Consider the following 57,671-nt stretch of genomic DNA (forward strand, 5'->3'; position numbering starts at 1 on the left):
GTCCTGTTCACGAGGGGCGCTTCTCGAGGGCGCTTTGAAGCGGAGCAGGATGCGGCGCCTGCGCGCACGGTTCGCACCCGTTGCGTCCGGGAGGCTGGGGTCAGCGCCCGGGCCAACTATGTGGCTCTGCCTTCAATGGCTGGACGCGGACAGGTACGAACGCGGCGAAAGCCGCCGGATCGGGGCGTGAAAGCGTCCGTCCTGTCCCGGAAGAGCGCTCCCCTCGCCAAAAATCGCCGCAGATGGCGCGCCGTGAGGCGACGCGCTTCCTGATCGCAAAGGAAGCGAACAATACCCATTGCGCCTTTCGGCGCGCCACGCCCCTCATCCTTTGAGGGGCAAAGACCAAACGCTCACCTCGCGCAACGCGAGGGAACGATGATGCATGCGTGAATGGAAGTGGCTGTTTGAAAACTGAATCGGAAGGCTGACGTGACGCACGCTGCTGCATCACCCACAATCGTCGTCCCCGCGAAGGCGGGGACCCATAACCACCGAACATCCTGATGATGGCGAGAAGATTGCTCCGGCATCTCCCTCAAATCGAGAACTCAGGGAGTATGGGTCCCCGCTGGAGCCTGTCATCGGGCCGGCAAAGCCGGACCCGTTGGCGGACCAGTTGAGAGATTGCGTGGATGCCTCAACGCCACTCGCCGCAAGCGAGCGAGGTAAGCCGCCCTACCGCTGCCGGGCGCGGGCGTCGTTCGGATTGCGCGTTGGCGTTGCCGCCGGAGCAGGCGCCGCGTCGCGCGCGCCCGCGCCGAACAGCACGCGGGTCGGGTTGCGGTCGAAATTGTTCACCGCGCGGCTGATGTCGGCGAGCGTACGCCGGCCGTCGATAATGAGACCGGCGGAGCGCTTGTCGAGATTGTCGGCGAGTTCACGGAACGAGCGCGCCGCCGCCTGCAGTTCGCCCTTCTCGCCCATCAGGCCGTCGACGCCGCTCATGATGCTGTCGATGCGGGCGGAGTTCGCAGCCAGACTCTTCGAAAACACCTCGACATTGGCCATGCTGCTCTTGAGCGCTTCCTGGTTGTCGAGCACGAGCTTGTTGACGTTCTGCAGCACGCCGCGCACGGCTTCACCGATGTCCTGGATCGCGTTCGGATCGGCCGTCAGCGTCGGCACGCCGTCTTCCGCGACAGGCACGCCGCCGCCTTCCAGCGAGCCGCCCTTGAGCGAGATCGAGGACACGCCGGTCAGACCGGCGAACTCCAGACCGACCAGCGAGTCCTTGCGGATCGGCGCGCTCTTGTCGACGTTGGTGATGACCACGACGCGCTTGGGATCGTCGAGCTTGATCGACGTGACTTCGCCGATCTTGATGCCGTTGAAGTTGACATTGCCGCCGGTGCGGAGGCCCGAGGCCGCGCCCTCGAACACGATGCGCAGAGGCACGCGCTGGGCGGCGGCGCCGAGGTTCTGGAACCAGAACACAAAGCCAAAGGCCGCGGCGACCACCGCCAGCGTGAACGCCCCGATCAGGACGTAATTTGCCTTTGTTTCCATCAGCTTAGCTCCAAATCAACGCAACAAAATTACGCAACGACAGCGCGCGCGCGCTTGCCATGAAAATAGGCCCGCAGCCACGGATGCTGCGAGGCCAGCATGTCATCCATCGTGCCTACCAGGAGAACCTTGCGATCCCCTAACACTGCAATCCGGTTACAGGCGGTTTTAAGGCTGTCGAGATCATGGGTTACCATGAAAACGGTCAATCCCAAAGTACGCTGCAACGTCATCACAAGCTGATCGAAATCGCCGGCGCTGATCGGATCGAGACCGGAGGTCGGCTCGTCGAGGAACACGATCTCCGGGTCGAGCGCGAGCGCCCGGGCGAGCGCCACGCGCTTGATCATGCCGCCGGAAAGTTCCGACGGGAACCGGTCGGCGACTTCGGGCTTGAGGCCAACCATGGCCAGCTTGGCGATGGCGATTTCATCCAGCAGCCGCTCGGACACGTTCATGAATTCACGCACCGGGAACTGGATGTTCTGGCGCACGTTCAGCGACGAGAACAGCGCGCCATGCTGGAACAGCACGCCCCAGCGGCGCTCGACGGCGCGGCGCTGGTCCTCGTTCGCCTTGCCCATATCGACGCCGAACACCTCGATGGTTCCGGCGAGCTTCGGGATCAGCCCGATGATGGTGCGGGTCAATACCGACTTGCCCGCGCCCGATGCGCCGACAAAGCCGAGGATTTCGCCGCGCCTCACGTCGAGGTCGAGGTGATCGAGAATGAGGTTCTCGTTCAGCTTCACCGTGAGGTCGCGGACACGGATGATGTGATCGTCGAAGTTCTCCGCCATCATCATCCAATCCTAGATATTGATCGTCGCGAAGAAGATGGCGAACAGGCCATCCATGACGATGACGAAGAAGATCGACTTCACCACCGAGGCCGTGGTGTGCTGGCCGAGCGATTCCGCGCTGCCTTTCACCGCCGCGCCTTCGACGCAGGCCACGATGCCGATCACCAGCGCCATGAAAGGCGCCTTCACCATGCCCACGGTGAAATGGTTGATGGAGATGGCTTCCTTCAGGCGAACCAGAAACGCATCCGGCTGCACGCCGCCATAACCCCACGCGACAAGTCCGCCGCCGTAAAGCGCGGCCATCGCGCCCAAGAATGCAAGAATGGGCAGCGCGATGATCAGCGCGACAATGCGCGGCAGGATCAGCACTTCGGTCGGATCGAAGCCCATGGTGCGCAGCGCATCGACTTCCTCGCGCATCCGCATCGAGCCGAGTTCCGCCGTATAGGCGCTGCCCGAACGGCCCGCGACCATGATCGCGACCAGCAGCACGCCGAGTTCGCGCAGCACCAGCACGCCAAGCATGTCGACCACGAACACGTCGGCGCCGAACTTGCGGAAATGGAAAATGCCCTGCTGGGCGATGATGCAGCCGATCAGAAAGGTAATCAGCAGCACGATCGGCACCGCGCGCCAGCACACCTGCTCGAGGTGGTGAACCATCGAGGTGAAACGGAAACTGGTCGGATGGCGGATCACCCGGAACAGCGCATTGAGGATAGCGCCCAGCATCCCGATCAGGCTGACCAGCGTGGCACCGACCTCGACCACGCTGCGGCCGACGCCGTCGAGCATACCGAGAATGGTTTGCCGCTGCCGCTTGTGGACGACGCCCGGCTTTACCTGCCGGACCTCGTTGACGAGGCTGGCATAGTTGGCGGACAGGCCCGCGACATTGGGCTCAACGCCACCCTGGGTCAGGCTGCGGCGTAGCCGCTCGATCAGCCAGGCCCCGAATGTATCCAGACTGGACACCTGAGAGACGTCGATCACGATATTGTCCGGCCGGCCCTTGAGCCGCTCGGTGTCCTCGACGATCTTTTCCAGATCGGGCGCATGGTGGACGGTCCATTGGCCGGTCGCGCGCAGCGCGAGGCCCGCGCCGACGTTCACCTGCTCCAATGCCGGATTGCCGTTCAAGCCCAACTCCTGCGCCGATTCCATGCCCGGTTAACCGAGCAACCTACCACGATGCCAACAAACTGTACGGGGATGCTTCTAAGAGCCATAATTGCGCGAACTCGGCAAGCCCGCCCTTACGAAAATTGATTTCACAAATGATGCCATCGCTGACACTCGCCGCCCGGATCGAGCGCTGGCCTATTGCCGGCGGCTTCACCATCAGCCGGGGCGCCAAGACAGAAGCCGCTGTGATTGTGGCTGAGGTAAGTCGCCAAAGCCCTAACGGCGGGGCGATTGTCGGGCGCGGTGAGTGTGTTCCCTATGCCCGCTATGGCGAAACGCCGGAGGCAACGCTGGAGGCCATCCTTGCCCTGCGCGATGCATTCCACACCGGGCTGGACCGGCAGTCGCTGCAGTCTCGGCTGCCCGCAGGCGCCGCCCGCAATGCGCTGGACTGCGCGCTGTGGGATCTCGAGGCCAAGGTGGCGAAAAAGCGGATTTGGGAACTGACCGGGCGACCCGAACCGAAGCCGCTGACCACCGCCTTTACGATCTCGCTGGGTACGCCGGAGAGCATGGCCGAGGCCACGTCAAAGGCTGCCCATCGCCCGCTGCTCAAGATCAAACTCGGCGGCGAGGGAGACGAGGCCCGGATCGCCGCGGTCCGCAAGGCTGCTCCCAAGTCCGAACTGATCGTGGACGCCAACGAGGCCTGGACCGGCGGTAACCTGGCACGGCATCTGGCGGCCTGCGCCGAGGCAGGGGTGACCATGATCGAGCAGCCCCTGCCCGCCGGACAGGATCAGGCACTTGCCTCCATCAAGCGTCCCGTGGCGGTCTGCGCGGATGAAAGCGTCCATGACCGGACCTCGCTGGAAGGCCTGCGCGAGCGCTATGACGCCATCAACATCAAGCTCGACAAGACCGGCGGCCTGACCGAGGCGCTGGCCATGGCGGACGCGGCACGGGCGCTCGGCTTCGATCTGATGGTCGGCTGCATGGTGGCGACGTCGCTGGCGATGGCTCCGGCATTGGTAATCGCGCAAGGCGCGCGGGTCGTCGACCTCGACGGGCCGCTGCTGCTGGCGAAGGATCGCGACAACGGACTGCGCTATGACGGCAGCACGGTCTATCCACCGGACGCGAGCCTTTGGGGCTAGGGGCTCTGGGGCTAGTCGATCACCGCACGATGGGCGTCTAACCGCTTGCGCGCGACGGTCATGACGAGACCACCGGCGAGCGCCATTCCGGCCATGGCGTAATACACGCCCTCGCCGACCCGCGCATAGATCAGCCCGGAACACACCATGGCGAGGCTGAAATTGATGCCCGTCAGCGCCGACATGTAACCCTGCGCGCTGGCGAGCAGTTGCGGCGGCACATGACGCACCAGCAAGGCCACCGTGCCGACCTGCGTGATACCGAAGGTCAGTCCGTGCATGATCTGCACTGCGGTGAGAATTTCGATCCGCGGGTCCTGCGCGGTGACCGTCCAGCGCAGCACGCCACTTGCCGCGCCGATCATCACAAGAACCGCGGGTGATACGGTGAAGCGCGGCGAGACCGCGAAGATCGCGATCTCGGCGACCACCCCGAGCGACCACAGCACGGCGATGGTGAAGCCGCTAAGGCCCGCATTCTGCCAGGTGATCGCCGAGAAGCCGTAATAGGCGGCGTGGCTGGCCTGGATCAGCGCCGACGCGCCGATGATCGCGAGAAACAGCGGCCGCCGCAGCAGACCGCTGGCGCGCGCGGGCGTGGCCGATTTGGCCGACGCATCCAGCGGTGCAAGACCGAGGCTAACGAACGCGCTGAGGAACGCGACAGCGACGATGATCCAGATCAGGTGCCGCGGATCAATAATCGACAGCAACCAGCCCGCGGCAAGAGCACCAGCAATGAAAGCCGCAGAGCCCCATAACCGCATCGGCCCGTAGTTCAGGCCGTAGCGCACGACACCTTTCAGCGCATAGCCGTCGATCAGCGGTGCGAGTGGCGTCCAGGCGCAGGCCATCAGGCCGAACACGATCAGGATCGCGAGCGGCTGATGCAGCAAAGCCACCGCCACGAACCCGAAGGCGGTGACGAAGGCCAGCACGACCATGGCTTCGCGCAAAATCTGACGCCGCTCGGCGAATGCCGTGACGAATGGCAACACGGTGAAGCGGGAAAACGACGGCACAGCCGTAATGATCCCGATCCACGACACATCGACCCCGATGGCCTTCAGCCAGACCGGAAAGAACGGAAGATACGTGCCGCCCATGCCCAATGTTGAAGCGTAAAACAGGCTCGCGCCGACAGCGAATCGCCGGGCAATGGATTGCCCGGCAGGGTGCTTTTGTGATTCGCTGGTGGGCAAGGGAATTGCGATTCGCTGCGGTTCGTGGTGATGACTGTTTAGCCCGTGTCCGGCGTATCTGGACATCGCTTTGTGCGTGCCCGCGTTTCTTTCAATCTCTGCCTACAGGTTTTTATGGCCAACGAAGCCTTCGCCCTGTCGCCAATTTCAGCCCGCGCCGCCTCGTCGACGGATGCGGACTTCGAGGCCATTCGCGAGGCGTTTCTCGAAACCGCGCGCGGACGCTGGTTTCTGGACGAGTACACCAAGCGCAATCGCAACGCCGACACCGCGATGGTGCTGGAGGCTGTTGCCCGGATCGAGAATTCGCTGGCGGCCCAGAAGGAAGAACATCAGCGGCAGGCTTTGAGCGAGCAGGCGCTGCGCGAAGCGCCGCCGAGCGAGCCGCCGGCAGCCGAACCGCTTTCAAGCGAATTACCTGCAGCAATCGCGGCAGTAAAAGTCATTGTGGCGGCGGCGCGCGAGAGCGCAGCACAGGCATTGGCTGCGCCGGTCTTTGACGATGCGCTTGCACCGGCACGCAAGTGTGCGCGCGTGATCCGCGAGATCGCCTGGGGCCTGCGCGAGTCGGGCGCGGACGGACGCATTTGCTTCCTCCTTGAATCGCAGGTCGATGCCATCAACGCCGCCTGCGACCACGCCGCAGCTATCGGTGTCCGCGACGATGTGCTGCGTGCGTTCGATCAGGCCGCAAGCGACATCGAGGCGCTGTCGCCTTCGGCGGCGAAGCCGGAAACCGCGGCGGCGTCTGTTGCGACATTCGGTGCGGTCGATCTTCATTCTGCACCTGAAGCCCATACTGATCCTGCACCCGGGGATATAGCTGGCGAACCTCAGATGGATTCGCTGGACGCTGAATTGTTTGAAGCGCCGGTCACCGTTATGGAAGACGCCTCACCGGTTCTCGAACTGGAATTTCCGGCGCAAGAAGACCAGCCTGTCGAGATGGCCTCGATTGCCGCCGCGCCCATTGATGAAGCGCCGCCTGAGATTGCGCAGCTTGAGGCGGTACAGCTTGAAGCCGTACCAGAGATAGCTCCTGAACTGGCTGTGGAGATCATGCCGGAAGCGGCTGTCATCGAAACGGCCGCTGTTCCGACAGCCACCCTCGAGACCGATGCCATTGCGGCAGCGCCCGCATCGCTCGGTGCCAGCCTGATCGCCAGCGGGATCGTTGCCAAGCCGGTCTCACCGCGCATCGACCTGCTCGCACCGATCCGGCGGATGAGTCAGGCCGAGAAAGTCGCCTTTTTCAGCTAAAGGCAAAACGGCGGCGAAGTTCGGCCCATAAGGCTGAACTGTGACGGCTACTGAATCAGCCGTGCATAGAGGTCCGCATCGACATTTCCGCCCGACAGCACGATGGCGGCGGTCTTGCCCTTGGCATTGATGTGTCCTGCGAGCAGCGCGGCGAGCGCAACGGCGCCGCCCGGCTCGACCACCAGTTTCAATTCGCGGAATGCAAAGGCCACCGCTTTGGCCACTTCATCGTCGGTCGCGGTGACGCCCTGCACGCCGCTCGCCTGATTGACCGCGAAGGTGATCTCGCCGGGGATCGACGCCATCAGCGCATCGCAGATAGTGCGGCCGATCGCACGATGCGGCTCGCGGTGTCCCGCAGCGAACGAGCGTGCGTGATCGTCGAAGCCATAAGGCTCGACCGTTACAAGACCGGCATTCGGAAATTTCGCCTTCGTCGCCAGCGCAATGCCAGCCATCAACCCGCCGCCCGAGGCAGGCGCGCAAACGATATCCGGCGCGAGGCCGAATGCCGTGAAATCTTCCGCGATCTCGCGGCCGACCGTGCCCTGCCCCGCGATCACAAACGGATCGTCATAGGGCGGCACGACAGTTGCGCCGCGTTTGGCGGCAAGGTTGCGCGCGATGGCGTCGCGATCTTCCTTGTCGCGGTCGTAGGGGATGACCTCCGCGCCATAGCTCTTGGTGCGCTCGATCTTGGACACCGGCGCATCGGACGGCATCACGATGGCCGCGGGCATGCCGAGGAGTTGCGCCGCAGCGGCGACACCCTGCGCGTGATTGCCCGACGAGAACGCGACGACGCCCGCCTTTCGCGCGGCTTCCGGAATGGAGGACAATTTATTGTAGGCACCACGGAACTTGAAGGACCCGGTTCGCTGCAGCACTTCCGGCTTCAGGAATATCCGTCCGCCGGTCAGCGCATCGAGTGCAGGCGACGAAATCAGGCGGGTCCGGACAGCGACGGGCGCGAGAACGCGCGCGGCGGCATCGACATCGGCGGCGGTCGGAAGAACAGGATCGGTCATGGCGCATGTATAGCGCGCCTGCCTGTTCCGGCAAGATCAGCGCAAGGCAGCGGCCATGCGCGATCAGGCGGTCGGCACGGTGTCCGAGGCGAGCCGCAGCCGGCGGGCGAGACGCCGGCGCCAGCGGCGCTTGACCTGAGGCGGGCGTTCGCGCGTCACGTTGTCAATGAAGGCCTGCGCGCAGGCGCCCCAGCTTCGCGACGCCGCAAACACGCGGCAGGCCTCGCGCGGGATGTTCAAGGCCGCAAGACAGGCCGTGCGGAGATCGTTGTTCAGCACACCGACCGGCGCATCGCCGATCACATCCAGCGGGCCGGGAACGGGCAAGGCCGCGACAGGCACGCCGCTGGCAAGCGCTTCGAGCAGGACGAGACCGAACGTATCGGTCTTGCTCGGGAAGACGAAGACGTCAGCCGCCGAATAGGTCTCGGCCAGCCTCTCGCCCTGCATGGTGCCGAGGAACACCGCATCAGGGAATTTGCGCTCAAGCTCCGCGCGTGCAGGGCCATCGCCGACCACAACCTTGGTGCCGGGCAGATCGAGTTCGAGGAACGCTTCGAGATTCTTTTCGACCGCGACACGGCCCACCGACAGGAACACCGGACGCGGCAAAGCCAGATCGAAATCGCGCGGACGGAACAGATCTGCGTCGACGCCGCGCGACCACAGCACAACATTGCTGAAACCGCGGCCACGCAGTTCGTCGGCGAGCGCGGGCGTGGCCGCCATCACCGCATCGCTGGAGCCGTGAAAAAAGCGCAACGCGGCCCAGACCCAGGATTCCGGAATCGGAAAACGCGCGGAGACGTATTCCGGAAAGCGGGTGTGGAAGCTGGTGGTGAACGGCACCTTGTTCTTGAGGCAATAGCGCCGCACCAGAATGCCGATCGGCCCTTCGGTCGCGATATGAACGTAGTCGGGCTGCGCCTCCTCGATCATGCGCGCGACCTTGCTGGGCCACGGCAACGCGAGCTGAATGTCCGCGTAGCTTGGAAGCGAGATGGTGCGGAACGATTGCGGTGTCAGGAACTGGATATCGACACCGATCACAGCGGCAGCTTCCGCCATCTTGGTCAGCGTACGGACCACGCCGTTGACCTGCGGATGCCAGGCGTCCGTTGCGATCAGGATACGCATCAGGCCGCCTGCGCCGTCGTGACGCGTGAAATGGGCTGCGGCCGGCGCAGCGGATCTGTCCATGTCAAAATCTCGAACCGGCCGTCCTCATGCTCGACCAATGCCGTGCAGCTCTCGACCCAGTCGCCGCAATTCATGTAGCGGATGCCGTTTTCATCGCGGATCGTCGCGTAGTGAATATGGCCGCAGATCACACCGTCGGTACCATGCCGCTTGGCTTCACCGGCCAGCGTCTGCTCGAACGCGCCGATATAGTTGACCGCGTTCTTCACCTTCTGCTTGGCCCATTGCGACAGAGACCAGTAAGGCCTGCCGAACAGCTTGCGGAATGCGTTGACCAGCCGGTTCATCTGGATCGCGAAATCGTAAGCGCGGTCGCCGAGATGCGCGAGCCAGCGCGCGTTCTGAACGACGAGATCGAAGATATCGCCGTGAATGACGAGATACTTCTTGCCGTCCGCGCCTTCGTGGATGGCGGTTTCGACAACCTCGATGCCGCCGAAATGGGTGCCGTAATAGGACCGCAGGAATTCGTCGTGATTGCCTGGAATGTAGATGACCCTGGCGCCCTTGCGGACCCTGCGCAGCATCTTCTGCACGAAGTCATTGTGGGATTGGGGCCAGTGCCAGTTCGATTTCAGCGCCCAGCCGTCGATGATGTCTCCGACCAGATAGATCGTATCGGCGTCATGGCAGCGGAGGAAGTCGAGAAGGCGGTCGGCTTGCGAGCCGCGGGCTCCGAGATGGACATCGGAGATGAACAAGGTGCGAAAGCGTCGTTCAGGACTGCTATCGCTGATAGCGTCTCTTTCCATGCGCGAGCCTTTATCAAACATCCATGACAGCGCGATGACAGGTCACGCCGCCTGCAAACCTGCCGTCCGCTCGAAACAAACCAGCGTATAGATGCCGAACGGCGCAACTTTGCGCCGCTCGACCAGGGTCGTACCGGCATTTGATTGCGCCCAAGCCTGCAGCCGCCCGAACGGGAATTCCGGGCGGAGGCCGAGGGCGCGGGTTTTCTTCGCCGCCCAGCGCTCGACCGCGGCGGCAACGCCGACTTCGGAATAAAGGTGGTTCACGAGGATGATGCGCCCACCAGGCTTCACCACGCGGTGGCATTCCGAGAGCACCTGCTCGGGATTGGCGACCAGCGTGATAACGAACTGCGCCACCACGCAATCGAACGTCGCATCCTCGAACGTCATCTGATGCGCGTCCATCTGATGAACCGCCTTGACGAACGGATACTTGCCGCTTGCCATCTTGGCGCGGGCCTTCTCGAGCATCGGGGCGCTCATGTCGATGCCGGTGATCTCGGTGCTGTTGTCGTAGTCGTCGAACGACAGTCCGGTGCCGACTCCGACTTCGAGGATCTTTCCGCCGATGGAGCGCGCCGCCTCGGCCGCGGCGCGACGGCCCTTCACCATCACCGGGCCGCACACGGCGTCATAGATCGGCGCCCAGCGGGCATAGGCGGTTTCAACGACGGTCTTTTCAAGATCGGACGAGCGCATCACGGTTCCAGTCAGCGGTCTTAAGGAATCAGATTTCGTTTCGCTTACTGGCGATTAGCAGCCGAGTACGACAAACAGGCGACAGCCGCGGCAGCTTGTCGCGCGAGGCTCATGGCGGCTCCAAATATGACCGGAATTTCCCGCGATCGTCATTGCGAGGAGCACTTGCGACGAAGCAATCCATTCTTCTCAATTGCTTCGTCGAAAGTCACGCAACCTGAATTCCGGCCTAAGTGTAGAACGCATGAAAGTGATGGATCGGCCCGTGGCCGTGCCCGACCTTCAGCCGGTCCGCTGCGGCGATGGCCGCGCTGACAAAGGCTTTGGCGTCGCGGACAGAGCGCTCAAGGGTGTGCCCCCTGGCAAGGCCCGCCGCGATGGCTGACGACAGCGAGCATCCGGTGCCGTGAGTGTTGCTGGTGGCGATGCGCGGCGCGGCGAGCCGGATCACCGCGTTTGCGTCGATCAGATAGTCCGTGCTCTCTGGCCCGTGCCCATGACCGCCCTTGATCAGGACGGCAGGACATCCGAGCGCGAGCAACCGCCTGCCCTGCTGTTCGATCTCCTGCTCGCTCGACGCGATGCTCTCATCGAGCAGCGCAGCGGCTTCCGGCAGATTGGGTGTGATGAGATGCGCGCGCGGAAAGAGCTTGCTGCGCAGGGCATCGACCGCATCGGACGACAACAGCCGGTCACCGGACGTTGCGACCATCACCGGATCGAACACGACATGCGGCGGCGACCAGCGATCAAGACCCGTGACAATGGCGTCGATGGCCTCGCCCCGCGCCACCATGCCGATCTTGACCGCCCTCACGTCGAGGTCGCTGAACACGGCGTCGATCTGCGCGGTGATGAAATCGGCCGGAACGTCGTGGATGCCGGTGACGCCCTTTGTGTTCTGCGCCGTCAGCGCGGTAATGACGGACGCACCGTAAACGCCAAGAGCGGAAAAGGTCTTGAGGTCGGCCTGAATCCCGGCGCCGCCGCCCGAATCCGAACCGGCTATCGTGAGCGCAATCGGTATGCTCATGGCTGTCTCATCCGGCGTTCCGGGCTCCTGCTATCCTGCTCTAACCCGTTGAATAAACGCGAGCAAGCGACCTTGCCATGGGGAGCGGATTTGGCTCTATTGCCCCTCAGAACACGTCTTACTACCTGCCGGAGAAACAGCGATGGTCCCCTTCTTTGTCCAGATCAAATGCAAGCTGGGCCAGTCCTACGTGGTCGCCAACGCGATCGCCGAGGCTGAAATCGCCTCTGAAATCTACTCCACGGCGGGCGACTACGATCTGCTGGTCAAGTTCTATGTCGATAGCGGAACGGATATCGGCCACTTCGTGAACGAGAAGCTGCAGGTCATTCCCGGCATCCAGGACACCTATACGATCATCACGTTCAAGGCGTTCGGGGTCTAAGCCCGGGCGGCCTTTCAGGCCGCTTTGGATTCCTCGGTCACCGGCGCGTCGGGATTTTCCTCGTCATCGGCCATGGTGGCGATGGCGGCGACCGGCGTGTCGCGCAGCCGCTTCAGGCCGAGATAACGCTCGCGCAGGATGACGAAGATTCCCGCGCTGGCCACGATGATCGCGCCGAACACGATGTAAGGCGTCGGCACCTCGCCGAAGAACCAGTAGCCAAGCATGAAGGCCCACAGCATCGCGGTGTAATCGAACGGCGCGAGGAACGACGCCGGCGCGTAGCGATAGCTGTCGGTGAAAAAGATCTGCCCGAGGCCGCCGGCGATGCCGATGCCACCCAGAATAACCACGTCCTGCCATGTGGACGGCATGCGCCAGCCGAATGGTGCGGTCAGCAGCGAGACCAGCAACACCAGCAGCGTCATGAAGATCACGATGGACGATGTGGTCTCGGTCGCGGTCAGCCGCCGGATCTGGATCGACGCGCCGCCAGCGGTGAAAGCATTGGTCAGCGCAAACAGGATGCCGACGATCATCGACGCCGTCAGCGCGGCATGATCGCGGAAGTACGGCATCAGCATCAGGATGACGCCGCAGAAACCGAAGGCGACCGCGGACCAGCGATAGGCGTGGACCTTCTCCTTCAGGAACACCGCCGCGAAGATGACCGTGATCAGCGGCGACGCAAACGCGATGGCGGTAAAGTCCGCAATCGGAATCCGCGCCAGCGCTGCGAACGTCGCGAAGGTCCCGACCACACTGAACACGCCGCGCAGCAGATGTTCCCTGGGACGCTCGGTCCGCAGCGCGCCCTTGAGCTGCCCGCGCCAGCCGAACACGACCAGGATCGGGATCAGCGCGAACAGCGAACGGAAGAACGCGACCTGTCCTTCCGGATATGCTCCGGCCAGATAGCGCACCTGCGCGCCCATGATCGCGAACATCAGGGTGCTCGCGACCTTGAACGAAACGGCTTTGACGATGTGCATCGGAGATGAGAATCTGGAGGGCAATTTTCGGCCCGACAAAGCATGCTCCGGCTGCCGGGGAAAGCCCGGCTGCAACATGGCTTCCAGCGGCGCCATGCAGACGACTTGCCCGTTTCTGCGGCAATCAGCTCTTCTTCTTGGGCCTTGCCGGGCCGTCCACCGCAGGGAGCGACTTGAGATAGGCCGCCATCGCGGCGCGGTCCTCATCGCTGAGTTCCGAGGTGTTCTTGATCACCCGCACCATCGAGCCGCCGGCGGTATCGCCGCTGGGCAGTTCGCCGGTCTTGAGGAACCAGGCGATCTCCTTCTCGCTCCAGTCCTTGAGGCCCTTCTGGGTAATGTTCGGAACCCAGCCCTCGCCTTCCGGGTTCGGCCCCCCGGCGAAGCGCTGCGAGGCCACGATGCCGCCGAGAAAATTGCGCGGGCTATGGCACTCGGCGCAGTGGCCGAGGCCGTTGACGAGGTAAGCGCCGCGATTCCACGCCGCCGACTGCTTTGGGTCCGGCACGAACGGCTTGTCATCCATGAACAGGAATTTCCATCCGCCGACCAGACGGCGGATGTTGAACGGAAACGTCACATCGTGCGGACGTGCCCGGCCGGACAGCGGCGGCAGGGTCTTGATGTAGGCGAACAGGTCGCGGATGTCGTTGTCGGTGGCGTGGGTGTACGACCCGTACGGAAGCGACGGATAGTAATGCTCTCCGTTCGGCGAGGTGCCGTGCTTCACGGCGTTGATGAAATCTACTTCGCTCCAGTTGCCGATGCCGTTCTGCTTGTGCGGCGAGATATTCGGCACATGGAAGGTGCCGAATGGCGACGGGATCGCCAGCCCGCCGCCGAGCATGGTGCGCGGCTCGCCCGTAACGCCATGACAGGACGCGCAGCCGCCGGCGTCGAATACCGCTTTGCCGTTGGCGACATTGGGGGTGTAGGCAGGCAGCGCCGCGGCGGACACCACGACGGGCATGGTGACGAACCAGAAAACGCCCGCACCGGCGATCAGGGCGATCAGCGCCAACAGAATGAGTTTTCGCACCATGCTTCCCTCGCGATGATCAGCCCCCCTCTCCCCATAGCCCGTCGAAGACGGGCGTAAACGCCCTTTCGGGGGAGAGGATTGGGGTGAGGGGCTCCAGGTCTATCGAGAGATTCTACGCCCTCACCCGCCGCGCTTCGCGCGCCGACCTCTCCCCACGGGAGAGGTAAGCCGAGACAAGCACTCAGACCAATTTGGTTGCAAGTTGAATTGCGCGCAGCGTCAAAACAAATCAGCTATTCTTCACGCGGAACGTCTCGTGGCAGCCGGAGCAGGCCTTACCGATGCTCGGCATCGCCGCCTTGAGGCTGTCGGCATCCTTGATCTTGCCCTTGGCTTCGCTGACCGCCTTGGCGAAATTGGCCGTTGCCGCCTCGAATCCTGCCTTGTCCTCCCAGATCTTGGGGGACGGCGTGTATTCGCTGGTCTGCTTCACGTCTTTCACGCTGGCCGGATAGAGCGACGGAATCTTCTTGGCGGATGCTTCAAGCTGCGCCAGAGCGGCATCGACAGCAGCCTGATCGTAAGGCTTGTCGCCGCGCGCCATCGGGCTGAGAGTGCCGCCAAGGGCTTTGCCATTTGCCTTCATGCTGGCATGGCTCTGTTCGATCAGATCCTGCTGCGCCACCACCGCGGTGGCGCCAAAAAGAACTGCAGCAACAACTAGAACGGCACGTTTCATCGGGTATTTCCTTCCTTGAGCTTAAAGTAACGCTTCACTTTAACCTTCGCCAAAATCGTGCATTCCCTCGCATCCTGACAAGGCCAAGAATTTTTTCGTGAGACGGGAATTTTTCTACATGCGGTGTACGCGGCGGCTGTTTTCAATCGCCATCCAGACACGCTCGGCTGTGGCCGGCATGTCGATATGGCCGATGCCATAGTCGCGATAAAGACCGTCGATGATCGCATTCACCACTGCGGGACAGGAGCCGATGGCGCCCGCCTCGCCCGCGCCCTTGACGCCTAGGGGATTGGTCTTGCACGGCACGTTATGGGTCTCGAACTTGATCGATGGGCCGTCCGCAGCACGCGGCAGCGCATAATCCATGAACGTGCCGGTGACGAGCTGGCCGTCGGTGGCATCGTACACCGCCGCCTCCATCAGGGCCTGACCGATGCCCTGCATGGTGCCGCCATGGACCTGACCCGCCAGCAACAACGGGTTCAGCGTCACACCGAAATCGTCGACAATGACGTAGTTCACCACATGGATCACGCCAGTGGATGGATCGATCTCGACCTCGGCGATATGCGTGCCGTTCGGATAGGTGCCGTCGGCGCTGCTGAACGTGCTGCTGGCAGTGAGCTTCGACGGATCGGCCCCGGCGCGTTTCGCAAGGTCTGCGAATGACACCGTGCGATCGGTGCCGACGATGCGGATCGCACCGTCGCTGAATTCCAGATCGCCCGCGCCGGTTTCCAGCACGTCGGCCGCGATGTCCTTCAAATTTGTGCCGAGCGTGCGCGTTGCCCGCTCCACACTGACGCCGCCGGAGGGAATCGAACTGGAACCGCCGGTGCCGAGACCGGTTGCGATCTCGTCGGTATCGCCCTGATGAATATGGACACGCTCCGGTGCAATTCCGAACTGCTCAGCGACAATCTGCGCATAGGCCGTCTGGTGCCCCTGCCCGCTCGATTGCGTGCCGATCAGAATGGTAATGTCGCCGTCGGAATCGAGCCGCACCTGCGCGGTCTCCTCGCCCATGGTACCGCAGACCTCGACATAGGTGCCGAGACCGATGCCGCGCACGAGTCCCTGCTTCTTCGCAGCCTTGGCGCGCCGGGGAAACTCCTTCCACTCGGCCACATCCATCGCGCGCTTCATGTGCGCGGCGAAGTCGCCCGAGTCATAGATTTTGCCGGTGGCCGTCTTGTAGGGCATGGCCTTCGGCTGAATGAAATTCTTGCGGCGGATCGCATCGGGCGCCATGCCCAGCTTGCGCGCAGCCGCATCGACAAGGCGCTCGACCACATAGGCGGCCTCGGGGCGTCCGGCACCGCGATAGGCATCGACCGGCACCGTGTTGGTGAACACCGTGCGGACGCGGCAATGGAAGGCCTGAAGATCGTAGAGGCCGGGCAGCATGCCCGCGCCGCCGTGCGGAATATACGGCCCGAAGGTGGACAGATAAGCGCCCATGTCGCCCATCAGATCGACATCCATGCCGAGAAATTTGCCATCCTCGGCGAGCGCCATGCGCGCCGTGGTGACGTTGTCCCGCCCCTGCGCATCGCCGACAAAATGATCGGCACGCTCCGCCGTCCATTTCACCGTCTTCTTCAGCTTGCGGGCCGCGACAGCGGCCAGCGCATATTCCCGATAGGGAAACAGCTTGGTGCCGAAGCCGCCGCCGACATCCGGGCAGATCACCCGCATCTTCTCGACGGGAATGTTGAGCACGTTCTGGCAGAGAATGTCGCGCAGCCGGTGGCTGCCCTGGCTGCCGATGGTCAGCGTGAGATGGTCACGCTTGGCATCGTATTCGCAGACGACCGCGCGGGTCTCCATGTAGTTGGTGACGATGCGCGGATTGACGATGCTGATCTCAGCCACCGCATGTGCTTTCGCAAAAGCCGCCTCGGTCGCCTTCTTGTCGCCGATGGACGTATCGAACAGCACATTGCCGGTATGATCCGGCCAGACCTGCGGCGCACCCTTCTTCACCGCGTTGACCAGTCCGACCACGGCTGGCAACGGCGTCCATTCCACCTCGATGGCTTCGAGTGCGTCGCGCGCCTGCTCGACCGTTTCGGCGACGACAAATGCAACCGCATCGCCGACATGGCGGACGACATCGCGCGCGAGGATCGGATATGGCGGGCCGGTGAAAGGCTCGTCCGGAAGATTAAAGAGGCAGGGAAGTCCGCCGAGATCCTTCACGTCATCCGGCGTCAGAATCGCGGCGACGCCCGGCAGCGCCCGCGCCTTCGTCGCATCGAGCTTGAACTTCGCATGGGCGTGCGGGGAGCGCAGCACAAGGGCATGCAGCGCCGCGGCTGGCGTGTAGTCGTCCGTGTAACGGCCCTTGCCGCGAATGAGTGCATCATCCTCCTTGCGAAGGACGCTTTGACCGACACCGAATTTGACAGGAGCCATAAAAATCTTCCCGACTGCAATCTGGAACTGTTCTAAGCTCCATCATGCAGCGGAATGGCAGGAAGCGCAAATGGCTTACCGGCGCACCAGCGCCGTCAGCCAGCGCTTTCCGAACAGCAGCAGAATGCAGATCGCGTAAACAAGCGCCCCCACCGCGATCAAAACTCCGAGAGCGGATTCATCTCGCAGGGATGTCATGCTCGCCAGCGCGGATGCCGCCCAACGCGATGTGAGCCAAAGTGCCGCAGCGAGAATCACCCCTGCCGCGGCGAACTTCACCAGCGACGTCACCATTGCGCGGTCGAACACAAAGAACTTCCTGCGAGTGGCGAAAAGAACAACCAGCAGCAGATTGACCCAGGCCCCGACCGCTGTTGCCAGCGCGAGGCCGATTTGCGCCAGCGACCCGACCAGCGCCACCTTGAGTGCAACATTGACCGCAACGCCGGTCAGCGCGGCCTTCACCGGTGTCGCGGTGTCCTTGCGGGCATAGAATGTCGCCACCGCGCTTCGGATCAGCACGAACGGGATCAGCCCGACCGCATAGGCCGCGAGTGTCGCACCGGCGGCCGCGGCATCCGCCTTCGAGAATGCGCCGCGCGCGAACATCGCCCGCATGATGACGTCCGGCACGGTGATGAAAGCCGCGACGAAGGGAATCGAAAACAGCAGGGTGAAATCGAAGGCGCGGCGCTGCGAGGCAATCGCGCCCTCATGATCGCCTGCGGTAATCCGCCGTGACATTTCCGGCAGCAGCACCGTGCCGATCGCGATGCCGATCACGCCGATCGGCAACTGATTGAGCCGGTCAGCGTAGTACAGCGCCGACAGCGCGCCGGCGGCCAGGAACGTGGCGATGATGGTGTCGGCGAACAGCGCAACCTGCGTTCCCATCGAGCCGAGGGTCGCGGGACCGAGCGCGCGGAAGAAGCTGCGCACGTCGTCGTCGAGCTTGAGCGAGGTGAACTTCGGCAGGATGCCGTGAACCTTGGCGTCACCGGCAAGGAGAATGTACTGCAGGAAGCCGGAGATCAGAACGCCCCACGCCGCCGCGTGGCCGGCGGTCGGAAAGAACGCCGCCAGCGCCAGCGTCGCCATCATCGACAGGTTGAGAAAGATCGGCGCGGCCGCCGCGCTGGCGAAGCGGTGCATGACATTGAGCATGCCGCCATAGAGCGTCACCAGCGTGATCAGCAGCAGATAGGGAAAGGTAATCCGGGTCAGTTCGATGGCCAGCGTGCGCTGGGCCGGATCGTCGGTGAAGCCCGGTGCCAATATCGTCATCGCCTGCGGCATGAAGATCATGGCAAGGACCAGCAGCACCACCTGCGATGCAAACAAAAGGGTGAAGATGCGGTCGCTGAACAGTTTCGCGGCGGCCTCCCCTCGCTCCCCGTGGACATGCGCATAGGCCGGCACGAAGGCGGCATTGAAGGCCCCCTCCGCGAAAATCGCCCGGAAATGATTGGGGAGCCGCAGCGCCACGAAAAAGGCGTCGGCCAGGGGACCGGCGCCCAGGATCGCCGCGAGCATGATGTCGCGCGCGAAGCCGGTGACCCGCGAGAGAAGTGTATAGCCGCCGACGGTGAAAATGCGCCCGAGCATTGGATAGTCCTACCGCATGACGCGGGGGCGCAAAACGCTCAAATCCTCAGGACAGCGCGTCGCGCACAGCCTTGATGACGCGATCCTGAGCCGCCGGCTCTAGATAGGCGTGCATCGGCAGGCTGATGACATCCGAAGACAGCTTTTCGCTGACGGCAAGCCCGCCTTCGGCCACGGGATAGTGCTTGTAGGCCGTCTGCTGGTGCATGGACTTCGGATAGTAGATCGCGGTCGGGATGCCCTGCGCCTTGAGCGCATCGGCGAACGCCTCGCGCCCGCCATTCGGCAGGCGGATGGTGTACTGCGCCCAGGTCGACACATTGCCGTCGGCCACGCGCGGCGCGATCACGATGTTATGCAGCGCATCGAAATAGCGGCTGGCGACCTTGTTGCGGGCCTCGATCTCGTCATCGAAAATCTTCAGCTTCTCGATCAGGATCGCGGCCTGCATGGTGTCGAGGCGCGCGGTCAGTCCGAGGCGGACGTTGTCGTATTTCTCGGTGCCCTGCCCATGCACACGGATGCTGCGCAGGCGCTCTGCGAGATCGGCATCATTGGTGAAGATTGCGCCGCCGTCGCCGTAGCACCCGAGCGGCTTTGCGGGGAAGAAGCTGGTCGCCGTGGCCAGACCGAAGGTGCCGAGCTTGCGGCCCTTGTAGGTGGCGCCGAACGACTGCGCGGCGTCGTCCAGCACGAACAGCCCCTCGCTCCTCGCAACTTCCGCGACCGCATCGTGATCGGCGCTCTGGCCGAACAGATCGACCGGCACAATCGCTTTCGGTTTGAGGCCGAGCTTGCGGGCGGTGGCGATACCCTTCTTGAGGGAGGCGATGTCCATGTTGAACGAGGTTTCGTCCACATCGACGAACACCGGCGTTGCCCCCGCGAGCGCGACAACTTCCCCGGTGGCGCAGAAGGTGAACGACGGACAGAGCACCGCATCGCCGGGACCGACGCCCTGCGCCATCAGCACCATCAGCAACGCATCGGTGCCGCTGGCGCAGGCGATAACATGCTTCGCGCCGCAATAGGCCGCAAGGTCCGCTTCGAGCTGCGTTACTTCTGGGCCGTTGATGAACTGGCAATGGGTCAGCACCCGCGCAACGGCATCGTCAATCTTCGCGCCGAGACGGCGGCGCTGCGCGCCGATGTCGATAAAGGCCACGGGTTCTGATCGCAGATGCTGGTTCATGGTGCGTGCCAAATCCATTCCGAAAGATAATGATGCGGCTCGTCAGCTTGCGACGGCGCGCGGTCCCTTGCGCAGCGGCGCGGCAATCGAGCCGGCCGGGGCATCGAGGCACTTGATCGCGATTTCCAGGCTCGCGACGCCTTCATCGCCGGTGACGGCTGGCGCGTTACCGCTGCGCACGGCATCGAGGAAGGCGACCAGTTCAGCGCGCAACGGCTCGTCATGCCCGACCGAAAGATGCCGCATCGAATAGCTGCCGTCGCGCTGGAAGCCGAAGCACTCGGTCACCTGACGGGTCAGCAGGTCGCCCTGGATATACTTGCCGCGCGTCGCCACCGTGACGCTGCGCGCCTTGAACGGCGTCAGCCAGTTGGTGTTGATATGTGCGAGCACGCCGGAGGCGGTGCGGAATTGAAGCAGCGCGATGTCCTCGCGCTCGGCGACGGCGCTCGCAAGCTGCGGCTGCACATCGACGATGTCGGATTCGGTGAACCAGCGGATCAGGTCGATGTCATGCACGGCAAGGTCGATCACCACGCCGACATTCGACATGCGCGGCGGGAACGGGCCGACGCGGGTAATCGCAATCGACAGGATTTCCTCGTCCTTGATCGCCTGCTTGATCGCGGCAACAGCGGGATTGAAGCGCTCGACATGACCGACCATCAGCGTCACGCCGGCCGCGCGCGCGGCGGAGACGATCTCGTTGCCTTCCTCGACGGAAGAGGCGATCGGCTTTTCGACCAGAACATGGATCTTCTTCGCGATGCAGGCGAGAGACACGTCGCGGTGAAGATGCGTCGGCGCGGCGATGGTCACGGCGTCCGGACCGGCCTCGAGCATTTCTTCGAGGGTCGCGAAGGTCGGGCAGCCGACAATCTCGACCGCGCGCGTGCGGTGCGCGGGAAGCGGATCGACAATGCCGACGAGTTCGACGCCCGGCAGGCCGGCCAGCACACGGGCATGGTTGGTGCCCATGACACCCGCGCCCACCACGCCGACGCGCAGCACGCGGCCCTCATCAGCGTTACCCTTTGCCGACACCGTTGAACTCATCTTTGAAGTCCCTGAAGTCTTGAATTCCGGGCGCTGAGTCGCGCGCCGTTGACAGGCTGATGTCCTAGCATGCCGTCACATATGTGGCGAACGGCGCAGGCTGGAATCCTTACACGTTTTGATTCAAAGAATTACATCGCGAGCCGGTGTAACCCTTTGAAAAACCGGAGGCTTCCGAAACGAGAGCCGCCTCACAAGCGCCGGTAGTCATCCTCGATGCGGATGATGTCGTCCTCGCCGAGATAGCTGCCGGTCTGGACCTCGATCAGTTCCAGCGGAATCTTTCCCGGATTTTCCATGCGGTGAACCGCGCCGATCGGGATGTAGATCGACTCGTTCTCGTGAACCATCTTCTGCATCTCGTTCACCGTCACCAGCGCCGTGCCGCGCACCACGATCCAGTGCTCGGAACGGTGATGATGCTTCTGCAGCGAGAGCCGTCCGCCCGCCTTCACAATGATGCGCTTCACCTGATGGCGTTCGCCGATATCGAGCGACTGGTACGATCCCCAGGGCCGATGAACCTTGATGTGATCTTCCGTCACCTGCGGCGCGACAGTGCGCAGCTTGCCGACCAGACGCTTCAAGCCGTTCGGGTCGTTCTGCCGCGACACCAGAACGGCGTCCTGTGTCGCGACCACCACGAGATCGTCGACGCCTTCCAGCGCGACCAGCGCCTTGTCGGTCGAGACGTTGCAGTTGCGCGAGTCCTCGAACACCGTGAGGCCCTGCGCAACATTGCCGTGCTCGTCCTTGTCCGACAGTTCCCACACCGCGTGCCAGGAGCCGACATCGGACCAGCCACAGGAGACCGGGATCACGGCGGCCTGCCTGGTCTTCTCCATTACGGCGTAGTCGATGGAAATCGGCGTCGCCTTACCGAACGACTCCAGCGGCAGCGTCACGAAGGCGAGATCGCGCCCGGCATTGTCCACCGCTTCGACAAGCGCGGCCACGCTGTCGGCATCGACGCCGCGATATTCATCGAGCAGCATCTGTGCGCGGAACATGAAGTTTCCGCAGTTCCAGAGATAGCCATCGGCGACATATTTTTCCGCGGTCGCGTGATCCGGCTTCTCAACGAATCTTGCAACCGTCCGGACCTCTCCGGAAACGACATCGCCGGGGCGGATGTAACCGTATTCGGTGGCCGGCCGCTCGGGAAGCACACCGAATGTCACGATGCGCCCGGCATTCGCCACGCTCAAGGCCTTGCGGCAAGCTTCGACAAACGCGGCAGGATCGCGCACGACGTGATCGGCTGCGAGCGCAAGCACCACCGCATCCGCGTCCCGCGTCAGGGCAAAGGCTGCGCCCGCCGCAATGGCAGGACCGGAATCGCGCCGCGCCGGCTCCAGCAGAATATCGGCCTCGAGGCCGATCTCATTCAATTGCTCCAGCACCATGAAGCGATAGGCCGCGTTGGTGATGACGATGGGCCGCGCGAACAGGCTTTGATCGCTGACGCGCAGCATCGTGTCCTGGAATGTCGAATTGGAGCCGAACAGGCGCAGGAATTGCTTGGGACGCCCCTCGCGCGACGCAGGCCACAGCCGCGTGCCCGCTCCGCCGCACATGATCAGTGGAATAATGCGCTCGCTCATGCGTCCTCAATCAATAAATCAGGAGAGCTGATGATACTCGCGATACCACGCCGCGAACCGCGCGACACCGTCTTCGATCGTCGTTGAGGGGCGGAAGCCGACCTCACGCATCAGATCGTCGACATCCGCGAAGGTCACCGGCACATCGCCCGGCTGGATCGGCATCAATTTCTTCTCGGCCTTGCGTCCGAATTCCTTTTCGAGGACCTCGACGACCTTGGTCAATTCCTCGGGATGATTGTTGCCGACATTGAAGACGCGCCAGGGCGCCGCACTGGTGCTGGGATCCGGAACCGCATTCGGAGCCAGGGTCTGCGCGACCGGCGGCCGATCCATCAGCCGCACGATAGCTTCCGTTACGTCGTCAACGTAGGTGAAATCGCGGCGCATGTTGCCGTAGTTGAACATCTTGATCGGCCTGCCTGCGAGGATCGCATCGGCAAACAGATACATCGCCATGTCCGGCCGGCCCCAAGGGCCATAGACCGTGAAGAAGCGCAGACCGGTCGTCGGAATACCGAACAGGTGGCTGTAGGAATGCGCCATCAGTTCATTGGCCTTCTTGGAGGCCGCATACAGACTGACAGGATGATCGACGCTGTCATGCACCGAGAACGGCAGCTTGGTGTTGGCGCCGTAAACCGACGACGACGATGCGTAAAGCAGATGCTTGCAGTCGTTGTGCCGGCAGCCTTCGAGGATATTGATGAAGCCCTGGAGATTGGCATCCACATAGGCATGCGGATTTTCCAGCGAGTAACGTACACCCGCCTGCGCCGCCAGATGGATCACGACCGGAAAACGGTGCGCCTTGAACAGGTCCGCCGTGACTGCGCGGTCGGCAAGATCGAGCTTGATGAAGCTGAACGACGGATCGTTCCTGAGCACGTCGAGACGCGCTTCCTTCAGCTTCGGATCATAGTAGTCGTTGATATTGTCGACGCCGACAACCCGATAGCCTGCCTGCAGCAGCTTTTGCGACTGATGAAATCCGATAAATCCGGCGGCGCCTGTCACGAGTATTGTTCGATCCGACATTCGTTTCACCATCCGGCGTTCAAAGCCGCCACAACTCGATGCCGTCAGGACGGCTGGCGCGGTCGAGCCTCATTTTCACGTCGAGCACAAGACCCTGCCCTCTGTTCAGCAGCTTCTGGATCAGCGGCCAGCCCGCATTGATGTAACTCTGATGTGCAACGGCCATGATGACCGCATCGGCGGGCTGCAACGCAGCGGCATCAACCAGTTTGACACCGTATTCGTGCATGGCGTCCGCCGGGTCCGCCATCGGATCGTTCACCTGCACCGTGAGTCCGAACGACTCAAGTTCGCGGATGATGTCGATCACGCGGGAGTTGCGCGTATCCGGCACGTCTTCCTTGAAGGTCAGGCCGAGAATGGTGACCACACCGCCGTTGCTCTTCCGCCGCAGCAGGCCGCGGATGCATTCGCGCGCGACGCGCTGGCCCATGCCGTCGTTGATGCGCCGGCCGGCCAGAATGACCTCCGGATGATAGCCCGCGCGCTCTGCGCGATAGGTCAGATAATACGGATCGACCCCGATGCAGTGCCCGCCGACAAGTCCCGGCTGAAACGGCATGAAATTCCATTTGGTGCGCGCCGCCGCCAGCACATCGCCGGTGTCGATATTCAGCGCCTGGAAAATCAGCGACAATTCGTTCATGAACGCGATATTGAGATCGCGCTGCGTGTTCTCGATCACCTTCGCGGCTTCAGCCACCTTGATGGACGGCGCGCGATGAATCCCCGCCGTCACCACCGATCCATAGACGCTGGCGACAATGTCGAGCGTCGGCGCATCCTGCGCCGAGACCACCTTCATGATCGTTTCGAAGCGATGCTGCTTGTCGCCGGGATTGATGCGTTCCGGTGAATAACCGACCTTGAAATCCGACCCAGCCTTCAACCCCGATGTCTTTTCAAGAATGGGAACGCAATCGTCTTCAACCGCGCCGGGATAAACCGTCGACTCATAAACAACGATGTCGCCTGCCTTGAGCACCGACCCCACCGTGCGGGACGCTGCGAACATCGCGCCGAGATCGGGCTGGCGTGCATCGTCGATCGGCGTCGGCACGGTGACGATGAAAAAGTCCGACGAGGCCAGATCCTTCACATCGTGGGTGAACGAGAGTGAGGCATGGCGCAAATCCGCAGCCTCCACTTCGTGCGTGCGATCATGAAAGGCGCGCAACTCGGCAATACGTCTCTGGTCGATGTCGAAACCGGTGACGGGAACCCCGGCGCGTGCAAAAGCGGCCGCGACCGGCAATCCAACATAGCCAAGCCCGATGACCGCGATTTTCCGCCCGTGTGTCACGAATTATTGTCCCCCAACGTCTGTGGGGCACGACCGGCGCGGGTCCCCCACAATCAAGCCGCCCTCTTTAGCCGCCGCGCGGCAGGCGCCGCAATAGGCGGAGCCTGCCTACTTGCCAGAACAGCCCTAAAGCCATACCAAGACCCCTGAAAAGGGCCGCCGGAGGCTGTATTCGGGTCCTTCCTCTGACTTCAGCAACATTAACCATCGCGGTCCGGAATGCGCGGATTTCTCCTACTTGCCGCTCGAATACTGGTGTCGGCGGCGCTGCTCTATTTCGCGTTCCGCGGCATCAATTTCGCCGCCATCCAGTCTCGCCTGAGCCAGATCAGCCCCGGCTGGTTTCTGCTCGCCGTGCTGGCGACCATCTTCCAGATTTTCCTCGGCGCCCTGCGCTGGCGGGAAATCAGCGCGCGCTGCGCCGCCGCCCTCGGAACCGGTCAAGCCTTTCGCTACAACATGATCGGTGCGTTCTTCAACCAGACGCTGCCATCGACCATTGGCGGCGACGCCATGCGGCTGTGGCTGGTGCGGCACACCGGCGCCGGCTGGCGCGCGGCCACCTATTCCGTGCTTGTCGATCGCGCCATCGGATTGATCGCGCTTGCGCTGATCGTCGTTACCAGCCTGCCCTGGAGCTACGACCTGATCGGCAGTCCGCGCGGGCGGCTGGCGCTGCTGCTGGTTGACCTGGCTGCGATCTCGACCGGCGTCGGTTTTCTGATCTATGGGGTGCTGCCCTGGAAATGGCTCAAGACGCTCTGGCCGCTCCGCCATATCCATGCCTGCGCGGTGATCGCCAATCAGGTGATCTTCAACCGCAACAGCGGACCGAAAGTCACCGCACTCTCGCTAATGATCCATGTGATGGCCGTGGTGATCGCATGGTGCGCGGTCCGCTCCATCGCGGCGCCCGCCGCATTCGAGCAATTATTCATGCTGGTCCCGCCGATCATGCTGATCACCATGCTGCCGATCTCCATCGCCGGCTGGGGGGTGCGTGAAGCCACCATGATGGTCGCGTTCGGTTACGCGGGCCTCGCGCCGACCGACGGCACCGTGGTGTCGCTGCTGTTTGGCGCATCGTCTTTCGTGGTCGGAGCGATCGGTGGGCTGGTGTGGATTCTGAGTGCGGAGAAAGCCGCCGCGCCTGACGATATTGAACCGAAGGGTGAGATGTAGCTGACAGCTAGGGCTTTGCCGGACTTGCACACCACGGCAACGGAAGCCGTGGCAGGTAATGCTGGTTCCACTCGCAGATGCCTTCCGGCCCGGCGCGCCTGGTCATCGACTTGATGGGTTCGGCCTGACTGATGCCGATGTGAAGCACGATCAAGGTTGCCCCGACGGCATAGGCCCATCTGTGAAATCTGACATCGCTCATCCGATCCAGCAGAATCATGCCAGCGATAATGATCAGCGGATCGGTCAGAACAAAATACTCGGCCTTCAGGCCGCGGCGAACCCCGAGCGCGTCGATTCCGATCGCCGACAGCATGAGCATGGCCGCCTGCAGCGCAACCTGCCGCTCACCCCGCCGCCACGCACAGACAATCCCGGGCAGGATCAGCCACGTCAGGAAAACTGTGGGCCGTGGCGACGTAAACAGAAAGAATGTGTAGCGCTGCAGTACACTCACCACGCCGGAGAGCAGCAAGCCGATAGCTGCGAACGGTCCACTCGCTCCCGCCGCCGAGATCGCCTGCGGATCGGCGAAAGTCAGCATTTCTTCCAGGGGATTGAGAACAATCACGACGTTGCTGGCGTCGAAGTCAATGAATAGCGCCAGAAGGCCCAACGCCGCCCCCGCAACGACCGCGAACATCGCCGCGAGGGTTTCCATAAGCCAGACACGCCAGACTCTGGCGAACGCAAGCATGCATATGATAATCCAGCCAAGCAGCGCAACCTGATAGACGCCAAACCTGCCGATTAGCAACGGCTTTAGCGACGCCATAGCCGTCACTGCTGGATTGATCCCCAGCGCAATGAGGGGCCACGACAGATAGACCATCAGTGCCGCGATTAATGCTGCAATCAGCACTGCGAGTCCGGCGCGAGTCGCATCATTCCAGAAAGCCGCGCTCGCGCCAGACGCCGACCCGAACGGCAGGATCAGGACCGGCAGCGCCGCGATCAGCAGGATCGCATGAATCTTGTTCTCAAGCGCCAGCACGCAAAGCATTGCTGCGAAACCGATCGCCAGCGGCCGCCATCCCGTTCCCCGGCGCGCGACGGCGATCAGGATCATCAGGACAAACACGAAGAAACAGCCCGCGATCATCTCGCTGCGTAGGATTCGCATGTGAACCGCGACGCCGCCCGAAAACGCAAAAGCGAAGGTTGCGAGCAGCGCTAACCTCCAATCGCGAACGAGAAGCCGCGCAAGCCCGGCGAAAGCGAGGACGAAACCTGTCGCTGTTAAGAATGCGAGCACCCTGCCTGCACGAATGGCCGCCGTCATGGCGGCGTCAAATGCGGGGACGTTCGACGCGGACGGGATAGCCGAAAGCGAGGGCGCATCGAGAAGGCCGATCTGGTGCAGGAACTGAAGCCATCGGCTGACCGAGATAATCGTGAGATACGCCGGGTGCGGAAAGAACACGTAATGGCCATCGTTCAGCGACAGCGCGCTGTAGACGACCATGAAATCCATGTCGGCATTGCGCCAGTAGGCGATAAAATAGCCCGCAAGCAGGAACGAGACTGCGAGCAGAAGCACGATCACGGCGAGACCGCCCCACCAGCCGAACGGCGTCAGGCGCGCCAGGGCATCTGACCCGGCTTCGGTTTTCGTCGAGATGGAGTGCGGCGTTTCAGCAGACCGTGACATGTGATCTTTCAGGAAGATGAGAGCGAAGGCTATTTTGCTAGCGGATCAAACCGGCTAAGAGAGCGGGCGCGCGCCGCCATCAGCGCAAGCTCAAGAGAACCCGAATGAAGACCGTCCACAAGCTCGCACTGGCGCGCATCGCATACCGAAACATCCACATCGCGCGGGCACTCGTCGGGAGGTCGGATCGATGCCTCGCAACCCGAAACGGCGTGACGTACGATCTCGATCTGTCGCAAGGGATCGATCTTGCGATCTACCTTGGAAACATGTTCGAGCGGGGAACGCAGAATGCCCTGCGTAAATGGGTCAAGCCGGGATCATTCGTGCTCGACGTCGGCGCCAATATCGGCGCGCACTCCCTTCCGCTCGCGCAACTCGTGGGGCCATCCGGCCGTGTCCTGTCGTTCGAGCCGACCGATTACGCCTATCGCAAACTGCGCCGCAATCTCGACCTCAATCCCGAACTCGCCCCGCGCATCACGACATTTCAATGTTTCCTTGCGGGACAGGACGACGCCAGCGTGCCGGACTCAATCTATTCGAGCTGGCCCCTAACGGAGCAGGACAATCTGCACGCCAAGCATCAGGGACAAGCCATGCCGACTAACAAGGCGCGGGCCCTCAGCATCGATGGTGTCCTCGCCCAACTAAGCAATCCGATTGTGCAACTCGTCAAGCTCGATGTCGATGGCTTCGAAACCGAAGTTCTGCGCGGCGCGACCGGATTGCTGCGCGACAGCCGGCCGGTTTTCCTGATGGAACTCTCACCGTATGTGCTCGACGAGCGCGGCTCGTCGCTGGAAGAATTGCTCGCCTGCTTCGCGCCGTATAACTATCGATTCTACCATGAGCGAAGCGAACGGCTGCTTCCCCTTGAGCCGGCCGCGCTTCGCCGGCTTGTCGGCGACGGCGCAAGCATCAACGTCATCGCGCGCGCCGGCTAGATCGCCTTGATCTTGAAGAATGCGAAGACCACCATCTTCAGCAACATCACGCCGTGCCGGAACCGCGAAATCTGGGTCTCGCCATAGGCGCGCGCCGCGTAGCGGATCGGCAGATCGATTGCCTTGAGGTTCAACTTCGAAGCGCCGAAGATCAGGTCGAAATCTCCGAACGGATCGAAGTCGCCGAAATAGGCCTTACCCTCGCGCAAGCGATAATAGTCCGTTCGCCGCATTACCTTGGTGCCGCACAGCGTGTCGGTATAACGCTCGTTCAGCAGCCACGAGAACAGATACGAGAATATCTTGTTGGCGATCAGATTGAGAAAGCGCATGGCGTCTTCCTCCAGCGGATAAACCAGACGCGAGCCGTTGACGAACTCACCCTTGCCTGACTTGATCGCGTCCCAGAATTTCGGAAGCTGTTCCGGCGGCATGGTGAGATCGGCGTCGAGGATCATCAGAACATCACCGCGCGCAACGTCGTAGGCAGTGAAGACGGCATCAGCCTTGCCTTTGCCGGGCTGGCGCATCAGCTTGATGTCTTTGTCGGGATAAGCGGCCTTGACGCGCTCCATTTCCTCGAAGGTGCCATCCTTACTGTGCCCTTCGATGAAAATGATCTCGATGTCATCGCAAAACTGCGGCAGGCGCTGCACAGCGGGCTCGATGTTGCCGCGCTCGTTGCGCGCGGGAATCACAACCGTTGCAGACTTCAGTCCGTCATCAGCGACACGCAGCGAGCGGCACACGACATAGTGACGAAGCGACAATTGCCGGATGCCCGGAAGGACGCTGATGAACCTGTTCACCAGACGCCCGATGCCGAACAGCGACACTGGCATCAGCATGCGCCGCTCCGCCTTGACCGGATCAAAATCCGCCAGATCGGCCAGCGCCGCAACGTCGTCCGGGGCGAGCACGTTCTGCCAGGGATAAGGCATTCGCTGGCCGATTATTTCGGCGAACCTCAGGATCGGGTGCCACAGGTGCGAAAAATGCCCGATGACAACGCGCGTCTCCCGCGTGCAGAGCGGATGCAGCCGTTCGAGAAACTTCTGGCAATCGTCCAGCGACCCGATGGTGTCTTGCACCAAAATGACGTCGAACGGCCCGCCGAGCGCCGCGATCGTCGCCGGATCCTCCGCGTCGCCAACATGGAAGGTGAAATCGGGATGCAACCTGCGCGCCTGCTCGATCATGCCCGGACTGAAATCGACTCCAACGCCATGCGAGGGCGACAGCGCCGCCAGCGTGTCGCCCGTTCCGCAGCCAATCTCCAGCACGCGCACGCCTTCCGGAATAAGAAACCGGAGGTATCGCTCGTCTTCGCGATGAAAGAAGGATGCCTTCTCACGCCAGCCGGATCGTGAAGCGGCATATTGTTCAGAGTGAACAAGAATCTGTTCTTTGCGAGACGTCATGAAGGTCGACATGGTGACGGGATTTCTACGACATGTTTTCAAGCGGGATCTTCTGGCACGCAAAGCTCTTGCGACCAAGGGGATAAAGAACCCGCGACGGGTTAATTTCTTCCGGAAACATCCGGTTCTATGCCATCAATGATGGCCTGGACGGGAGATTTCGGCCGTGCTGACAGGCCTCGATAAAGACGTGCATAGCGGCTGACACAAGCGTCTTGCGAAAACAGCCCGAGAACACGCTCACGAGCCGCCAATCCCATTGCCTGACGGCGCTGCGGCTGCATGGCGATATCGAGAATTTCCACCGCCAGCGCCGCGGAATTTTGCGCGGGCACAAGCAAACCCGATTCCCCGTCGACAATGGCATCCACATTGCCGCCGACCGCGGTTGCAATGACGGGCAACCCCTGCCCCATCGCTTCGATCAAGGCATTTGAAAAGCCCTCCTGATGCGAAACCAGCAGACTGACATCCGCGGCTGCCAGAATATCCTGTACATCGCGGCGCTCGCCGAGCCACAAAATACGATCTGCGATGCCAAGGCGCTCAGCCTGGAGACGAAGCTGCGATCCCTCCCCTTCGTCGCGTCCGACCACCATCAATCGCCACGGCTGCAGAAGCTGCGACGCTATCGTTCCAAGCGCATCAAGGAGATCGGCGTGGCCCTTGTATCGAAACAGATTGGCCACAATCACCATCACAAAGGCGTCGGCTGGAAGGCCCAGAGCAGCACGCTGTTCCGGGCGGGTTCCTTCATCTGCGAGTTGACCGACTGTTACGCCATTATGGATGAGACCGATTTTGCCGCGGTCTCCCGCTTCAGCCACGAGTTCATCAACGACGGCTTGTGAATTTCCCAGAAGCACCGTCATCCGGCGATGCAGGAAACGTTCCACGCGGCCCAGCCATGGATAGCGCTGTTGATAGTGGGCCAACGACCGCCGGCTCATGATCATGGTTCGGTGACCGGCGGCAATTCCCGCCATCGCACCGATCAGGTAGGGTTCTGGCAGAAAGAAATGGAGGATGTCCGGACGCACCGCACGAATGCGAAGGTACAACTCAGATGCCGCTGCAAACAGGTGTGTTGCACGGCTCGAATAACGCAATGGCCCCGAGATGGTTATTCCGGCTTTCACCAGTTCGCTTTCCAGCTCTCCGCCCCGTTCCAGAACGAACAGCTCTACCGCGAAACCACGCGCCTTGAGCGCAGGCAGAATCTGCATCAAATGACGCTCTGCGCCTCCCATCACCATCTTCTTGGTGACAAAGAGGATGTGCTGCGTCGAAGGCAATTTCTCCTCTGTCACGGCCTAGGCAGCGCTCCACCGCCTGCGCCACGCCTCGAACATCAAAATGGTCCAAAGCGCATAGGCCCAGTTCCTGCGTCCGGTCAAGTGCTCCGCCCACAAGCGACGCGCAGTGTTCATATCGAGAAGGCCGCCGTCGAGGCGCTGCGGATCGAGCAAGTCTTCCGCCCACTCTCTCAACGGACCCCGCAGCCATTCAGCGAGGGGAATACCGAATCCCATCTTGGGCCGGTCCAGCAACTGCCGCGGCACCACTTGCTCGGCGACCCGACGCAACAGCCATTTTGTTTCACCGCCGCGTATCTTGAAACGCTGCGGCAAATGCCAAGAGAACTCCACCACACGGTGATCCAGCAACGGTGGACGCGCTTCAAGCGCCACCGCCATCGACGCCCGGTCGACTTTCTGAAGAATGTCGTCAGGAAGATAGGTGACCGTATCGAGCAATTGCATCCGATCGAGAAACGTCGGCAAGGCTGCAATCGGGCCAGTCGACCACGACATCAGCGGATGCTCTTGGGCCATGGGTGCAAGCACTGCGGGATCGTCATTCTGGCTGACCAAGCGACGATAAATCCCTTCGGCATCCAGTGTCATAATGCTCGCGAATTTACGCACCTTATCAGCGACCTGCGACGGCAGCATTCCGCGCGGCGCCAGCGAGGCAAGGCCATCGACCCAACCCATCGGAATCGTGTTCAACATGCCCGAGGCGACCCGCCGGACACCAAGCGGAAAACGCGCAAGATTTTGCGACATGCCTTCGGCCAACCGATAGCGGTTGTACCCACCGAACAGTTCGTCGCCTCCGTCACCGGATAGTGCAACGGTTACATACTGCCGGGTGAGCTTGGAGACCAGATGCGCGGGAATCTGCGACGAATCCGCGAATGGCTCGTCGTACATGTCCGCAAGCTGCGGAACCACTGCGAGGGCATCGGCTGCCGACACAATCAGTTCCGTATGTTCTGTTCCCAGATGCCGTGCAACATTAGCAGCGTCCTTGGATTCATCGAACCCGAATTCGGGAAAACCTATCGAGAACGTGCGTACCGGCCCGCGCCGGGCACGAACCATCAGGGCCGCGACGGTAGATGAATCGATACCTCCCGACAGAAAAGCCCCAAGCGGCACATCCGACAGCATCTGACGGGATACTGCGTCCTGCAGAAGCTCCATCAGACGCTCGGCAGCCTCGCCATCGGAAAAGGAAAACGGCGAAGCGATGCCTGCCCGCGCAACGTCCGAAGCAGACCAGTATTGCCTTCGAGCAAGCCCTCCCTCTTGAATGGACACGATTTCGCCCGGCGCAATTTTTTCGACACCGCGATAGATCGAGTACGGCGCTGGCACGTATCCAAAACGAAGAAAGCTCGCAACCGATGAATGATCTATTTCGAAAGAGAGATCGGCAGCATGAAGAGCCTTCAACTCCGATGCGAAATATGTTCGGCCTTCGGCAACGTTTAAGAACAGAGGCTTGATGCCGAGTCGATCGCGAATGAGGTGCAGAGATCGCGTTGTCCGGTCCCATAACGCGATGGCGAACATGCCGTTTATATCGTCGAGCGTGCGTTCCAAACCACGGTGGGCGACCGACTCGAGGATGACCTCGGTATCCGAGTGCCCCCGCCAGCGCACCGCCGTCAGTTCCGGAACTCGCCTGATGTCTTCAGCGTTGTAGATTTCACCATTGTAACAGATCACCCATCGCTCGTCGGACGAGACCATGGGCTGCGCACCCGCAGACGACAAATCCACGATGGAGAGACGGCGGTGCGACAGGGCAAGTCCTGCATCGGCGTCAATCCATTCGCCGCTGCCATCAGGCCCACGATGTGCAATCGCGTGTCCCATGGCATTCGCTAATGCCCGAAGGCGCTGGCCATCACCCGCGAAACGGCTATCGATGAACCCTGCAATCCCACACATCAGTGGTTCACCAGAACGGATTGTTCGAGAATCTCCGCAATCGTTTCGCTGGCATGGCCATCGCCATAGTCAGCGATCGGCTGGCGCGGCGCGTAGTTATCAACTGTCCAGAGACGATTCCATCCATGCGTGATGGTTTCGGTCCACTCCGTCTCAGTACGCAACGTGACACACGGCTTCCCAAGAAAATAAGCCTCTTTCTGCAATCCGCCAGAATCCGTGAATACATCAGCCGCTCCGCTCACCAGCCGGATCATATCCAAGTAGCCAATCGGCTCGATAACGATAAGACCGTCCATGGAAAGGCCAAATTCCGCGATCTTCTGACGCGTTCGCGGATGAAGCGGCAGCACGACCGGCTTATCAGTGGAACGCTTGAGGAAAGCGAGCAGCGCACTAAGCTGTGCGGCACTGTCGGTGTTCTCGGCCCGATGCAGCGTTGCGACACTATAGGCGCCTTCCGTCAATCTCAGCCTGTTGAGAATGCGCGACATGCGCTCTGCCTGTGTTCGAAACATCAGGATCGCGTCGAACATCACGTCGCCTACGTGAGAGACACCCTCCATGACTGACTCTCGCGCAAGATTGCTCATGGCTGTCTGTGTCGGGCAAAACAACAGGGAGCTCACATGATCCGTCAAAACCCGATTGACTTCCTCGGGCATGGCCTTGTTGAAGGAACGCAGACCGGCTTCCAGGTGAGCCACGGGCACATGAAGCTTTGAAGCCGCCAGCGCGCCCGCCAGCGTCGAGTTGGTATCCCCGACAACCAGAACCGCTGCCGGTTTTTCGGTGACAATCGCCTGCTCGATCGCAGTCAGCATGCGCCCAGTCATCTCGCCATGCGATCCACCGTGGATGCCAAGGTGATAGTCCGGCACCGGAAGACCAAGTTCGTCGAAAAACACGTCCGACATTTCGGGATCGAAGTGCTGCCCGGTATGCACAACCAAAGGCTGAAGCCGGGGACGCGACCGAAGCGCAGCCAGAACCGGTGCGAGTTTCACGAACTGCGGACGTGCACCGACAACCGTCAGGATTTTCATCAACGACCACCCACAAACTGGCTGATGAATGTTTCAAACCTGGCAAATTGATCCGCGCGGCTGAGACCAATGCGAGCCTCTGCCGATGGCCCCGCAACACGGCCGGTGACCTCGAACTCGTCAAGCCATGCCGTCAGCGCGGCCGCGATACGATCGACAGCCGTGGCGCTCACGCCAAGCTTCCGTTCACGAACAAGGCTCGCAGCAACGCCATCCTCAGCGCCGATCGACAAGATGGGACGCCCGGCACCCGCGTACTCGAAAATCTTTCCTGTGAAAACGCCTCTCTCGCGCGGATCGTCCCAGAGCAGAAGCAGAAGAATATCCGCCTCCTGCTGCAGACACAGGGCCTTTTCGTATGACACGGATCCGAAGATTTTCACCTGCGGCGAAATTCCCGCTTCCATCGCCATCGCGGCAACGCCCCTCAGGTCTTGACCATAGAATTCGACAACGATCCGCCTTCCCCGCGCGCCAAGCTTGGCGATCGCCGCAAAAAGCGGACTCGGGTCCCGCCGGCCGGGATAGATAATCCCGGTGTAAAGAATTTTCAGCGGACGATGTCCCGTTGGAGGAACAAGACCCGGAACGACGTCCGAAGCGTCGAATCCATTGAGAATAACCTCGGTGGGATGACCATGCGCGACGGCAAGAGCTCCGGCCAACGGCGGCGACACCGTCGTGCATCCCGCCGCATCCTTCATCACCCGACGCTCGATGACGCGGTTAAGCCAGTCGCGCCATGCAGGAACCTGATTGTACGGGTTCTCGGCAAAGAGATCGCGAAATTCAGCGACCCAAGGCACACGAAGTTCGCGCGCAAGATCCCGCGCCACCACATGGCAGGTAAAAGGCAATGCACTGGAAACAATGACGTCGGGCTGCCAGCTCTTTACAATCGCGCGCGCCGCACGAAGCGCCGGTTTTCGCCATCCGAGCTGGCTATCCGGAATGGCAAACAGCGCCCGATACAGGGTGACGAGCCGATGCATCAATCCCTGGTGACCGCTTCCTGACGCAACAGCGGCGGTACCGCCGCCTTGCAAGCGATTCCGCGCCCAATCGATCGGCGCCTCGATATTCCAGTAGGGCACGCGAACGACGCTCCCCGCAGGAAATGACATCTCGAGGGTCTCCGGTAAATTCAGTCCTTCGCCCGCCACAACGCGCACATCATGACCGCGGTCGATCAGATAACGCACCAGCTTTCCTACGCGGACCGAACCGCTAGCGTTATAGGGCGGAAAATTAAGGCTAATAACAAGCAGCTTCACCGGATCGCCCTAGAACGCCACGTCATTAAGTTCGGCCCAGCGAATGAGATTCGCAACGCGCCAAACAGCGGGATCGTAAGACCTGTGGCCATCTATGACGTCAATCGCATATTGCGGAAACGACGGCGAAAGAAATGGCGGCATGTTACCCGAAAAGAAGCTTCTGAGCTTTACCCTGAGCAATTCCGATGTCTTGATCCAGCGGCTTTCCGGCGTCTGAAATCCTATCTTGTCGCGACGGTCGAGCAAGACATCCGGGACAAGCCCTCGCAACGAATCGCGCAACAGGCTCTTTGTCACGCCATCTCCATCGATCAGGAACTCGTCCGGCAGCGAAAAGGCGAAGCGCACCAGTTCGGGCGTCAGAAACGGCACGCGATTTTCGACAGAAACAGCCATGGCGTTCCGATCTGCGTAACGCAGCAGCATCGGCAGGCTTGCGCGCCATGTCGCATTGAACAGCTCATCTTTCAGAGAGACTCCGTAAGACGGATGAGCCTTGTCGAGAGAAGCGTCCGCAAACCACGCCGCATCAAGCCACGACGGAAACGACGAATACCCCAATGCGCCGCGCAACATCTGCCGCGCGGCCTCAGGCAACAAGCGTTCCGCCGCCGAGCCAAGCAGCCTCACTCGTCCCGATGAAGACGACATCAGCGAACGGCCGGCACCAATCAGTCGCCCTTCCCGCAAATTTGCGGCGAGGCGCGCGGCGGCGAAAGCATGATAACCGGCGAAAATTTCGTCACTGCCCTGCCCGTCAACGGCGACCTTGAAACCCTGCTCGGCCACGGACCGGAATACCAGCGCTTGCGCGTACACGCTTGTGGTCGTGAAGGGCTCCGCCTGCGTCAGGATTAGCGCATCCAACTCAGCAGCAAGAGCATCGGGAGCACCGTGAACATCGTGCGCCACAACATGAGCCGCTGCGGCAGCAACCTTTGCATATCGCCCTTCATCGAGAGGATCGTCACCTGCCCGATAAGTAAAGCTGTGAATGGTGCCGTCCTGCCCAAGCGCTGCGCGAGCGACCGCGACGATCGCGCTAGAATCGATTCCGCCGGACAACGTGGTCGCGACCGGCGTATCGGCGCGCAAATGAAGCTTCACACTCTCGACAAATAATGCGCGCAGTTCCTCAGCCGCACCCGAACGGGAGCGGCGGTTCGCCCGCGACTTCGAAACTGGCGTCCACCAAATGAATTGCCTGATCCGCGCGGGATCATCGAGGGACACTTCCAGACCGCCCCCCGGCGGGACTTGCTTGATCGCGCGAAAGAACGTCCTTTCATCGGCGTCGGTCACGGCATAGCGGAGAAAGCGATGCACCACAGCCGCATCGGCAGCCAGTGGCCTTTCAAGCAACGCCGTCAAAGGGCGAATTTCCGATGCAAACGCGAACCGGTCGTGTTCAGCGAAATAGTAAAGAGGCTTGATCCCGAAAGGATCACGGATCAGCGTGAGGACGTTTCGATCCAGATCGACATAGGCAAACGCGAACATGCCGACACAATTGGCGAGGGCTGCAACTCCCTCTGCAGCGAACGCGCGAAATAGTACTTCGGTATCACCGGCAGAAATCCATTGCCGTCCGCCAAGACGCAGCTTGCGCAACTCGGCGTGGTTGTAAATCTCGCCATTATAGGTAATCGCGCGGCGCGCCTCTTCATCGATCATCGGCTGTGCCGCAGCGGAACTGAGATCGATGATCGACAATCGCCGGTGAGCCAGGCCGACGCGCGTTTTTGGCGGCAAATCCGCGGCTGCAAACGGCCTGATGTTGCGTCCCTCGATGGCCGCATATCCGAAACCGTCCGGCCCACGATGCGCCATGGCATCCGCCATGGACACGAGATCGCGCCCAAGCCGGCCCGACAGGCCGCGTTCCACGATCCCGGCTATTCCACACATAACATCATCAATGAGAGGCTTTTCAAGCCGGCCGACGGCCGATGAAGCCGGCGCCGACAAGCCGGGAGCCGAATAGCTCGCGATATTTCAGCGGACGCTGGGGTTTCGGCGAAAAGCCCGCCGCCTCGAACCATTCCAGAACTTCGTTGAAGCCATGTTCGTGCGCATACATCGGCGTAAACGCATCGCGAATGCCATGAACAGTATTAGCGTATTTCCACCGGCCGCGGTTGCGTCCCCGGTCTTTTATGATGGGATGTATTGCCGCCGATATGGCGTGAACTGCAGCAGAACGCACGGCGCTGGGAGCACGGCTCAATACCGGCCGGAAAATGCGATGCGAGATGCTCCAGTATGCCCGGACGAGCATGCCGCGCACGCCCTTGACGACATGCCTGTCCTCAGCGGCGTACACCCAGACGAACAACGATCCGGCAGACGCAACCTTCTCGGCGATGGCGTCAAATCCAGCTTTTGTCGACCATGTATGATGAAGCACGCCTTGGCAGTGAACGTGATCCATCGACTCGGGACTGAAAGGCAAGTGAAACAGCGAAGCAACCACGGGATTCACCCGGGTCGTTTCCACCAGCCGTTCGCCAGCCTTCACAACAGCGAGGTTGAGATCCGCGCCAATCACCTGGGCGTTTGGATACAGTTCGGAAAGAACAATCGCTTCCTTGCCGAACCCGCACCCAACATCCAGCACCGTCCTTGCGCTAGATCGCTCTTCGTCATCTTGCTGAATCCAGACATCCCGGTGAAGCGCAACAAGTTCGGTTTGGTCATAGACGAACGTAAGCTGGTCATCCTCAAGACCACCCCACTCCTCGGTGAATGTGGTTTGAACGCTGCGCTCGCCCTGCTCCGGTGAGGCATTCGGCAGCTTCGGCTGTCCGGAAAGCGCAGCAACACGCGATGCGTGCTCGCTGGCAAATTTTGTAACAAGCGGTGTTACAAACGTCAGCATGATCGGAACGTAATTGATGATCGGATACCAGAAGCCGCCTTGCTCCGACCACAAAATGCCGGTCCGGACCGCAGCCTTCTTCTCAATGTCAACGCCGCTTTCAATGGCCGCGACCTGTAGCTGGTGCCCAGTCAAAGGGCACCGAAGCTTTTCCAGCAAAACAGATCTCATGCGCCGTATGTTTCCGTTGGTTTGTTGAATGCCGTAGACTCAACCTGTCTGACCTGTCGCGCCGGAGCGCCGGCGATCACCACATGGCCTTCCGGGAAAGACTCGTTAACCACCGAGTTTGCTCCCACGATCGTATGGTCGCCGAGCGTAACTCCGGGCAAGATCACCGCTCCGAATCCGATCCAGCACGAGCGGCCGATCCTGATCCCCTTGGTTGGAGGCGCCAGATCGAAATCATCGATATCGTGATCCTGCGAGATGATTGCGACATTGGCGCCCCAGATGGTCCCCCGCCCGATGTGAAGCGCGTCGGCGGCATTGATGTAGCAACCGCCACTGACCGCCAGGCTGCGTCTGACATCGGGGCACTCGTCTTCAATACTTAATCCACCGGAATGCAACACTCGGGATGTAAAGTGTTTGCCATAGCGACAATCGCCATCGAGACGCATCAAACGCTGAGCAAGTCCGTTGATGATCCACAACGCAACACCAGTACCCGGAACATAACCGGGCGCGAGTTTCGACAATGAGGAACGCAACTTCATCAGAGTATCCGTACACCTTGCGAGGTAGCAACAGGCCCGGTGATGCGAGCGAATGACACCACTCGTCCGTCTTGCATTTCCAGAACAAGGTCGGCGGCATCGACCAGTGCAGGACGGTGCGTGATGGCGACGATGGTGATCTCGCCCTTCAGGGAGCGGATCGACGCAACAACAGACTCCTCAGTCGCAGCATCGAGTGCGCTGGTCGCCTCATCCAGCACGAGCAGGCGCGGATTTCCGAGCAATGCACGCGCGAGAGCAAGCCGTTGCCGTTCGCCGCCGGAGAGACGGCTGCCGTGATCGCCGACCATGGCTTCGATTCCAGATGGCAGCCCATCGACAAAGCCAGCGGATGCCCTGCCGAGCGCGGCGCGCAATTCACCATCCGTCGTCTTGGGCACAATCCAGCGAAGATTGTCCGCGATGCTAGCGTTGAACAGCACTGGATCCTGACCGAGGTAACCAATACCTTTGCGCCATACCGAGGCAGGCAGATCGTTCAATGAATGTCCGTCGATCGTCACACTTCCCTGCGTCGGCCGCCGCAGGCCAAGAATGCAATCGAGCAATGTCGTCTTTCCCGCGCCGGTAGGCCCGGTGATGACGACAAACGCGCCAGCCGGAATCTGCAGAGATACATCCGACAAAATTTTTCTTGCGTTGACTTCGACAGACACATCCTCCAGTGCAATCGACGCCGCGCCATGATCTTGCCATCCCGTCGGCGCAACCAGTCCGCCGGGCTCCCGCGCTGCGCCGGCCTCAGCCAGCCTCTCGACAACAGCGTCGAACGCCGGGAGAGCAAGGCCGATGGACTGAAGGCACTGCCGCAGGCCGGTCACCTTCGGAAACAGCCGCACGAACATCGCCACGATAACCAGAATCGTGCCGACGTCGATCGCAAATAGCGACGGCCCGGCCGCCAGCAGAATGACCACCAGTAGTCCGCTGGCATACTCAAAAACAGCGCGAACGATCTGGACATCGAAACTGTTGGCAAATGTAAGCTGCCGTAACCTTTCAATCGCGGCTCCGAGCCGGCTCACGGCTCGAACCTCCGTCGAGGTCGCCTTGACAAACTTGGCGCCAGCCATGAGTTCGCCGGCATCGGCCTGGAAGTCCGCGTTCACCGCGGTCATCTCGCGCCCATGAGCGAGCGCACGACGTACAAGGACTCGGGTCGCAACGAAGAGCAAGCAACCAACGCCCACCAGCAGAGCAACCACCACAGGTGCGATCAGCAGCGCGATCACCACCTGCACGACAATGTAAAGTATCGAGGTGACGATCAGGTTGGCCTGGTAGAATGCGCCGCCGAGCCGCTGCGGCTCGGTCACCGCGGATGCGATCAGGTCACCCGCCCGCCGCGAGCGGAAGAAGCTGTAGTCCGCGGCGAAAAAAGCCGAAAACAGGCGATGCTGCCATGACGCGACGTACCCGGTCTGCAAACGTGACGAGAGATAGGCCTGATACAGAAAAACAACGGCGCTCAAAAGAATGAGCACGCCGATCAGGATCGCAACGCCGTCGGTCGTCGATGGCAAACCCAGAAAAGCAAGCAAACCTTCAAGAAAGCGGCTCACCGCATCGCTCGCGCCGTCTGGCCCTCCCGCGGATTTGGCCAACAGTGGCAACAAAGCAGCAATCGTAGCGCCTTCCAGCAATGCACTGGCAAACGTCACAACGACAAGAAGCGGCAATCGCCATCCGGCGACCGCATAGGCATCACGTATCAGGGCGCTAAACGATCCCATGTCTAGGATGACTGCCCCTGAAGAGAATGAGCAACAGCGCTCTTGCGATGCACGACATATTCTCCGTCAATCCATTCGCCACCCGCGAAGCTGCCATCGGCGATGGCGGCGAATGTTTTGGCGAACTGCCGCGCGCGCGCCGTCACGGAATGTTGCCGCAACACCAGAGTCCGGCCCGCATCAGCGATGCGCTGAGCGCGGTCCGGATCGGACTCCAGCCAGCGATGCACCTCCACGACGTCTTCCGGCTCGCAGACAACACAGTTCTCGCCATGCTGAAAGCCCGCTGCGGCGAATCCGGAAAACGGCTTGCAGACCAGAACCGCGCCCGCGGACGGAATTTCGAAAAATTTTCGGATCGGCATGTCGATTCCCGAGCCACACGTATATGCGTAGCGAGATTTTTGCAGGCGTAGATTGAAATCCAGATTCAGCCATCGCTGAACCAACTTCGGCTCTTTCCGGATAAGCCGTAGACGCTTCGCAAGGCCCATGCCACGCCGCAATGGATTTTCTGAAACGGGAGTGAGGCCAGCTTCGCGCAAACGTTCGCCAGCAATCCGGCGGGCTACATATTGAATGCCGACGACCGACCAGGGGTGAGGCCGATGAGACAACCCGGTAAAGCAAGCTTCGCCCGCTGCGACAAAGTGCAAAACCGAAGCGACCCGTTCGGGATTTTCTCTCACGTACGAAGCCCAGCTGTCGGTGACATTCCCGGCAAACTTCTCCCCCGCCAGCGAAGGCATATCCTTCCGGAGCGGACTGAACGCCGTTCCAAAACCCATGACAAAGTCTGTACGCCGCCGGATCGCGCCGATCTCTCGTTCTGTCCAATAAAAGAAGTCCGACTCCAGAAACAAACCTATGCGTGGAATCGAAAGACGCTCAAACGCACGCGCGATCCCCGCCAATAGCAGCAGATCGCGTCCAGGAAAGGAGAACTCATATGCTGAATTCCACGCCTCTGGTTGCATCGGCTCGCCATAGACATCAGAAAACAAGACATGAGTGTTTGTGATCGCTACATCAAATGGCCCGTTATCATCGATAAATGCGTCTAACCCCTTCACCAGTTGCGCAGACGACACATAGCCCGGGCCGAAAAGGCAGACGTCGGCCGCCTGCGCGAGCATAGCGGGGACAAGATTGCGCGTCGGAACCAGAAAGCGCGCGTCAATGTCGATGTAGAGAATTTTCACAATCAGTTAATATCGATGTAGGTGAAGAACCTAGAACCACTTAGGTCCCATCAGACCGAAAAGCGGATTCCTCCACCAGATGTTTGGAACCGTCTTCCATGCATCGCATGTATCGCAAGGCTTCACTTCGCCTAAACGACCATCAAGATCCATCGCGCGCAATTCCTCGATCTTTCCATGCTGATAGAGTTCGATGAACGAATGATCCTTCAAGCTTCCAAGCTGGAGATCGCCCTGTTCCTCTGGATAAACCATACAGCAAGCGAGCGCATTGCCTTCCCGTGAAACAATACGGGTCTTGTGCAAATGATAACATGGATAAGGTTGCTGCTGAGTTCTACGCGTATCATTATGAAATGGAGAGTCGACCTCTTTCTTTCGTGACTTCAACTCGCGCATCAAGGTTGAATTCGCCACCTTAGCAGCAGACGCGGCCGGCGAACCATCGGCAATGGCAGTGGCCTGTCGTGAAGCCTCCCTCGCCCGCTCCTCGCCCTCCAGAATGGCTCCCGTATCGATTTGGCCCGCCCAGTTTACAAAAGGCTGAACCTGAATCGTACCAACCCGTCCGAGATGCGGCTTCCAGAACGCCCTGAACTGCTCGACCTGCTCGTCGTCGTTTAGCACGCTCATGACCTGGATGAAAACCGTCATCGGTTGTACGGATTGATTGACGGCATCCAAAAACTCAATCGTGTTTCGCACAACTTTGTCGTACTCATCGGCAGCATTGATGCGCCGATACTGCGCAGCGGAAGTCGCGTTCACCGATATCGTGATCTGATCGAGCCCTGCATCGGACAGAATTTCACCCCAGCGTCGGCCGATCAGAATTCCGTTGGACGTAAGCCGTATCTGAATTTTCGGATCGTGAGCCTTGATATGGCGGACGGCTCGTTCAAGATGTGGATACAAAAACGGCTCGCCAAAGCCGACAAGGTTGACGGCATCAAGCGGGCCCTCTTCAAGCTTGCCGGAAAAAGCCCGCTCGAACGTTTGCCAATCCATATGAGAGCCCTTGACTCCGATATCCAGGCTCTTGGGGCAATACGTGCATTTCAGATTGCACTTGTCGGTGATCTCGATTGTAAGGCCCTGCTTGTGACCGCGCAGATAATGATATCTCAGAACAGTCTTGCGCCAGATCAGGGATATCAGCCGCGAATTCTCCGCCATCTCATTCAAGCGCGCGACAAGCGCCACCCGCCTGTGCGTCGGTATCTTGTGATACAGACGATACAAGGATCGCATCATGGCATTTTCCTCGGTGAGTGTCTCACGCTGAAAAACATCGCTCAAACCGTGTGCTTGATTTTTGACGCACTTCGCGCCTCATAAGCCTCATCAAAGGCAGAGCGAAGAATTGCTTTGACATTGGCGACACTGAACCGTGCAAAAACTTCGCGTCGCGCAGCATCTCCAATCGACTTCGCGGGGCCGGGATTTGCAAGCCACTTCTTCAGAACATCAGCCGCAGCCGCAATATCACGGTGCGGGACAAGAACCCCCGTTCGGCCATTATCAATCAGAGCCCGGTGGGTTTCATGATCGTACGCGACCGTCGCTAGACCCGCCCCCAACGATTCAAGAAGGGCAGAACCTTGCATTGGCGCGATTGAATAATCGCACGCCTTCATTGTGGCAAGAGCGCCCGTATGCGGCAGCAATCCCGTGATAACAATGCGCTTATCAAGACCCAGTTCCCGGCCACGAGCCTCGATGGCAGTTCGCTCCGCGCCATCGCCAATAAAAATGAGCGTTCCAGCGTGTCCGGAAGAAACGGCGCGAGCGAATATCTCGAGAGCATCCCCCGCGAGTTTTTCAGGGTGTAACCGTCCAACAACCACGACACGCGGATGCGGGGCAGAGAGAACGGCAACCGGGGCATCCTCGGCGGATGCACCTCCGAGCTGACGTAAATCGAGCGGCTGAATCCAGCGGGAGATCTTTGACCTATCCATCCCCAACCTCGAATAGAAATCTGGCGAGAGCGAGGGTGCACCGGTATAGCGATCAAAAACACGATAAACTAGGCGATACCAGTTGGGCAGAGCCTTCCTTATCAAACTTGGCAGGTTTTGCTGTTGCGGAAGAATAGTTTCCCAGAATGCTTCAATAAAGCAGACAGAGGGTAATCGCCGCGCTTCTTTCGACAGCAATGTCAGGGCAGCAGGAATATGCGGTCCGCAAACTTGCACAACGTCCGGCTGAAATTCCCGGATAACCTCGTTGATAAACGTCACAGCTTTTGGAACATGAGCCAGACCAGCCAACGCGAGCCGTGCGCCTCGATTCACACGAGAAAACTGAAATTCTCGATACTCAATGGTATCGGTGAGCCGCTGCCGCAGGTCTGCACGCCCGAACGGCACGATATAGAGCACCTCATCGAACATCTGACCGAAGTTGTAGTAGAGTTCGAGCGAGGCATCGTCGTGCCGGCGAATAATGCCCTTGGCGACGGCCTCATCGACCGTGTTGTAGCCGATCATCAACAGGCGACGCGGCTTCGTTGCGGACTGCATCGACGGCAAAGCAGAAGGATCGCTGCGAACTGCAATCGTCATCGGGTGACGGGAACCATTCTTACGTCTTCATTCTCTCCTTCCACGCGGCCGACAGCCACCGCAGGAGAACCAGCGACGAAAGTCCCTTCCGGAACATCCCGGTTTACGAAACTGTTAGCGCCAATGACAGACTTGCGGCCAACAGTCACCCCCGAAACGACAATGCTGTGAGGACCGATATAAACCCGCTCTCCGATGCAAACCGGTTTCTTCCGCACCGGAAGTTTGCCGCCCGAAAGAGACCAATGAACCGTGTCGTGGGAGTAGATATGCACTCCAGCCGAGATCGAGCAGTAGTCACCGATTTCCAGGCCCCCGCCCGATCCATCGAGAATACAATCAGGGCCTATCCAAGTATTGCGCCCCACCTTCACATCGCCCAGGACGAGTACATTGTCGTACATGGTCGTACCTTCGCCGAAGCCATACATCGCAGCATTGTCGCCGCGTTCTGTCAGAAGGTCGCCGATCGACACCCGCCGATTGAACTGAGCTTTCTTTCGGCGGGATAACTCGCCGAGAAACTCCCGCACAAGATGCAGCATTTTATCCGTCTTCTCGACGGACGACGAATTCTTTGCTGGAAATCCTTCTGACATGTTGACCTCACACCTGCCGGTCAGACGTTCAAGATGCCCCGGAAATAGTCCGCCGTCCTCAAAATGCCCTCGTCGAGATCCGTCTCCGCTTCAAAGCCGAGCAACTCGCGGGCCTTGTCGATGTTCGGAATACGCAACTCGATATCAGCATAGTCCTTCCGCACGAATTTAATCTTCGATGCGGACTCAAGAACACGAGTCACGGTGTTGGCGAGACCGTAAATCGTAATAACCGCTCTCGCATTGCCGACGTTGAATGTCTGCCCGATAGCCGCAGGATGTTCGAGTGCGAGCATCAATGCGCGCACCATGTCGTCGACATAACACCATGCGCGGATTTGATTGCCCTGTCCGTGAATCTCGATTTCCTCCCCACGGATCGCGCGCTTGATGAACGTCGACAGCGCGCCTTCGCCTACTTGGCCAGGCCCGTATACATTGAATGGGCGGACAACCACCGCCGGCATCTTGAATTCATGAAAGTGCGCGAGCGCCATGTGCTCGCCGGCGAGCTTCGATACCGCATAGGTCCATCGTGCTTCGCCGACCGCACCGATAACCGCCGATGACAGCTCGGTCGTCTGGAATGCCTGGCTACCGAAGATCTCGCTGGTCGAAAAACTCAATATCCGCTTCAAAGAATCGAGCTGGCGCGCAGCTTGAAAGATATTCGCGGTCCCCACGATGTTCACATCAAGTGTCGTTGTGGGACTTTTGATCACCGTATCAATTCCAGCGATCGCTGCACAGTGCACAATGCGATCCGGCTGAGCGGCAAGAACCGCCGAAGTAACAGCATGCCCGTCCCTGATGTCGCCACTCACGACGGTCAGATTCGGATGACCCACGAGTCCTGTGGTCTGGAGGGAATCTCGCGCGAAATTATCGAAAACAACGATCTTGTTGCTATCGATCAGCTTGCTCGCGAGCGTAGCTCCGATGAATCCGGCGCCACCAGTAATGAAGATTGTTTCGTTGGAGATCATCTCAGTTCGTTCGGTTTGAGTTCATATTGATTGTGCTGCGAGCCTCGAATGGAGACCCGGACATACCAGTTTGAAGCGCGGCGGTGCCCGAGCGCCCTTCAAATACATCCAGCCATGTATCGAGATTCAGGAGTGACCAGACCAGCAAGCGGCGATTTTGCCTGCCCTCAACATGATCCATGACAAGTTGCTGGACGATGTTGCGATCGAGATAATTCCAAAGCCGCGCGTCGGGCCGCATCAAGGTCCGTCGAACGTAATCAATGCTTTCGCCGCGAAACCAGCTCGCGTCCGGACCGGAGAATCCCTGCTTGATCGCCTCCGTCGTATTCGGCGGAATATGGCGACTCATCGCGGATCGGAGAATGAGCTTTCCGTCATTCGTGCGCGCGAAGTATGTCCCAGTCTTGGAGCCGGGTGTGTTCTCATCAATGCGAACAACCTCACCGAGGTTAGCAAGTTTCATCGCCAGCGGCACGCGGCCCGCGAAATCGACAAGATCATTATCAAGAAATGGAACCCGGGCTTCGAGGCTATGCGCCATCGACACCTTGTCCTCGATCACAAGAAGTCCGTGCAGAAAGGTTTTCGCTTCAAAATAGAGTGAGTGATTGATGTAGTCCTCCGGATTGGACAACTCTGCAGCGTGATTGTCGAAAACACTCCGAAATATCTCGAGCGTATCGAGACGAGAAGCGGCTGGACCGAGCGGCCCGAAAATGTTCGGCACAGCCTCTCCGGGAAGAAGGCGCTGCCAGAAACCATAATAGCGGTTCACGTAATCATCGAAACTGGTCGAAGCAGCCGTTCTATAATAGCGCCACGGATAACCTGCGAAGAGTTCGTCCCCCCCTGCGCCGGACAGAACGACCTTCCCGAACCGGCTTGCAAGCTTCGCTGCATAAAAATTCGGATAGCACTGGCCGACACGCGGCTCCTCGATATGCCAAACGAGCGAGCGCATGCAGCGCTCCATATCGCCGGCCTTGAGAACCATTTCGTAGTGTTCTGTTCCAAAAAGATAAGACATGCGCTCGGCAGCGCGGCGCTCATCACTGGCCATTTCGAGGCCCGACGCGGAGGAAAGGTCGAAACCCACAGTGAATGTATGCAGCATGGGGCTTTGCCGCGCAGCAATCGCTGTAATCGATCCGGAATCCATGCCGCCGGAGAGATATGAACCGACCGGGACATCGCTGACGAGTTGGCGGCCCACAGCCTGTTGAAACAGAAAATCGACTTTGTCTTCCGCCGCCGCCCTGTCCGTAACCGAGCCATCGTCCTCGAACCGGAAGTCCCAATAGCGTTGCGGCTCCGGGAGCCGCTTCGCACTCGCATCGATCGAAAGAAACGTGCCTGCGGGCAATATGCTCACGCCTTTGAAAAGCGTCCGATCGGTCAAGAAATTCTGAAAGGTCATGTATTCCACAAGACCGTCGGGATCGATGGTCGCGCGGAACTCGGGAGCCGCCAGAAATGCCTTGATCTCAGACGCGAACAGCAGGGTACGGCCATTCGTCCAGACATACAGCGGCTTCACGCCGAACCGGTCGCGCGCCAGAAGCAACCGCTTGCGGCGGCGGTCCCATAGCGCAAAAGCGAACATACCGTTGAATTTCTCGATCGCCCCTTCGCCCCATTGACGGATTGCGGCAAGCGCGACTTCGGTGTCCGAACGTGATCGAAACTGATGCCCCAACGCCTCAAGATCAACGCGAAGATCAAGGAAATTGTAAATCTCGCCGTTGTAACTGATCACCAACCCGCCATCGGTTGAGGCCATCGGCTGATGCCCCGCGGGAGTGAGGTCAATAATCGCCAAACGTCGGTGACCGAGACCCAGAGGCCCATCCGTGAATGCCCCCTCACCATCGGGACCACGATGAGCGATCGCATCGGTCATTGCACGCAAGACGACCGGCGAAGCCGGCGCACCGTCAAGATGAAAAATACCTGCGATCCCGCACATCTTATGCGTCTGTCACCGACAGATCACGAATGGAAGCGCCATGCGAAAAAGTCACGAACGTCTCGCGATAACGGTGATACCGGCTTCTTCAATACGCTCATGCTCAATCACAAGCCCGAGGCTCGCGCACCAGTCGCGCACATCCTCAGGCGTTTGCCGATGAGCATTGCGAGGCGCATACCAATCGAAGTTGATATGGTTCATTTCCTCAAGCGTCATCTGCGGCTGGTGAAATGCCTTGAACACATGCCAGTAGAACAGGCGCTGGATATCGATCTTCCCCGCAGGAATACCGAGCAGTTCGATATGTTCCGGCACTTCGACCGTTAGTCCCAGATCGCCGAGAACCTTGCCGAGCTTGGTCAAAGGCATCACGGCATCCCACCCGTTTTGGGGTGACATCGCCTGTAAACGTTCACGGATGTAATCGTCGGTAAATTCCCGGATAGGTCCCTTCCTGCGATACACATAAAATAGCATGCGACCGCCAACTTTTAGATGCCTGACGACTGCTGCCAGCGCCGCGCGGGTATCATCCGTATGATGAAGCACTCCTTCGGAGAAAATCAGATCGACGCTCTGCTCCGCAAGCGGAAGCTGCAACAAATCTGCTTGCACGAACTCGCCGGGCAAGCCGCGCTCGTGAAAGCGCTGCTTTGCGACATCAACCGCATCGGAAACATCGACGCCGACATAACGAAGACGATCCAGCACAGGCTCGAACAAGGCAAGCCCTGAGAGCGCGGCTCCGCAACCCGCGTCGAGAACAATAGGATGCTTACCGGACTGAAACAACCATTCGGCATTGGTCACGTCGCCGTACTTTTCGATGAGCCAGCTTCGCATATTATCGGCAAGTCTGCCTTCAAAGGTATCGCGCTTGGCCCATTTAAATCCGAAGGCCTCGCGCGTTTGCCCCTGCGCTTCGGACACGAATTCCCGGGCCCTCGGAATTCCCCGAACCATGGTCAGATTGCGGCCATGGGCAACGAAGCTTTCACCTTCGCTGGACGCCCAACAGATCGTTGAACCAAGAGGTAGCCATCTCAGCGCGCCTTGTCGATGCGCTTGATGCAATCGACGACATACTTGTAGTCGTCCTCGTTCATGCGATTATGAAGCGGAATTGCCATCGTGTTGCGCTCGCAATCACGAGCGGCCGGGAAGTCATCGTCGCGACATCCAAAAGTCTTTTGGTAATAGCCAAGCATATGAATGGCATGAGTGCCGGGTCGCGTCGCAACGCCCATCTCATGGAGCCAGGCCATGATCTCGTTTCGCGGCAGCGGCGAACGAGCCGGATCGACCGTGGTAACGTACGCCTGCCATGCGTGGCGCCCGTCATTGGGCGCGACGGGATGGCGCAACCAGTCAATATCCGAAAGCTGCTCCCTGTAATATCGCGCCCATACATCGCGCTCGTCGATAAACGAATCGAGCTTGGCCAACTGGACAAGCCCTATGGCGGCTTGCACGTCCGTCATCCGATAATTGAAGCCGAGTTCATCGAACGCCGGCAGCAAATAAGGCTGAGCACCCAGATGGCGCTGCTCTTCAGAGATAGATGCACCGTGATTACGCAAAATCTGTGCGCGTACGGCGAGATTGTTATCGCTCATTGTCAGCATCCCACCCTCGCCTGTCGTGATCGACTTGCGTGGATGGAAGGAGAAGCAACCCGCCACCCCCAGCGTGCCGGCAGGGCGTCCTTTATAGTGCGCACCGGCAGCACAGGCCGCATCTTCGAAGATAACAACATGAGGCGGCAACGCGGAACGAAGACTATCGATGTCCGCACACAGCCCGAACAAGTGAACCGGGATCACGGCTTTGGTGCGCGCGGTCACCTTCGCACCGGCCGATTTGGGATCGATATTGTATGTGACCGGATCCACGTCACAAATAACGGGGGTCGCTCCACAATAGAGAACTGAATTGGCGGTAGCGACCCATGTAAACGCAGGAACAATGACTTCATCGCCCGGCCCGATACCAAATGCCACCAGCGCAAGATGCAGCGCAGTGGTGCAACTCGTTGTCGCCAACGCATGGGGAACTTCATGACGCTCGGCAAAGGCTTTTTCAAACGCTGCAACACGCGGCCCCTGCGTCAGCCAGCCGCTTTGTAACGGCTCACGAACGGCAAGCCATTCTTCTTCCCCCGTCGAGGGTAATGCGATCTGAACTACGCGCTTCGGAGCTTCGGTCATTCTTTCCGTGATCTTGTTCATTGAGCCTGCTTTCCGGCCTTCCAGATATCAGCCACGCGCGGCGATGCTTCTGCGGCTTTCAACTTCGGAAATGTGATTGCTGCGCCAGGTGATCAGACGGCTCAGCCCCTCGCGCAGATCGACACCGGCGGTAAAACCAATTTCCTCGGAAGCCTTGCGCGGATCGCCGATGCGATTCCGGACCAGCGTTGCCTGACTTCGCGGCGCATAGTTGATCGGAAGGTTGCAGCCAGTCAAATTGAGCAACATTTCAGCGACCTCCTTTAGTGAAGTTCGCTTTCCGGTTCCGACATTATAGAATTGATCGGTCGCGGTCGCTGCCATGCCGCAAATATTGGCGCGGGCACAGTCTTCAACGGCCACGAAATCGAACGCCTCAGAGCCGTCTCCAAAAATCGTCGGCCCTTCGCCACGATCGATCGCATCCAGCATCTTCATGATGACGGCGATGTAAGCTCCACGATAGTCCTGCCGCGGACCATACACATTCATGTAGCGCAGACCGACATAGTCGAGGCCGTAGCGATGATGATACGCCCGCGCCATGGCTTCGCCGCAAATCTTCGTGGCACCATAGAAATTCTTGTTGTTGAAGGGATGATCTTCATCCATCGGCTCAACCAAGGCATCGCCATAGACAGACGCCGAGGACGACCACACCAATCGCTTCACGCCTTCAGCAACGCAAGCATCAAGAACATTGAAGGTGCCTCGCACATTTGTCTCAAAGGCCGAGCGAGGAAATTCATGACACTGCAACAGCCAGAGAGCAGCAAAGTGAAAAACCCCATCGGCTCCTTTCAGCGCCGACTGGAGAATATCGCTCTGTAGAATATCGCCGCCAACGTCGTAGATTTTGACGCGCGGATCCCGAATCGCTCCTGCGAGATTTTGCTGAGTTCCCCGCACAAAATTATCGTAAATCAGGATCTCCCGAACGTCCTGCGCAGTGAGCTGATCCACCGTGTGCGATCCAATCAGGCCCGCCCCGCCGATCACAACCACCTTCTTACCGCGAATATCCACTTCTGGTCTCCAAGCCCTATTCAGATTGAACCAATTCGATCCGCTCACCGGAAACCATGCGGTATCGTTCACCGGTGCGGGTGCATAGGAGATCACCCCCCATCCGCTCGCCGGCGCGGCTCATCCAACCGACACGCCGCGCCGGATTTCCAACCATCAGGGCAAATGGCGACACGTCTCTGGTGACAACTGCGCCCGCGCCAATGAAGCAGTATTCTCCAAGCGCATGACCGCAGACGATCGTCGCATTCGCTCCGATACTCACCCCTCGCCCAACTGGCGTCGGACGAAACTCGTCCTTTCTGCTGATATTGGCGCGCGGATTGGTGACATTGGTGAAAACACAACTTGGACCACAGAAAACATCATCCGCAAGCTCGACACCATCATAGAGCGCGACGTTATTCTGAATTTTGCACCCGTTCCCGACCCGAACACGCGGACCGATCATAACATTCTGACCGATCGAGCAGTTTTCACCGATAGTTGTGCCGCTAAGGATATGGCAAAAGTGCCAGATGCGTGTGCCGGAGCCGACAACCGCTCCTTCATCTACGTAACTCGACACATGGATCAGCGCTCCGGGGAAACGCGGATCCTCACGCATCTCCGTCATGAACGGACCACGCGCATCGCAGGATGCCGCCACTCATGACCCGACGTGACGGGTAGATTCCGGAATGTCGAAACAATGTCGATGGATGCTCTTACTTCATCAAGACCAAAGCCACGCCCTGCAACAATCTCTTCGTAACTCTTGGTATGAAGATCGGTGAACCCCTCGGAAAATTCCACTTCCTCGCCATCGACCGTGATCGACCGAAAGGTCGTTTTCTTCCCCTGCACACTGACAGGAAGATCATTGCGATCAACCGACAAGAACCAGCTCACATCAGCATTCGCGCATTCCAGAAAGCCGGCGGCGCGCTCCGCCTCGCGAAGATGCGCCTCATTTCGCTTCGCCGGACCAAAAACAAAACTCAGCATGTCGAAGAAATGGACGCCGATATTTGTTGCAACACCGCCTGATTTCGCGTCGTCACCCTTCCAAGACGCGTAGTACCAGCGGCCACGAGACGTAATATATGTCAAATCGACCTTATGCCTCTTGCCACTCGCCTCGAAGCGATCACGCAACGCAATAATCGCCGGATGCAAGCGCAGTTGAAGGATGGTTGAAATACGACGGCCGGTATCGCGCTCGATTTCAGCCAGACTGTCAATGTTCCACGGATTGAGAACCAGCGGCTTCTCGCAGATCGCATCCGCGCCCGAACGCAAGGCGAAGCGGCAATGAGCATCGTGCAGGTGATTGGGCGAACAGATCGAGACGTAATCGATCTTTTCTCCACGGCGCCGAAGCTTGTCCACGTGACGATCGAACCGTTCGAACTCGGTGAAAAAATGCGCATCAGGAAAATGGCTATCGATGACCCCAACCGAGTCATTCGGATCGTAGGCAACCTTGAGGTCACCTCCAATAGCCTGCATGGCCTTCATATGGCGCGGAGCGACATACCCCGCAGCCCCGATGAGTGCGAACGACGTCATGATATTATCCTTAGAATTCCTGCGCTGCTGTTTCCACGCTACCGCAGTCCGGGTGACTCTCGTCACCAGACCATCGCTAAATATGCCCCCGGCGTTCGCGTACCCGCGACTCTGCTGGTGTCAGGCCGCAGCGATCGCTTCCGCGTCGAGCGACACGCGAACCTTTCGACCCAGAAAGTCGAGCAGAACCGCGACGCGATTGCGATCGTTTAGTCCGTCAAAAAGTCCAAAACTGTCGGCGAAGGCACCAGCAAGCACGCGCACCTTCTCGCCCAGCGAAAGCCGCGGGCCATGTTCGACCTTGATAAAACCACGGTCGTCTTCCCGCGATTTCAGCAACATGAGCACGTCTTGTGCAACAGGTGCGGGATCCTGACCGTTGGCGACCAGATAACATACGCCGAGCGTCGAGTGGATCGATCGCCATCGCTGTGTCGCCATATTGATCCGGACGAACACATACCTCGGAAACAGAGGCGCAGCGACCCACTCGATCTTCCGCGCGTGACTACGACGCTTTAGATAATGAGGCAGATAAACCTCAAACCCCTGCTGCGCGAGATTACGTGCAGCCTTCGCTTCACTATTGACTTGGGTGTGCACGACGTACCATCCGTCGTCCGGTTGTCCGTTCATGGCGCATTTCCCCGACGGACAGCCGCATCCAGGCCGAGCAGCTTCGGAGCAAGGACCCTTGAAGGACCATAGATTCGGACAGCCTCGTCGAAAGCGCCACGGGCATTGCCAACGTCAGTAATGACAACGGCATCAAACGGCGAAGTTACGGCGGCGTAAGACGGGACCACCGGATTACCTACAAGCGGGTCCTGAGTGGCATCCTTGTCAACCACAGCAACAATGGATACCCCGCTTTCGACTGCGGAGAGCAAAGCAATCTCCGCCAAATCCGACTTGCCTGAAAGAACAAGATTCCGGAAATCACGCGACTTCGCGACTTCGAATACTTCGAGGCAGTTCGCCTTTGCCTCCCTGAAGAAAGAAAAGGATGAAGACAGATATTCGACCGTCAGGCGCGACTTCTCGGTAAAGCCGTGCGGCGTGAGATAGTACGCGTAGCGGCGCGCGGGAGCCTGACCGACCTTCACTAGCCCCTTTCGCACGCAACGCTTCAGGTAAGCATTCACAAGACCGAGCGCGATGCCAAGCTCAGCAGCGAGATACCGCTGCGATCTCGCTCCATCGTTTTCGACGGAATTCAGAAGCCCGAGAACAATCCGGTCTTCATCGCCTTGGTCGGTTTGAGCGGAGCGCATCATGTCGTGCTTTGCCGATCGTATGGATGCTCGCTTCTACCTTGTTCACGGAGTGAACGTCAAGCTCAATGTTCACCTTATGAACACAATAAGATACTGAATTAAAACGATAATTCGCAACACATGAGACCTCTCTGGTTTATCCCTAACAGAGAGCGGCACTTAAAATACCACTTGGTGGGCATCCGAGTTTGCACAAGGCAACACGCACGGAGTTGCACTCCAACAGCTTTGTGTTTTCTCGGCTTCACTAATACAAGTCAGCAGCAATCATCATCCGGCTGTTGAAGTCACCGCGTGAAACAAAAACTCCTTTACGTCGTCACCGAGGACAAGGCCTTCCTGTCTCACCGACTTCCCATGGCCCGTGCGGCGCGCGATGCCGGGTTTGACGTTCATATCGCAACGTCCGTGGGCTCGCATGCGGAAGCGATCCGCGCCGAAGGTTTTACGATCCATCCCATGCCGCTGCGGCGAGGTGGCTTGTCTCCTTTGGGCAGCATCTCGACCATCAGAGCACTTCGCAAGATCAAGCGTGAGCTGTCTCCTGCCATCGTCCATCACGTCGGCATGCAGATTTGCGTACTCGGCGGGGTCTCTTCGCTGGGAATGACGACACCGCAGATCAATGCGATGACAGGCCTTGGCTACGCGTTTACCTCGACGACCGCCCGAGCGCTCACCCTGCGCGTCGTTATCGCGATCGCGTTGCGATTCCTGCTCAATCGGGATCACGCAGTCTTTCTTGTTCAAAATCCTGACGATCGGGCCGCTCTCGAAACGATCGGCATCGATCCCCAAAGGCTGGTTCGCATCCCCGGATCTGGTGTCGACACCGATAAGCTGATCCCGCTTCCAGAACCCGATGGTCCGATCACTGTTGGATTTGCCGGGCGGCTGCTGACCAGCAAAGGCATTCGCGCCCTCGTGAGCGCCCACAGAATTCTGCGTGCGCGCGGCACGGATATTCGGCTGCGCATCGCCGGAGACCCGGATCTGGCCAATCCGGATTCCGTGACGCTCGAGGAAGCCCGGCAGTGGAACAACGAGCCTGGCATTACCTGGCTTGGACATGTGGCGGACATCACAACGCTGTGGCGTGACTGCCATATCGCCGCGCTCCCTTCTCATAGGGAAGGCTTGCCAAAGAGTCTCCTGGAAGCCGCCGCATGCGGCCGCCCGCTTGTTGCGACCGATGCCCCCGGCTGCCGTGAGATTGTCATACCTGATCAAACCGGCCTGCTGGTTCCCATCGAAAATGCTTCAGCTCTTGCCGGCGCTATTGGCGAACTGGCTTCCTCGCGCGAATTAAGAACCCGATATGGTGCGGGTGCCCGGCAGCTTGTAGTCGAGACAATGTCCGCTCAAGCTATCGGCGCTGCGACTGTCGACCTTTACAGAGAACAGATCGAACGCGCGCGCTGATCTGCCCTGTTACGCTTTCATTCACGTCAGATTTTCAGATCGCGTCAGAATGGCGAAAACTGTCGAGTCTCGCATTTGTCGTTGATGACCGCGGGCCGCCAGTTGGCGACCGTTTCACCCTTCAGAAAAAAGGTGAAATAGCGCAGCTCGCTGCCTGAGCTTCCGCGGGAACATACGGTCCACTTTTCCGGCCCCGACTGCGCCTCGTTCGGTCCGACATTGGAGACTTCCGAGCGGCTGATATCTTTCATCGACTGCGTAATCTTCTGAATACGCTCGAAGATAATCTGCTGTTGCCGGGAATCCGGCTCCGGGTCCGGCTGAACGGAATCCTGCATATCGAAAAAGAACGTGCACCCCCCAAGCAAGACAGTCGCGAGCAGCACCTGAAGCCACCGTACAGCCACCAATGTCACTCACTCCCACCTGTCCGGGATTCTTACTATCGCTTTGACGCTTTGATGGAAAGCGGCTTCGGGGCCTTGAAAAAACGCCGCCGGATACAAGCCGCTCGCTTGGCACGGTTACCCAAAAAGATTCTCCAGAAATGTGACCCGCGAACACATCTCAAACACAGACATTAAGAGTTGAGACACGGTCCGGGGGCGTTGTCACCCTTCACCGGTTTGATTAAAAACCTTCCGGGGCCGAGCCCCGGAACCCTTTCCTACCTTCGTGGGCCTTATGTCTGATCGACCGTCCAGCAATGTCGACCCAGCGGTCGCAGCAGGTTTTGGCCATGAATGGTCGACGTTCCAGCAAGGAGAGGACGCCTTCTCTGCCGATGATCGAGCGGCCATCTTCGAATCCTATTTCCATATTTTCCCGTGGGACCGCCTGCCGGTAAATTCCGTCGGAATGGACGTCGGATGCGGCAGCGGCCGATGGTCGGTGATGGTGGCGCCCCGTGTCGGTCATCTGCATCTGCTCGATGCCAGCGCCGATGCATTGAATGTCGCGCGCAGCAATCTGGCCGCAGCAAAGAACGTGACCTTCCACCACGCCAGCGTGGGAGATTTGCCACTCCCCGATGCTTCGCTCGATTTTGCATTTTCGCTGGGCGTGCTTCATCATGTCCCGGATACGCAGGCCGCGATCTCGAAGATCTCGACGAAGCTCAAATCCGGCGCACCGTTCCTGATCTATCTCTATTATGCGCTCGACAACCGGCCAGCGTGGTATCGCGCGCTGTGGAAGTTCAGCAATATCTTCCGCGTCGTCATATCCAGCATGCCGGAGAAACCCCGGCTTTGGATCAGCCAACTCATTGCCGTCTTCGTCTACTGGCCACTGGCGCGTTTCGCCGCGCTCGTCGAACGGCTGGGATTTTCCGCCGCAGCACTGCCGCTGGAGTCCTACAAGGACCGCGCGTTCTATGTCATGAGAACCGATGCCTATGATCGCTTCTGCACCCGCCTCGAGCAGCGTTTCACGCGGGAGCAAATCCAGAACATGCTTACCGCCGCCGGATTTAAGGACATTCGTTTTTCAGACCGCGTGCCTTACTGGTGCGCCGTCGGCACCAAATGCTGACACGATGACGTCCGCTTCATGACCCCCGCGCTTATCATAACGACACTCCTGGTCGCTTGCGTTGTTTGTGCAGCGCTCATCGTCCTGCTTCGTCCCTTGC

51 protein-coding genes (1 of these 51 running past the window's edge) are annotated in these 57,671 nt (G+C 60.0%); 8 read left to right on the plus strand and 43 right to left on the minus strand.

Annotation, left to right across the window (positions count from 1 at the left end):
* Positions 1–678: 678 nt before the first annotated feature.
* Genes HMPREF9696_RS08960 through HMPREF9696_RS08970 form a run of 3 tightly spaced genes read right to left on the minus strand, consistent with a single transcriptional unit; the run spans position 679 to position 3,455 of the window.
* Positions 679–1,509 carry an MlaD family protein gene (locus tag HMPREF9696_RS08960; protein ID WP_002712666.1) on the minus strand — a complete coding sequence of 277 codons (831 nt, stop codon included), beginning with the start codon at positions 1,507–1,509 and terminating at the stop codon, positions 679–681.
* 29 nt (positions 1,510–1,538) lie between these two features.
* A complete protein-coding gene (locus HMPREF9696_RS08965; RefSeq protein WP_174309481.1) occupies positions 1,539–2,309 on the minus strand; it encodes an ABC transporter ATP-binding protein in 771 nt (256 codons plus the stop codon).
* Between the two features lie 12 nt (positions 2,310–2,321).
* Positions 2,322–3,455: an ABC transporter permease gene (locus HMPREF9696_RS08970; protein WP_002712668.1), complete on the minus strand. Its 1,134-nt coding sequence runs from the start codon at positions 3,453–3,455 to the stop codon at positions 2,322–2,324.
* 137 nt (positions 3,456–3,592) lie between these two features.
* Between HMPREF9696_RS08970 and dgcA the strand changes: the two genes are divergently transcribed.
* Positions 3,593–4,597: an N-acetyl-D-Glu racemase DgcA gene (gene dgcA, locus HMPREF9696_RS08975; protein WP_002712669.1), complete on the plus strand. Its 1,005-nt coding sequence runs from the start codon at positions 3,593–3,595 to the stop codon at positions 4,595–4,597.
* An 11-nt stretch (positions 4,598–4,608) separates the two neighbouring features.
* On the opposite strand, the gene HMPREF9696_RS08980 is transcribed toward dgcA, so the two are convergent.
* Entirely contained in the window at positions 4,609–5,865 is a 1,257-nt protein-coding gene (locus HMPREF9696_RS08980) for an MFS transporter (RefSeq protein ID WP_040301318.1), read from the minus strand.
* 48 nt (positions 5,866–5,913) lie between these two features.
* On the opposite strand from HMPREF9696_RS08980, the gene HMPREF9696_RS08985 reads away from it, so the two are divergent.
* Positions 5,914–7,059: a hypothetical protein gene (locus tag HMPREF9696_RS08985; RefSeq protein WP_002712671.1), complete on the plus strand. Its 1,146-nt coding sequence runs from the start codon at positions 5,914–5,916 to the stop codon at positions 7,057–7,059.
* Positions 7,060–7,106: 47 nt separating this feature from the next.
* Here HMPREF9696_RS08985 and HMPREF9696_RS08990 read toward each other — a convergent pair whose 3' ends face one another.
* From HMPREF9696_RS08990 to thiD, 5 genes are all read right to left on the minus strand, one after another.
* Entirely contained in the window at positions 7,107–8,087 is a 981-nt protein-coding gene (locus HMPREF9696_RS08990) for a threonine/serine dehydratase family protein (protein WP_002712672.1), read from the minus strand.
* 63 nt (positions 8,088–8,150) lie between these two features.
* Entirely contained in the window at positions 8,151–9,224 is a 1,074-nt protein-coding gene (locus HMPREF9696_RS08995; protein WP_002712673.1) for a glycosyltransferase family 4 protein, read from the minus strand.
* The gene (locus tag HMPREF9696_RS09000; RefSeq protein WP_002712674.1) at positions 9,224–10,039 is read right to left on the minus strand and encodes a UDP-2,3-diacylglucosamine diphosphatase; all 816 of its coding nucleotides are present in this window, start codon (positions 10,037–10,039) and stop codon (positions 9,224–9,226) included. The genes HMPREF9696_RS08995 and HMPREF9696_RS09000 overlap by 1 nt, the downstream gene beginning before the upstream one ends.
* A gap of 42 nt (positions 10,040–10,081) precedes the next feature.
* On the minus strand, positions 10,082–10,741 hold the full coding sequence (locus HMPREF9696_RS09005) for a class I SAM-dependent methyltransferase (RefSeq protein ID WP_002712675.1): 660 nt from the start codon (positions 10,739–10,741) through the stop codon (positions 10,082–10,084).
* 229 nt (positions 10,742–10,970) lie between these two features.
* Positions 10,971–11,774, minus strand: coding sequence for a bifunctional hydroxymethylpyrimidine kinase/phosphomethylpyrimidine kinase (thiD, locus tag HMPREF9696_RS09010; RefSeq protein WP_002712676.1), 804 nt, complete (start codon positions 11,772–11,774; stop codon positions 10,971–10,973).
* A 142-nt stretch (positions 11,775–11,916) separates the two neighbouring features.
* On the opposite strand from thiD, the gene HMPREF9696_RS09015 reads away from it, so the two are divergent.
* Positions 11,917–12,159 carry an Lrp/AsnC ligand binding domain-containing protein gene (locus tag HMPREF9696_RS09015; protein WP_002712677.1) on the plus strand — a complete coding sequence of 81 codons (243 nt, stop codon included), beginning with the start codon at positions 11,917–11,919 and terminating at the stop codon, positions 12,157–12,159.
* A 14-nt stretch (positions 12,160–12,173) separates the two neighbouring features.
* Here the strand turns inward: HMPREF9696_RS09015 and HMPREF9696_RS09020 are convergent, their stop codons facing one another.
* From HMPREF9696_RS09020 to HMPREF9696_RS09065, 10 genes are all read right to left on the minus strand, one after another.
* Positions 12,174–13,151, minus strand: coding sequence for a DMT family transporter (locus tag HMPREF9696_RS09020; RefSeq protein ID WP_040301321.1), 978 nt, complete (start codon positions 13,149–13,151; stop codon positions 12,174–12,176).
* 124 nt (positions 13,152–13,275) lie between these two features.
* Entirely contained in the window at positions 13,276–14,193 is a 918-nt protein-coding gene (locus HMPREF9696_RS09025) for a c-type cytochrome (RefSeq protein ID WP_002712679.1), read from the minus strand.
* Between the two features lie 229 nt (positions 14,194–14,422).
* Complete coding sequence (locus tag HMPREF9696_RS09030) at positions 14,423–14,872, minus strand: c-type cytochrome (RefSeq protein WP_002712680.1); 450 nt, start codon at positions 14,870–14,872, stop codon at positions 14,423–14,425.
* A gap of 114 nt (positions 14,873–14,986) precedes the next feature.
* A complete protein-coding gene (locus tag HMPREF9696_RS09035; protein WP_002712681.1) occupies positions 14,987–17,293 on the minus strand; it encodes a xanthine dehydrogenase family protein molybdopterin-binding subunit in 2,307 nt (768 codons plus the stop codon).
* 75 nt (positions 17,294–17,368) lie between these two features.
* Positions 17,369–18,898: a murein biosynthesis integral membrane protein MurJ gene (murJ, locus tag HMPREF9696_RS09040; protein ID WP_002712682.1), complete on the minus strand. Its 1,530-nt coding sequence runs from the start codon at positions 18,896–18,898 to the stop codon at positions 17,369–17,371.
* Positions 18,899–18,944: 46 nt separating this feature from the next.
* The gene (locus HMPREF9696_RS09045; RefSeq protein ID WP_002712683.1) at positions 18,945–20,090 is read right to left on the minus strand and encodes a DegT/DnrJ/EryC1/StrS family aminotransferase; all 1,146 of its coding nucleotides are present in this window, start codon (positions 20,088–20,090) and stop codon (positions 18,945–18,947) included.
* Between the two features lie 42 nt (positions 20,091–20,132).
* Positions 20,133–21,146 (minus strand): Gfo/Idh/MocA family protein, encoded by a 1,014-nt coding sequence (locus HMPREF9696_RS09050; RefSeq protein WP_002712684.1) that lies wholly within the window; start codon positions 21,144–21,146, stop codon positions 20,133–20,135.
* 191 nt (positions 21,147–21,337) lie between these two features.
* Entirely contained in the window at positions 21,338–22,750 is a 1,413-nt protein-coding gene (locus tag HMPREF9696_RS09055) for a mannose-1-phosphate guanylyltransferase/mannose-6-phosphate isomerase (protein WP_002712685.1), read from the minus strand.
* An 18-nt stretch (positions 22,751–22,768) separates the two neighbouring features.
* On the minus strand, positions 22,769–23,788 hold the full coding sequence (locus HMPREF9696_RS09060) for an NAD-dependent epimerase (protein WP_002712686.1): 1,020 nt from the start codon (positions 23,786–23,788) through the stop codon (positions 22,769–22,771).
* A 19-nt stretch (positions 23,789–23,807) separates the two neighbouring features.
* Complete coding sequence (locus tag HMPREF9696_RS09065; protein ID WP_002712687.1) at positions 23,808–25,091, minus strand: nucleotide sugar dehydrogenase; 1,284 nt, start codon at positions 25,089–25,091, stop codon at positions 23,808–23,810.
* Between the two features lie 219 nt (positions 25,092–25,310).
* Between HMPREF9696_RS09065 and HMPREF9696_RS09070 the strand changes: the two genes are divergently transcribed.
* Entirely contained in the window at positions 25,311–26,273 is a 963-nt protein-coding gene (locus HMPREF9696_RS09070; RefSeq protein WP_002712688.1) for a lysylphosphatidylglycerol synthase transmembrane domain-containing protein, read from the plus strand.
* Positions 26,274–26,280: 7 nt separating this feature from the next.
* Here HMPREF9696_RS09070 and HMPREF9696_RS09075 read toward each other — a convergent pair whose 3' ends face one another.
* Complete coding sequence (locus tag HMPREF9696_RS09075) at positions 26,281–27,924, minus strand: hypothetical protein (RefSeq protein WP_002712689.1); 1,644 nt, start codon at positions 27,922–27,924, stop codon at positions 26,281–26,283.
* 104 nt (positions 27,925–28,028) lie between these two features.
* Between HMPREF9696_RS09075 and HMPREF9696_RS09080 the strand changes: the two genes are divergently transcribed.
* Positions 28,029–28,871, plus strand: coding sequence for an FkbM family methyltransferase (locus tag HMPREF9696_RS09080; RefSeq protein ID WP_002712690.1), 843 nt, complete (start codon positions 28,029–28,031; stop codon positions 28,869–28,871).
* On the opposite strand, the gene HMPREF9696_RS09085 is transcribed toward HMPREF9696_RS09080, so the two are convergent.
* From HMPREF9696_RS09085 to HMPREF9696_RS09190, 22 genes are all read right to left on the minus strand, one after another.
* Entirely contained in the window at positions 28,868–30,292 is a 1,425-nt protein-coding gene (locus HMPREF9696_RS09085) for a glycosyltransferase (RefSeq protein ID WP_245259216.1), read from the minus strand. The two genes, HMPREF9696_RS09080 and HMPREF9696_RS09085, sit on opposite strands and share 4 nt — an antisense overlap.
* Before the next feature lie 101 nt (positions 30,293–30,393).
* A complete protein-coding gene (locus tag HMPREF9696_RS09090; RefSeq protein ID WP_002712692.1) occupies positions 30,394–31,587 on the minus strand; it encodes a glycosyltransferase in 1,194 nt (397 codons plus the stop codon).
* Between the two features lie 18 nt (positions 31,588–31,605).
* Positions 31,606–33,534 carry an asparagine synthase (glutamine-hydrolyzing) gene (gene asnB / locus HMPREF9696_RS09095; protein WP_002712693.1) on the minus strand — a complete coding sequence of 643 codons (1,929 nt, stop codon included), beginning with the start codon at positions 33,532–33,534 and terminating at the stop codon, positions 31,606–31,608.
* Complete coding sequence (gene wecB / locus HMPREF9696_RS09100; RefSeq protein WP_002712694.1) at positions 33,534–34,580, minus strand: non-hydrolyzing UDP-N-acetylglucosamine 2-epimerase; 1,047 nt, start codon at positions 34,578–34,580, stop codon at positions 33,534–33,536. The genes asnB (HMPREF9696_RS09095) and wecB overlap by 1 nt, the downstream gene beginning before the upstream one ends.
* Positions 34,580–35,854: a glycosyltransferase gene (locus HMPREF9696_RS09105; protein WP_002712695.1), complete on the minus strand. Its 1,275-nt coding sequence runs from the start codon at positions 35,852–35,854 to the stop codon at positions 34,580–34,582. Before HMPREF9696_RS09105 ends, wecB begins: the two co-directional genes overlap by 1 nt.
* 9 nt (positions 35,855–35,863) lie before the next feature.
* On the minus strand, positions 35,864–37,765 hold the full coding sequence (gene asnB / locus HMPREF9696_RS09110) for an asparagine synthase (glutamine-hydrolyzing) (RefSeq protein WP_040301925.1): 1,902 nt from the start codon (positions 37,763–37,765) through the stop codon (positions 35,864–35,866).
* Positions 37,766–37,787: 22 nt separating this feature from the next.
* On the minus strand, positions 37,788–38,906 hold the full coding sequence (locus HMPREF9696_RS09115; RefSeq protein ID WP_002712697.1) for a methyltransferase domain-containing protein: 1,119 nt from the start codon (positions 38,904–38,906) through the stop codon (positions 37,788–37,790).
* Complete coding sequence (locus HMPREF9696_RS22130; RefSeq protein WP_002712698.1) at positions 38,903–39,454, minus strand: acyltransferase; 552 nt, start codon at positions 39,452–39,454, stop codon at positions 38,903–38,905. The genes HMPREF9696_RS09115 and HMPREF9696_RS22130 overlap by 4 nt, the downstream gene beginning before the upstream one ends.
* The gene (locus HMPREF9696_RS09125) at positions 39,454–41,208 is read right to left on the minus strand and encodes an ABC transporter ATP-binding protein (protein ID WP_002712699.1); all 1,755 of its coding nucleotides are present in this window, start codon (positions 41,206–41,208) and stop codon (positions 39,454–39,456) included. Before HMPREF9696_RS09125 ends, HMPREF9696_RS22130 begins: the two co-directional genes overlap by 1 nt.
* 2 nt (positions 41,209–41,210) lie before the next feature.
* On the minus strand, positions 41,211–42,410 hold the full coding sequence (locus tag HMPREF9696_RS09130) for a glycosyltransferase (protein WP_002712700.1): 1,200 nt from the start codon (positions 42,408–42,410) through the stop codon (positions 41,211–41,213).
* A gap of 30 nt (positions 42,411–42,440) precedes the next feature.
* Positions 42,441–43,709: a radical SAM protein gene (locus tag HMPREF9696_RS09135; protein ID WP_040301325.1), complete on the minus strand. Its 1,269-nt coding sequence runs from the start codon at positions 43,707–43,709 to the stop codon at positions 42,441–42,443.
* Positions 43,706–44,977 (minus strand): glycosyltransferase family 4 protein, encoded by a 1,272-nt coding sequence (locus tag HMPREF9696_RS09140; RefSeq protein WP_002712702.1) that lies wholly within the window; start codon positions 44,975–44,977, stop codon positions 43,706–43,708. Before HMPREF9696_RS09140 ends, HMPREF9696_RS09135 begins: the two co-directional genes overlap by 4 nt.
* Positions 44,974–45,576 carry an acyltransferase gene (locus HMPREF9696_RS09145; RefSeq protein ID WP_002712703.1) on the minus strand — a complete coding sequence of 201 codons (603 nt, stop codon included), beginning with the start codon at positions 45,574–45,576 and terminating at the stop codon, positions 44,974–44,976. The genes HMPREF9696_RS09140 and HMPREF9696_RS09145 overlap by 4 nt, the downstream gene beginning before the upstream one ends.
* Before the next feature lie 20 nt (positions 45,577–45,596).
* Positions 45,597–46,562, minus strand: coding sequence for an NAD-dependent epimerase/dehydratase family protein (locus HMPREF9696_RS09150; RefSeq protein ID WP_002712704.1), 966 nt, complete (start codon positions 46,560–46,562; stop codon positions 45,597–45,599).
* A 1-nt stretch (position 46,563) separates the two neighbouring features.
* Positions 46,564–48,531: an asparagine synthase (glutamine-hydrolyzing) gene (asnB, locus tag HMPREF9696_RS09155; protein ID WP_081602394.1), complete on the minus strand. Its 1,968-nt coding sequence runs from the start codon at positions 48,529–48,531 to the stop codon at positions 46,564–46,566.
* A 51-nt stretch (positions 48,532–48,582) separates the two neighbouring features.
* Complete coding sequence (locus HMPREF9696_RS09160) at positions 48,583–49,464, minus strand: class I SAM-dependent methyltransferase (protein ID WP_040301329.1); 882 nt, start codon at positions 49,462–49,464, stop codon at positions 48,583–48,585.
* A gap of 113 nt (positions 49,465–49,577) precedes the next feature.
* Positions 49,578–50,762: a DegT/DnrJ/EryC1/StrS family aminotransferase gene (locus tag HMPREF9696_RS09165; protein WP_002712707.1), complete on the minus strand. Its 1,185-nt coding sequence runs from the start codon at positions 50,760–50,762 to the stop codon at positions 49,578–49,580.
* 27 nt (positions 50,763–50,789) lie between these two features.
* Positions 50,790–51,788, minus strand: a complete 999-nt coding sequence (locus HMPREF9696_RS09170; RefSeq protein WP_002712708.1) for an NAD-dependent epimerase/dehydratase family protein — start codon at positions 51,786–51,788, stop codon at positions 50,790–50,792.
* 16 nt (positions 51,789–51,804) lie between these two features.
* Positions 51,805–52,404: an acyltransferase gene (locus tag HMPREF9696_RS09175; protein WP_002712709.1), complete on the minus strand. Its 600-nt coding sequence runs from the start codon at positions 52,402–52,404 to the stop codon at positions 51,805–51,807.
* Positions 52,401–53,339, minus strand: a complete 939-nt coding sequence (locus tag HMPREF9696_RS09180; protein ID WP_002712710.1) for a Gfo/Idh/MocA family protein — start codon at positions 53,337–53,339, stop codon at positions 52,401–52,403. Before HMPREF9696_RS09180 ends, HMPREF9696_RS09175 begins: the two co-directional genes overlap by 4 nt.
* A 120-nt stretch (positions 53,340–53,459) precedes the next feature.
* Entirely contained in the window at positions 53,460–53,975 is a 516-nt protein-coding gene (nusG, locus tag HMPREF9696_RS09185) for a transcription termination/antitermination protein NusG (protein ID WP_002712711.1), read from the minus strand.
* Complete coding sequence (locus HMPREF9696_RS09190) at positions 53,972–54,616, minus strand: winged helix-turn-helix transcriptional regulator (RefSeq protein WP_002712712.1); 645 nt, start codon at positions 54,614–54,616, stop codon at positions 53,972–53,974. The genes nusG and HMPREF9696_RS09190 overlap by 4 nt, the downstream gene beginning before the upstream one ends.
* A gap of 294 nt (positions 54,617–54,910) precedes the next feature.
* Between HMPREF9696_RS09190 and HMPREF9696_RS09195 the strand changes: the two genes are divergently transcribed.
* Positions 54,911–56,038 carry a glycosyltransferase family 4 protein gene (locus tag HMPREF9696_RS09195; RefSeq protein WP_002712713.1) on the plus strand — a complete coding sequence of 376 codons (1,128 nt, stop codon included), beginning with the start codon at positions 54,911–54,913 and terminating at the stop codon, positions 56,036–56,038.
* 44 nt (positions 56,039–56,082) lie between these two features.
* Here the strand turns inward: HMPREF9696_RS09195 and HMPREF9696_RS09200 are convergent, their stop codons facing one another.
* Positions 56,083–56,445 carry a hypothetical protein gene (locus tag HMPREF9696_RS09200; protein WP_245259217.1) on the minus strand — a complete coding sequence of 121 codons (363 nt, stop codon included), beginning with the start codon at positions 56,443–56,445 and terminating at the stop codon, positions 56,083–56,085.
* Positions 56,446–56,722: 277 nt separating this feature from the next.
* On the opposite strand from HMPREF9696_RS09200, the gene HMPREF9696_RS09205 reads away from it, so the two are divergent.
* Together HMPREF9696_RS09205 and HMPREF9696_RS09210 are read left to right on the plus strand one after the other, a co-directional pair.
* On the plus strand, positions 56,723–57,571 hold the full coding sequence (locus tag HMPREF9696_RS09205) for a class I SAM-dependent methyltransferase (RefSeq protein ID WP_081602395.1): 849 nt from the start codon (positions 56,723–56,725) through the stop codon (positions 57,569–57,571).
* An 18-nt stretch (positions 57,572–57,589) separates the two neighbouring features.
* Positions 57,590–57,671, plus strand: partial view of an MraY family glycosyltransferase gene (locus tag HMPREF9696_RS09210; protein WP_002712716.1) — the 5' end (the start) only. 932 nt of this gene lie beyond the right edge of the window; the window shows 82 of its 1,014 coding nt (coding positions 1–82); its start codon is at positions 57,590–57,592; its stop codon lies off the right edge, out of view.

It is taken from the genome of Afipia clevelandensis ATCC 49720 (assembly GCF_000336555.1).
In the GTDB taxonomy this organism is placed as follows: domain Bacteria; phylum Pseudomonadota; class Alphaproteobacteria; order Rhizobiales; family Xanthobacteraceae; genus Afipia; species Afipia clevelandensis.

Coding starts and splice junctions, on each gene's coding strand:
- HMPREF9696_RS08960 (WP_002712666.1), bottom strand. CDS start 1,509: ATGGAAACAAAGGCAAATTACGTCCTGATCGGGGCGTTCACGCTGGCG.
- HMPREF9696_RS08965 (WP_174309481.1), bottom strand. CDS start 2,309: ATGGCGGAGAACTTCGACGATCACATCATCCGTGTCCGCGACCTCACG.
- dgcA (WP_002712669.1), top strand. CDS start 3,593: ATGATGCCATCGCTGACACTCGCCGCCCGGATCGAGCGCTGGCCTATT.
- HMPREF9696_RS08980 (WP_040301318.1), bottom strand. CDS start 5,865: ATGTCCAGATACGCCGGACACGGGCTAAACAGTCATCACCACGAACCG.
- HMPREF9696_RS08985 (WP_002712671.1), top strand. CDS start 5,914: ATGGCCAACGAAGCCTTCGCCCTGTCGCCAATTTCAGCCCGCGCCGCC.
- HMPREF9696_RS08990 (WP_002712672.1), bottom strand. CDS start 8,087: ATGACCGATCCTGTTCTTCCGACCGCCGCCGATGTCGATGCCGCCGCG.
- HMPREF9696_RS08995 (WP_002712673.1), bottom strand. CDS start 9,224: ATGCGTATCCTGATCGCAACGGACGCCTGGCATCCGCAGGTCAACGGC.
- HMPREF9696_RS09000 (WP_002712674.1), bottom strand. CDS start 10,039: ATGGAAAGAGACGCTATCAGCGATAGCAGTCCTGAACGACGCTTTCGC.
- HMPREF9696_RS09005 (WP_002712675.1), bottom strand. CDS start 10,741: ATGCGCTCGTCCGATCTTGAAAAGACCGTCGTTGAAACCGCCTATGCC.
- thiD (WP_002712676.1), bottom strand. CDS start 11,774: ATGAGCATACCGATTGCGCTCACGATAGCCGGTTCGGATTCGGGCGGC.
- HMPREF9696_RS09015 (WP_002712677.1), top strand. CDS start 11,917: ATGGTCCCCTTCTTTGTCCAGATCAAATGCAAGCTGGGCCAGTCCTAC.
- HMPREF9696_RS09020 (WP_040301321.1), bottom strand. CDS start 13,151: ATGCACATCGTCAAAGCCGTTTCGTTCAAGGTCGCGAGCACCCTGATG.
- HMPREF9696_RS09025 (WP_002712679.1), bottom strand. CDS start 14,193: ATGGTGCGAAAACTCATTCTGTTGGCGCTGATCGCCCTGATCGCCGGT.
- HMPREF9696_RS09030 (WP_002712680.1), bottom strand. CDS start 14,872: ATGAAACGTGCCGTTCTAGTTGTTGCTGCAGTTCTTTTTGGCGCCACC.
- HMPREF9696_RS09035 (WP_002712681.1), bottom strand. CDS start 17,293: ATGGCTCCTGTCAAATTCGGTGTCGGTCAAAGCGTCCTTCGCAAGGAG.
- murJ (WP_002712682.1), bottom strand. CDS start 18,898: ATGCTCGGGCGCATTTTCACCGTCGGCGGCTATACACTTCTCTCGCGG.
- HMPREF9696_RS09045 (WP_002712683.1), bottom strand. CDS start 20,090: ATGAACCAGCATCTGCGATCAGAACCCGTGGCCTTTATCGACATCGGC.
- HMPREF9696_RS09050 (WP_002712684.1), bottom strand. CDS start 21,146: ATGAGTTCAACGGTGTCGGCAAAGGGTAACGCTGATGAGGGCCGCGTG.
- HMPREF9696_RS09055 (WP_002712685.1), bottom strand. CDS start 22,750: ATGAGCGAGCGCATTATTCCACTGATCATGTGCGGCGGAGCGGGCACG.
- HMPREF9696_RS09060 (WP_002712686.1), bottom strand. CDS start 23,788: ATGTCGGATCGAACAATACTCGTGACAGGCGCCGCCGGATTTATCGGA.
- HMPREF9696_RS09070 (WP_002712688.1), top strand. CDS start 25,311: ATGCGCGGATTTCTCCTACTTGCCGCTCGAATACTGGTGTCGGCGGCG.
- HMPREF9696_RS09075 (WP_002712689.1), bottom strand. CDS start 27,924: ATGTCACGGTCTGCTGAAACGCCGCACTCCATCTCGACGAAAACCGAA.
- HMPREF9696_RS09080 (WP_002712690.1), top strand. CDS start 28,029: ATGAAGACCGTCCACAAGCTCGCACTGGCGCGCATCGCATACCGAAAC.
- HMPREF9696_RS09085 (WP_245259216.1), bottom strand. CDS start 30,292: ATGACGTCTCGCAAAGAACAGATTCTTGTTCACTCTGAACAATATGCC.
- asnB (WP_002712693.1), bottom strand. CDS start 33,534: ATGTGTGGGATTGCAGGGTTCATCGATAGCCGTTTCGCGGGTGATGGC.
- wecB (WP_002712694.1), bottom strand. CDS start 34,580: ATGAAAATCCTGACGGTTGTCGGTGCACGTCCGCAGTTCGTGAAACTC.
- asnB (WP_040301925.1), bottom strand. CDS start 37,765: ATGTGTGGAATAGCCGGGATCGTGGAACGCGGCCTGTCGGGCCGGCTT.
- HMPREF9696_RS09115 (WP_002712697.1), bottom strand. CDS start 38,906: ATGAGATCTGTTTTGCTGGAAAAGCTTCGGTGCCCTTTGACTGGGCAC.
- HMPREF9696_RS22130 (WP_002712698.1), bottom strand. CDS start 39,454: ATGAAGTTGCGTTCCTCATTGTCGAAACTCGCGCCCGGTTATGTTCCG.
- HMPREF9696_RS09125 (WP_002712699.1), bottom strand. CDS start 41,208: ATGGGATCGTTTAGCGCCCTGATACGTGATGCCTATGCGGTCGCCGGA.
- HMPREF9696_RS09140 (WP_002712702.1), bottom strand. CDS start 44,977: ATGACGATTGCAGTTCGCAGCGATCCTTCTGCTTTGCCGTCGATGCAG.
- HMPREF9696_RS09145 (WP_002712703.1), bottom strand. CDS start 45,576: ATGTCAGAAGGATTTCCAGCAAAGAATTCGTCGTCCGTCGAGAAGACG.
- HMPREF9696_RS09150 (WP_002712704.1), bottom strand. CDS start 46,562: ATGATCTCCAACGAAACAATCTTCATTACTGGTGGCGCCGGATTCATC.
- asnB (WP_081602394.1), bottom strand. CDS start 48,531: ATGTGCGGGATCGCAGGTATTTTTCATCTTGACGGTGCGCCGGCTTCG.
- HMPREF9696_RS09165 (WP_002712707.1), bottom strand. CDS start 50,762: ATGAACAAGATCACGGAAAGAATGACCGAAGCTCCGAAGCGCGTAGTT.
- HMPREF9696_RS09175 (WP_002712709.1), bottom strand. CDS start 52,404: ATGACGGAGATGCGTGAGGATCCGCGTTTCCCCGGAGCGCTGATCCAT.
- HMPREF9696_RS09180 (WP_002712710.1), bottom strand. CDS start 53,339: ATGACGTCGTTCGCACTCATCGGGGCTGCGGGGTATGTCGCTCCGCGC.
- nusG (WP_002712711.1), bottom strand. CDS start 53,975: ATGAACGGACAACCGGACGACGGATGGTACGTCGTGCACACCCAAGTC.
- HMPREF9696_RS09190 (WP_002712712.1), bottom strand. CDS start 54,616: ATGATGCGCTCCGCTCAAACCGACCAAGGCGATGAAGACCGGATTGTT.
- HMPREF9696_RS09205 (WP_081602395.1), top strand. CDS start 56,723: ATGTCTGATCGACCGTCCAGCAATGTCGACCCAGCGGTCGCAGCAGGT.